This is a genomic window from Rheinheimera pleomorphica, assembly GCF_011634895.1.
Lineage (GTDB): Bacteria > Pseudomonadota > Gammaproteobacteria > Enterobacterales > Alteromonadaceae > Alishewanella > Alishewanella pleomorphica.
The window spans coordinates 518,336-576,006 of the sequence record NZ_SIRR01000003.1 but is presented as its reverse complement, the minus strand read 5'-3'; the positions used below and the strand labels follow the sequence as shown (position 1 = coordinate 576,006).

Genomic DNA, 57,671 nt, shown 5'->3' with positions numbered 1-57,671 from the left:
AATTCAAAGCGCCGGTTGGCCCCCAAACTCACCGATGCAATAACGGGATCATGCCCCAGTTCTTTCTCGTTGTCAGCATGCCAGCCCATATGTTGCTGTCCGTCCGCATATAAATTCAGCAGCACACAGTTAAAGGGCCGGCGCAAAAATGCGCTTACTTGCTCCGCCATGGCTTTTACCTGTGGCTGCCAGGGCTGCGGCTCAAAACAGGTTCCCGAGTAGCGGTAGCGACAATGTGCATCACCCATCCACACCTGGCGGCGGGGAATTTTCACCGCCTTGCCAAACATCATGATGCTGTCCTGGCTCCAGGGCAGTTGCTGTTGCAAGGCTAACAACATGGACGTACTGTGCTGCGATGTCAGCCAGTTGGGCCACAGCCTGATACTGGCATCAGGCAGGTTAAATTGCTGTGCCTGGCATTGCTGGTTGTCGCTGTGCAGTAGCCGTGTCAAAATGTTCACCTTATTTCGCTAGCTGTGTCTATATGAATACCACTTTTACATACCCCCAAGGCAGTCTGCAATTACAGCGCTGGCCGTTGCATCAACCCAACGGCAGTTTACAAGCCTGGGATGCCGCCGATGAGTTATTAATTCAGCATACGCTTGCAGCGGCAGCACAGTTTAAAACGCAGCACCAACGTTCGCCACTGCTGTTGCTGATAAACGATAGCTTTGGTGCCCTGTCCTGTGCTTTAGCTCAGTATGCTCAGGTGCAGGTCAATGACTCTAAGCTGGCAGAGTTGGCGACGTTGCATAACCGCCAGCAAAATCAGCTCGATACCCGTAATCTGCAGCAACAATCCAGTTTGACACCTTACCCGCAACATGCCGATATCGTGGTGTTGAAACTGCCGAACAATCACAGTTATCTGCAATATATACTGCAGCAACTGGCAACAGTGGTCAGCCCTGATACCCTTATTCTGGCCAGTGCCAAAGCCAAAGACATCAACCGCAATGTGCTGGCCAGGTTTAGTAATACGCTGGGGCCGGCCAGTGCCTCACTGACAGTGAAGAAATGCCGCTTAATTCAGTGTCAGTATGACCCGGCGGTGGTGCGCACAGAACAACACAGCTTCCCGCTGCGCTGGCCATTGCCGGACAGCGATATAACGCTGGTTAACCATGCCAATGTGTTTAGCCGGGAAAAACTGGATCAAGGCGCGCGCTTCTTTTTGCAGCACTTGCCACAACTCAGTGATGGCCAGACCGTGATCGACTTAGGCTGTGGTAATGGCGTACTGGGCCTGCCGCTGTTAAGCCAGGGCAAAGCGGTGCAGATGTGGTTTTTTGATGAGTCCTATATGGCGGTGGACTCCGCCCGCCAAACTATCAGCCAGAATTTGCCACAGCATGTCGCCCGCTGCCACTTTATCGTTGACGACTGCTTAAGTTCGCTGCCGGACAAGAGCGCTGATATAGTACTGTGTAACCCGCCATTTCATCAGCAGCACACTGTGACCAGCCATATCGCCAGCCAGATGTTTACTGATGCTAAAAGAGTGCTGAAACAAGGGGGGCGGTTGCGCATCGTGGCAAACCGGCATCTGGGCTATCAGCAGCATCTGCAACGCCTGTTTGGCAATTGCCGGCAACTGGCGGCCGATCCAAAATTTGTTATTTTAGAAATGATAAAAAGGAGCTAAAAATGCGCGCTGTATTCCTCTCGTTACTGCTGCTTACCGGCTGCAGCAGCCCAACACCGGGCTTTATTATTGCACCCCAAGTGTTTTTACCACAGTCTAATCAATTGCAGCAAAGTCGTTTTGCTTTTAATGTCAGCGATGAACGTGGTTTGCCCTATACCTTGCGACTGCGAAACGGTGATAAGGTGCAACAAATTAAAGCCAGCAATGATGTGCGGCTGCAATTAGAGCAAACGCTGACGCAGGCACTTAACGCCCAAGGGGCTCAGCTGGATAACAATAGTAGTAACCGGATGACTGTCCGGATTGCACAGCTACAAGCGCTGGTGGAACAGCGTACACTGGAGCATGCGGTTACCAATCAGGTGGCACTGACCGTATTTGTGCAAAATGAGCAGGGCACCTTCAGCAAAACCTACTCCGGTGACAGCAGCTTTACCGCCCCGTTTAAAATGGATGTAGCAGCAGTAGAGCGTGAGCTGCGGGTATTAACCGAGCAGGTGTTAACACAGCTACTACAGGACCCAAGCTGGCATCAGGCAGTAAGGAGCTAATATGCGTTTTTGCTATCTGTTATTATTGTTATTCTGCAATGCCGTTTTCGCATCAGCCGGGCAATTTATTCAGCCTGACAATCTCTACCCCAAAGTAAAGCTGATAACGTCTCACGGTGATATTGTGGTTGAACTGGACCGCAGCCGGGCGCCTATCAGCGTCAATAACTTTCTTAGCTATGTAAAAAACAAGCGCTACGACAACACCTTGTTTCACCGGCTGGAGCCGGAGTTTGTGTTACAAGGCGGCGGTTATGACGCTAACTACCAGGCGGTAGAAGAGCTGAAACCTATTTTCAATGAATCCGGCAATGGCCTGAAAAACCAGCTGTACACCATCGCAATGGCCAGATTGACCGATCCGCACAGCGCGACCAGCCAGTTTTATTTTAATTTACAGGATAACCCGCATTTGGACCCTGGCCGAACCTGGGGCTATGCCGTGTTTGGTTACATCAGTGAAGGTAGCGAGGTCATCGAAAAAATAAGGACAGTTCAGACAGATACCTCAGCTGAATTAGGTTGGCCTAATGTGCCCCTTGAGAAGGTGTTACTAAAAATGGCAATCATCCTGCCAGAGCAGTAAAACCGGCTATACTTGGCTTAACGACCTTAACCCGTGGGTGCTGTTAAGTCAGGTTATGCCAGAGCAGTTTATTGAACAAAAGTCACAACAGCTGATATTTTATATCTCACGCTACTTTCGTGGCCGCTTGCCGCACAGCGAGCTGCATTTGTTTGTCTGGGACACTCTGGAAGAATGGGCGCAGTTAAATGCTGGTGTGCAATTACCCTATACCCGTCGTGAGCTGGTGTTCTGGCACCTTATTCATCAGCTGGAATTCTGGCCCGACAATCAATTACGTGCCAATAAGCAGTTGCGCCGCAGCATTCAGGATTGCATCTGTTACCTCAAAGGGGTCGGCGTTGCACCAGCCGACTGTGTCGGGGTCAGACCATAAACACTTGACCCATCAGCAACGGCAGGTAAGCTACAGTTATCATTGATTGTTGTAAGGTTTTAGTGTGCCCCACTACCTGTCCTGGCTCAGCGGCCTCAGTATATACTGCCAGCGCCGTGTGCTCGCTATTTTTATCTTCGGTTTCTCCAGCGGTTTACCCTTGATGCTGGTATTTGGTGTCTTATCTTTCTGGCTACGTGAGGCGGGTGTATCACGCGCCGACATCGGTTATTTCAGCTGGGTTGCACTGGCCTACGCGATAAAATGGCTGTGGTCCCCGCTGGCCGACCATTTGCAAATACCCTACCTGCACCGCAAGCTGGGGCGCCGTCGCAGCTGGTTACTGCTGTCACAACTGGCGATTGTCGCCGCTGTACTGTGTATGGCCGCGACAGATCCGCAGCAAAACCTGGCCCTGATGGCAGCCTTTGCCGTACTGCTGGCTTTTGCCTCTGCTACGCAGGACATTAATGTAGATGCCTTTCGTATCGAGAGCGCACCTGAACAGTTGCAAGCAGCACTGGCGGCCGCTTATCTTACCGGTTACCGGCTGGCGATGATTTTGGCATCCGCGGGTACCTTATGGCTGGCGGCACTGTTTTCGGCTAATGACAGCTACGATCTGGCTGGTTGGCAGCTGGCTTATCTGGCCATGGCACTTTGTATGCTGCCTGGCATAGTAACAACCTTAGCCAGTAAAGAACCGGTTAGTCAGCTGCAGCAACATACCAGCGCTGGTGGCACAGCCTGGCAGCGTTGCCTCGGTTGGTTGCAACAGGCCGTTGTCGCCCCTTTTATCGACTTTTTCAGCCGCTATAAGTGGCATGCGCTGGTAATTCTGGCCCTGATTGCCTGTTACCGGCTCACCGATATTGTGATGGGTGTGATGGCTAATGCCTTTTATGTCGATATGGGGTTTAGCAAAGAAGAAGTCGCCAGTATTTCTAAAATCTATGGCGTGTTGATGACACTGCTTGGCGCTGCTTTAGGCGGCGTACTGATTAACCGGTTTGGCACGGCTAAAATTCTGTTTTTAGGTGCACTGCTAAGCGCCGCAACAAATCTACTGTTTGCCGCTTTAAGCCAGATTGGCTATGACCTGGCCTGGTTAACCCTGATTATTTCTGCCGATAATTTAAGTGCCGGTATCGCGACCAGCGCCTTTATCGCTTATTTATCTTCGTTGGTTAATCTGGCCTTTACCGCCACCCAGTACGCCATGTTCAGTTCGCTGATGTTGCTGCTGCCAAAGTTTGTTGGCGGCTTTTCCGGCAGTTGGGTGGAGCAGCTGGGATATAGCCCGTTTTTTATTATGACCGCGCTAATGGGCATCCCGGCATTGCTATTAATTGTGTTGGTGGAGAAACAGCGATTAAGAAAACAAAACGCCGCTGGTTAGCGGCGTTTCGGTGTAATTCAGGCTGACAGTACCTGTTTTAACCCTTCCGTGGGGTCAACATCCAGCGCCTGGCAGTAACGGACGTATTCAATGACATCCAGCCGGCGCTCCTGATTTTCTACTTTACCGATGAAGGAATGCGGCGTCCCTAAAATCTCTGACAAACTACGCATCGTGTGGCCTTTTTCCTGACGCTGACGCTTCAGCCAGACACACAGACGCTTGTTCTCATCAGAAATAACGCTTTTTGTACCTTTCATGTTTTTTCTTCTCCCAGCGTGTTACGCTTTTATTATGTCAAAAATACTTCCTGCAAAAAAAATCCAAACCTTATTGCATAGGCAATAAGCAATAAAAATCGGTTAATTAAACCACAGGATGCGACAAGCGTACAGCTACAAGCGTTAAAAACTGTAAAGAGACTTTACACTGGTGTTTAGCTGTTGTTTTTAGGGCAAATATGCCGCTATGCTAGATTAAACCGCACGACAAAAAAAGAGAGCTGACATGATAAAACTGTTGTTTCTGTTGCCGCTGCTGATGTGTGCGCTGTGGTACTGGTACTTACAGCAGCACGGCTGGAACATCAGACAAGGCTGGAAAGGGTTTAGCTATATTATTAGCTTTAATCTGGTGATTGCCCTCAGCCTTTGGCTGATTATGCTGCTGACACAACATGAGTAATTATCAGCAGCAGGCCAGACCAGTATGTATCGTTAAATTTACAATATATACAAATACTAAACAGAAAATGATGAGCCACAACCACAAGTGGTTGTCGCATTTGGGTTTTGCACAATAAAGCGACTGCCTTGCAGGCCTTCAGTGTAATCGACCACACCGCCCATCAGGTACTGCAGGCTCATCGGATCCACCACCATGGCAACCCCTTGCTTTTCTACGACAAAGTCACCTTCATTGACTTTCTCGTCAAACGTAAAGCCATATTGAAAACCTGAGCAACCGCCACCGGTAATATACACCCGCAACTTAAGCTCCGGGTTTTCTTCCTCACTGACCAGCAGGGCAACTTTGCGTGCTGCCGCTTCAGTAAATTCAATAGGTACAGCTGGCTCTGACATAACAACTCCACAGGTATTGCAAGGGATGGAATTATCTAATACCTGACTGTTTTATTCAAGTATTAGCCTATTATCCCCGTTTGTTTGCGGCAATAGTTACTTTTAAGCTGATTAGTCAGCAACTTATGTTAAACTCTGTAATAACTTACACGGGTGTTATGACTTATGCAGCGCTGGCAAATCTGGCTGGTATCTCTACAACGTCGCTTGGCTTTACCGCAAACCTCGTTACAACTGTGCATTTTAGGCATGCTCGGCGGGCTGGCAGCCGCTATTTTGATTATTTTGTTTCGTCTGGCCATTATTGGCCTGCAAAGTTTCTTCCTTGATAAAACCGATGACTTTTCCTCCGTAGGCAGCGATATCCGCTGGCTGTTGCCGCTGGCTGGCGCGGTGCTAATTGGTATTATCGCCTGGGTTACCGGTTATAAACATTACCGGCTGGGGATCCCCTTTGTCATTCATCGTATCAAGCTCAAGTACGGCACTATGCCAACCCGCAATACGTTAAATCAGTTTTTTGGCGGCATACTGGCGCTGGCCAGCGGTTTTTCAGTTGGTCGCGAAGGCCCGTCAGTGCATTTAGGCGCATACGGCGCCAGCACACTCGGTAAATATTTGCAGTTACCGTACAACAGCATTCGTATTCTGGCCGGTTGTGGTATCGCTGCCGGGATATCGGCGTCATTTAACACCCCTCTGGCCGCGGTAATTTTTGTCATGGAAGTGGTGCTGCGTGAATACCGGGTGCACGTGTTTATTCCTATTATGCTGTCCTCTGTGGTCGGGGCTTTGGTGACACAAAGCGTTTTTGGCAGCGATAAAGAACTGGCACTGCTCAATATCGTCTCCATTAGCGGCTGGCATCTGCCTTATCTGGTGTTGTGCGGTATCGTGTTTGGCGCTATTGCTTTTGTGTTTAATAAAAACCTGATGCGGCTGATTAAGCTATTCAGAAACTGGCCTTTGTTGCTGCGTCTGGTGTTGGCCGGTGCACTAACGGCGGCTGTTGGCTATGTTATTCCCCATGCCATGGGCGCAGAGAGCGGCGCGATTTTCTATGCGGTTAATGCGCCAAACGACATCGCCCTGCTATTAACTATTTTCATCGGTAAAATGCTGCTAACGCTATTTGCGTTAGGCCTGGGTGTACCCGGCGGCGTTATCGGCCCGGTGTTTGGAATTGGTATAGTGCTGGGCACCATACTGGCGATAGTGCCTTCTGCTGTCATCGGTGATAACAGTATCGCCGGCACTTACGCTGTACTGGGCATGGCTGGTTTAATGGCCGCTACCATGCACGCGCCATTGGCGGCATTGGTAGCAGTGATGGAACTGGCACATAATCCGGGCATTATCGTCCCGGCAATGCTGGTGATCACCACTGCCTATATTACCGGTGTACAGTTTTTCAATAACAAGTCGATTTTTTTGCTGCAGCTGGACTTTTTGCAAATGCCTTACAAACTCTCTCCGGCCGATGACGTGCTGCAAAAGGTCGGCGTTTTAGCGCTGCTGGATAATCAGTATCAACTGCTGGATAACCCGGACGAGCAGCAGGTGATGCAAACGCTTGATACACTGGAGCCGCCTCAGCAACTGCTGGTACGGCGCAAGCAGGGCGATAGCACAGAGTTATTACTGGCCAGCTATGACGTACAATTATCTATGACCGGCGCCAGCGCAGTACACTATTTGCCGCTGCAGGGACTGAACCATCAGGCGACAATGGCAGAGGTGTTTGCTATTTTGGAAGACAAGCGCGAGGGCGCCGTGTACATTTATCGTGAGCAGGAGCCTGGCCAGCTGATTGGTATTATCCGTTGGGATCAGGTACGCAGTTTATTAGTAAAACAGAACAATCTATTATGACCAGCATACTGATTTACAAAGCATTACATGTGTTTTTTATGGTTGCCTGGTTCGCCGGCATCTTCTACTTACCGCGCTTGTTTGTCTATCATGCTGAAAACCAAAGCCACGATTGCGATGCAACGTTCAAGGTAATGGAACGCCGCCTGCTGTACTTTGTTACCCCTTTTGCCTTACTTACGCTGGTGTTTGGCTTGCTATTAATTTACAGCTACGGCCGGGCCTGGTTTAGCGTTAGTAGCTGGCTGCATTACAAGCTGCTGTTGGTTACGTTGTTGTACGCTTACCATGCTTATTGTTTCAAACTACTGGCAGATTTTAAACACAACCGCAACCAGCGCAGCCCGCGTTTTTACCGCGTTTTTAACGAGCTGCCGGTGTTAATTTTGCTGGCGGTGGTACTGCTGGCCTACCTAAAACCTATTTAGCCGCCGATTCGCTTTTGGCTACAACTTTGCCGTATAATAGCGGTCGTCTAATGCTGGCGCCGGGGTCTCTGGCGCCGCTTAATTTTCAGCGAAAAGAGCACTGACTATGAGCTTTAAAGGCGAACACATCCTCTCGGTAAGCCAGTTTGACCGCGACACCATTCAGCAGGTATTTCAGATTGCCGCTAATATGCAGCCCTATGCTTGCCGACAAAAACGCACCAAGGTACTCGATGGTGCCATTTTAGGGAATCTGTTTTTTGAACCCAGCACCCGTACCCGTGTAAGCTTTGGCTGTGCCTTTAATTTGCTTGGCGGCGAAGTGCGTGAGACGACAGGCATGGAATCATCAGCCTTGTCAAAAGGCGAATCATTATTTGATACCGCCCGTGTGATCAGTAGCTACAGTGATGTGATAGCGATGCGCCACCCGCAGGCCGGCTCAGTGGCCGAATTTGCGGAAGGTAGCCGGGTGCCGGTACTCAACGGCGGTGATGGTGCTAATGAGCACCCGACCCAGGCGTTGCTGGACTTATTTACCATAGAGCGCGAGTTAGCCGCCAGCGGTCAGCACATTGATGGTATGCATATCGCTATGGTCGGTGACTTAAAATTTGGCCGTACTGTGCATTCGTTATCCAAGCTGTTAAAGCTGTATAAAAATATCCGCTTTACGCTTATTTCACCACAAGAGCTGGCCATGCCAGACGACATTGTCAGCGCGATTGAAAATGCCGGTCACCAGGTAACCGTAACCGATGTCCTGGAGGGGAACCTGGGTGCCGATATTGTCTATCAAACCCGGATCCAGGAAGAGCGTTTCCCGTCAAAGGCCGAAGCTAACTTATACCGCGGCAAATTCCGCTTGAATCAGGAAATTTATACCCGCTATTGCAAATCGAATACGGTAATTATGCACCCGTTGCCACGTGACTCCCGGCTTGAAGCAAACGAGCTGGACAACGACTTAAACCTGAACCCTAATCTGGCTATCTTCCGTCAGGCCGACAACGGCATATTAGTGCGGATGGCACTGTTTGCCCTGACACTGGGGGTTGAAAATCTGGTTAATAAGTACGAGTGCGACGTGCCCTGGTACAGCAACAAACACAGTAACTAACACAGTAATTCGGACGGCAATTGCCGCCCGACAGCGTATTGGAAACAACTATGTCTTTATCTGCAGAATTATTTCAGCGTGCCCAGCACACTATTCCCGGTGGCGTTAACTCGCCGGTACGCGCCTTTAAAAGCGTCGGTGGTACGCCGGTATTTATCGACCGTGCCGACGGTGCCTATTTGTTTGACGTGGACGGCAAGCGCTACATTGACTATATCGGCTCCTGGGGTCCGATGTTATTGGGCCATAACCACCCGGCCATTCGTGACGCCGTCATTACCGCCGCCGCCAAAGGCTTAAGCTTTGGCGCGCCCTGCCCGGCTGAAGTGACCATGGCTGAGCTGGTTAGCAAGCTGGTGCCGAGCATGGAAATGGTGCGGATGGTTAGCTCAGGTACCGAAGCGACCATGAGCGCTATCCGTTTAGCCCGGGGTTATACCGGGCGCAACACCATTGTAAAGTTTGAGGGTTGTTATCACGGCCATGCAGATTCATTGCTGGTCAAAGCCGGCTCTGGTGCCTTAACGCTTGGCGTACCGAACTCCCCCGGTGTACCGGCTGATTTCGCTAAATATACGCTGACCACGGAATTTAATAACTTGCCACAGCTTGAGCAGCTGTTTGCTGAGCACGGTCAGGATATCGCTTGCATCATTGTGGAGCCGGTTGCCGGTAACATGAACTGTATTCCGCCAGCGCCTGGTTTTCTTGAAGGCTTACGCAGTTTATGTGACAAGTACGGCGCTGTATTGATTTTTGATGAAGTGATGACTGGTTTTCGCGTAGCACTAGGCGGTGCCCAGGCGGTTTACGATGTTAAACCGGACCTCACCACGCTGGGCAAAATTATCGGCGGTGGCATGCCGGTAGGTGCCTTTGGCGGCAAGCGCGAGATTATGCAGCACATAGCCCCACTGGGTCCGGTATATCAGGCAGGTACCTTATCGGGTAACCCCATCGCGATGGCAGCGGGTTTAGCAGCATTGACCGAAATCAGCAAACCTGGTGTTTATGCTGCATTAACTGAGAAAACAACCTTTCTGGTAAATGGCCTGAAAGCCGCCGCCGATAAACATGGCGTACCGCTGGCAACAAACCAGGTAGGCGGTATGTTTGGCTTTTTCTTTACCAGCGAAGCCCGGGTCAGTAACTTTGCCCAGGCCACACAGTGTAATATTGATGCCTTTAAGCGCTTTTTCCATCTGATGCTGCAACAGGGCATTTATCTGGCGCCGTCAGCCTATGAAGCCGGCTTTTTGTCACTGGCGCATTCAGACGCCGATCTGACGCACACCTTAACGGCGGCAGAGCACAGCTTTAAGCAGCTCTAACGGCGGTTTTGCAGCCAGACAATATCGGTGTCGTGCGGCCTTGGCCGCACGACATAACCCAAGCCGTCACCTGCGCTGTAAATTGCCAGCATTGGCTTAGCCTCAGGTAAGGCTAACGGCTGTACATCACCAGGCTGCCAACGATAGGCCAACACATTGCGCTTATCTGCTGTTAGCCAATAAATACCGCTATTATCTACAAACCATTGCTCCGCATCCTGCTCACGCCAGGCGATGCGTACCGGCAATTGCTGCACTTCACCCGCAGCAGTAAATAATCCCAGCTCTGCATCAGCGGCAAACTGCACCACCAGGTTTTGCCCGGGCGCGCAGCGCACATCCACCACACCAGGCAACACTGGCTGCACGTCATTTTGTTGTAAGGTGAATAAGGTCCAGCCGTCCGACGTTAAGTCGGTCCAGTACAGCTGGTTATTGCAGCTGGCGTAACGGCCTGGGTTAGCCGCCTGCTCGGGATACAAATTTAGCTCAGGGCTATTCAGCGGTTGCTGGTACAAGCGGTTATTAATTAACACCAGCAGTTGCTGATTGTGCCACAACAGTTGCTGCACCTGTTGCTGCTCATTCAACCGGCTTAACTGGGTACTGGCATTGCCTTGCGCCAGCCAAATCTGGCTGAAACCGGCACGTTCAGAGATAAAAGCAGTGCCATGCTGACCTACCGCCACCAGACGCTCGCTGCGATTACTGACATGCCAAGGGCTAAGCTGGTACCCTTCTTTTGCGGGGGTAACACGCAAAATATCGGTGGTATAGTCCAGAAATTGCGTCGCCAATACCTGAGCACCGTAACGTCTGGCTTGTGTCAGCTCGCGGGTTAGCGGGCCAAGGCTCTGCATACTGCCATGTTTAAGGTCGTACAACTGTAATTCCTGTTCGGCTGACGCCAGCAGCAACTGCGTGTTATCCCACCAGGAAAACTGGCTGATAGTATAAGGAAAAGCGGCCAGGCGTTGTAACTCACCGTCAGGTAAGTTGACTTGCAACAGCAGTGTATTATGCTGCGTTTCCTGCGCCAGCAAATATAACTGGTCATCACGTACAACCATATGCTCCAGTTGGCGATAGCTGACATTCAGGCTGCGCAGTTTTTGCGCTACGCTATCGGGCTTCGCCAGCCACAGTTGCAGCTGATTGCCGTCTGTTGCGCTATCAAGCCACAACCATTGCTCATTCCAGCGCACCATCGCCTGCGGCATTACCTTATTGCAGTGCCAAAGCGCAGTGGGCATACCCGCGTGTGGCAATACTTGCTGGCGGTAAAATTGGCAATGTCCGTCATCGCTGCTGCCACGAAATATAATGTGCTGCGCATCCAGCCAATGCGGCTCTGATAGTTGCTGATATTGCTGCGGCAAATGTTCTACCCGTAAATCAGCCAGCTGCTGCAGGCTCAGGTTATAGTGGTTACTGTCTGGTGCTTTATGCTGATAAACCACATGACTGTGTAAATCATTCATTACCGGCCAGTATTCCTGTCCGCTTAACGCGCTGATCGGTGAAATGGTATCGGGCAGTTTAACCAGGGGAGCGGCGGTAAAAGTAGCCAACACATAAGCCAGGCTGGCACAAACAATAAATACCACTGCCGCAGTGATACTAATGAACCGCCAGGGCCAGCGTTCTTTCACATCTGCAGCTTGCTCATGTTCAGTCGCAACCAGGCTGTTTTCCGCCACAAAATGCTGTAATTCGGCTAACGGTATCGTGTTGATATCGGCAAGCCAGCAATACCCTTTTTTCGATACTGTGGCGATATAACAGGGGGCTTTGACATCATCCCCCAGCACTTTACGCAAGGCGCCAACGGCACGCATCACTGCGGCATCAGTGCCTTCTTCTGCCGGCCAGACTTTTTCAATCAATACGTCTTTGGCCAGTAATGTATTGGGATGCAGCAGAAAAAAGTTCAGCAGGCTATGCAGCCGGGGCTCCAGACGCACCATTTGTTCGGTTTTGCTTGGCGCAGATACCGGCCACAGCTGACCGTAAATCACCTGATAATACCAGTCGCCAATTTGTACCACAGGGTCCAGATTTGACATTAAGGTCCGCCCGACTTCACATTATCTGGGCGGATTATACCTTAAGCATAAGAAATGTTTAGCGTTTCTATTTGTAAGACAATGTATCAGGCAAGTTTATTGTCTTTAGTATCCTGGGTTTCAGGTTTTTCGTCTTTAGGTTGTAGTATTGGGCTTTGTAATTGGGGATCGCACAAAGGATACCAATAACAAGCCAGCAAGTTCTGTGTATCCAACACATTATCTTGCTGTTTCCTTTCCGTCATATCGACTGAAGAACTTATTAAAAACAGCGTAGCAGTTACGAATAATATTTTCATACAGACAATCTCCTTTAGTTGGCTCGACAACACTAAAGGAGGATTGGAAAATAAACTCTACGAGATTCATACAAATAAATTATAAAGACCTGACGAACCCATCTACAATTCCAATATCGATATCACCAAACTCGTAGTCTAAGATATATACATATTTTTCGTCTGCACTGACACTAAAACGACTCAATCTCATCTCGCTGATAACTGTCTCTAAACGTTCTTCTGCCAGGTTGTAATAAAAAAGCCCATAATCTAACTCACCAACTAATTTAGAGAAGTAGATACCTCCAGGCATTAATTGGAACTTCACTGAGATCTGTGTTTCGGGTAACACAAAGTCCAGCTCTATTGGCTCGGCTCCTTTTTCTTGAATGTAGAACTTTTTTGTTTTGCTATCACGCCAAAAAGCGTAACTTCCATCGTAACTTTCAGCCCAGAACTCTTTTTCTAAAGAGGCAACAATTCTGTTCTGCAGATCAGACAGGTCAGCAGCAATTATTTGCCAATTCCCATTCAGCACTTCTGGGTAATATATTTTTTGCCCATCCCGACTCCAAGAGGGTGTGCCAAGCACTACGCCTTCTGCACCTTTTATTTCCCCCTGTAGTCCGTCAAAATTATAAATTAGAATTTTTTGATGGAGCTGCACTAATAGTTTATTTCCATCTGGAGAAAACACTAAGCTGCGCACTCTTTCAACTTCAGAAAATTGTGTGAGTTGTCGTTGAGTTCCATCCGGGTACATTAACCAAACCTGGGGCACCCCAGTACGCCTCGACATCAATGCTAGAGGCCCACCAAGCGTTGGGTTAGCCTCTACAAATGTTTCGTTCCTGTTAGAGCTAAATACAGGTTCATTAAACGCTTCGCTATTGGTTATGCTATTTGCTAATTTACGAAGGTTTATCCGAGAAAAACTACCAACTGAGGCAACCAAATTTCCAGAATTCGTCAATTGGATCTCACTGGCGCTATTATCCGTATACGCCACCAAGTTAACGTCACCATCCAAACTAACTTTGCTAATACTCGATGTTGACGAAGGAAAAACGATAAACTTATCATCCAAAGACCAGTCAATATTACCGGGAAATGAATCCTCAATTTTCAAGATAAGTGTCGTTTCGCGTGTCGCAAGATCAACGACCCAAATCTGAGCAGCACCAGCTGACTCTCTTAAAAAGGCAATCTTCCTTCCCGATGTTGAGTATCTTACGCTGTAGTCACCGAAACTACTTGCTGGTGGTATCGTTAATTTTTCAACTGATTTGGATATAACAGACAGCATCTGAATACTCATTTGCTTTTCACCATCGGGCATGTCTGGATAAACTAGATAGTTTCCGTCTGGAGACCAACTCATTCTAGACGAAACAGCCCCCTTGCCACATGTCTTAATCAGCTCATCAGTCACAGGTGCAAACGCATTCATATCCAAAGTGATTAATCGAATCTCACAACTTTTTCCCTTATACAACCGTTGATAAGCAATCTTCGCACCATCCGGGCTAAACGCTGCACCAAAGCTGCTATAGGTATCTTCCGTTAACTGAATACGCCTATGTTGCTCTAGATCTTCAAGCATTAATACCGTTACATTTTCATTATCTGGGCTGGCGTAGCTGTACACCAGATAACGTTCATCTTCAGACACATTGTGATAAAACTCTAAACCGTCTAACGACGTTACCGGTTTGTAGCGCAATAACGGAATAGCCTGATTAGAGTCTTCTGTTGTGTCCACAGGCCAAAACCACCAACTTAGCGCCATTACACAGACCACCAGTAAGGCAATAGATACCAGCACACTGTGATTACGCGGATTAATACCAGCAGGCGGCTCGTTTTGCGCTGACGCTGATTGTTCAGCTTCCGGTTCTGCGATTTCGGTTACCGGTGCAATAAAACGATAACCGCGCTTAGGAATGGTTTCGATATAACGTGGCTCGCGGGTGTCATCACCCAGCGCTACGCGTAATACACGGATAACCCGGGTTACCCGGCCGTCTGACACATCGCGAATGCCCCATACGTCTTGCAGTAACTCATCTTTGGTTACCAGCTTACCGGCGCGGACAATAAAGTAGTTCGCCACCTTTTGTGAAAGGTTATCTAAATCAGCGGTAACAGCAATTTTACCATCAGCAGCAAACTGCACCAGTTTGTCCTGCTCGGGTAAATACTGCCAGTCTCCTACCTTTAGCGGGCTATCGGGTTTTATCGTCATAGGGTTTGATAATCGCGGCTATTCATCTATACATTCGGACATAACAGGCATTTCAACTGAAATGGCCGGTAATAACAATACGTTAAAACAATTTTGTGCCTGCGGGTAGCCAGTTTTTGCTGAAAACGCCTGTAAACTAACCTGTTCAGGCATGGCGCGCAGCAATGAATTCGTGCCATGCAGGCTAAGGTAACGGCTAAATACCCCCAGGGCACCAGTGGCGCCGGTCAGACCAATCGCTTTGTTGTCATCACGTCCCAGCCATACGGTGGTGACGCTATCCTGATCAAAACCGCTGAACCAACTGTCACGATAATCACTGGAGGTGCCGGTTTTACCGGCTAACACGACACCGGGAAATGCCGTCTGTAGTGCCTTTGCCGTGCCAGTCTTTGCGGCTTGTATTAGTGCGTATTGCAATAAATACACTTCTTCCGGGTTGTAACGTCTGGTTAACTGATGTTGACGTAAATACAGCGGATGACCACTATGATCGGTCACCGCCTGCACTGTACTTAACTGTTGGTGTAAACCATTATTGGCAATCGTTTGATACAACTGCGTGACTTCAAGCGGGCTTAATTCTATGGCGCCGAGCAACGCCGCCGGGTGCAGCTTTACTTTGCGCATCAAGCCCAGCTTGCGCAAACCATCGCTGATCGCCGGCAGGCCCAATTGTAACCCCAGGCGTACCGTGGGTACATTTAACGAATTGGCCAACGCATCAACTAACAATACCTGGCCACGATACTGCTTATCGAAATTTTGTGGCTGCCAATCCTGATCATTGCTGCGCAGCCGGATCGGTTCATCCTGCAACGGTGTGGCCAGGGTATAGCGGCCCCGTTGCGCCAGCGCTTCAAGATAAATAACAGGTTTAATAATACTGCCAATCTGACGCCTGGCGTCAACAGCGCGGTTAAAGCCGCCCTGCCCGGCATCTTTGCTACCCAGCATAGCGGTAATTTCAGCCTGCTTATAATCTGCGACAATAACCGCCGCCTGCAGGTTGACATCGAGCGTTGCCAGCTGCTGCGCCGCCGCTTGCTCTACAGCGGTTTGCGCCTGAGTGTCCAGATAAGTGAATACCTTGATCCCTTGCTCTTGGTCAGCGGCATTCATATTGAGTTGGCGCAGTTCTTTTTTTACGGCGTCCAGATAAGACGCATAGCCTGCATTGAGATATTTGCCGCGCGGGATCACCTGCAGCGGCTGCGATATCGCCGCTTCATACTGCGGCCGGTCCAGTAAATGTTGTTCAAACATCAGTCGCAGCACTAAATCACGGCGTTGCTGGGCGCGCTCAGGGTAGCGACGCGGATCAAAATAGGACGGGCCTTTGAGAATGCCAATCAGCAGCGCATACTCTGCCGGCTGCAACTCTGTCAGCGGTTTACCAAAATAAAAGCGGCTGCCAAGGCCAACACCGTGCACGGCATTGGCATAGTTTTGTCCAACGAAAACTTCATTCAGGTAGGCTTCGAGGATCTGGTCTTTATTAAAGCGATAATCCAGTACCAGGGCAATAAGGGCTTCATTGGCTTTGCGCCATAAGGTCCTATCACTACTGAGAAACATATTTTTCGCCAGTTGCTGCGTTAACGTCGACCCACCCTGCACCGTTCTGCCAGCGACCAGATTGACCCACAGGGCGCGAATGACCGACAACGGCGATACACCGTGATGATGATAAAACTCGCGATCTTCTACTAGCAGTAAGGCGTCTTTAAACAATTCAGGCACCTGCTGTAATTGCACCAGCTCACGGTCTTCCTGCTGCGCTGCCACCAGATGGTCGATCAACTGTGGTTCCAGCCGGGCAAAATTCAGCGCTTCTTTTTGCTGACGCTGCATAACGCGGTTAATGCCACTGCGGTTAAATTCAACGCTAAATAACTGTGCCGCTTCATAGCCTTCAATATAGGTAAAAGGCCGGCGGTAAATGCTGACATGGTTACGCGATACGCTGTACTGGCCAGGAGCGCTCAGCGCCGGATCACGCTGATATTGCAGCCTGTCCAGTTGGGTAATCAGCTGCTGCTGGCTAATGGTTTTACCCGGAAATAGCTCAAGGCTGCGGGCGTAAATTTGTGCGGGCACCTGCCACTTCTGCCCGGCGAACTTCTTGCTGATCTTACTATCGAGGTACACCAGATAGAAGGTTGCCAGCAACAGCGACACCAAGGCCAGTTTCAGTAGCAATATTGCCAGCCGTTTTAGCCAGTGTCGCTGCGTTAAAGCTGGTGCGGCCGCTTTTTTTCCACCCTTTTGTTGCGGGGATTTCTTACTCATTTAAGCATCGCCTTTTTCGTTTTTGTTGTTGGCAGCGCTTGTGCCGGATCTTCCGGCCAATAATGCTTTGGATAACGCCCACGCATCTCTTTGCGTACCTCTTGCCAGGCATTTTGCCAGAAACTGGCCAGATTTTGCGTAACCTGCAGCGGCTGGCGTGACGGTGACAGCAGCTCAACAGTAATATTAAGCTGGCCCTGCAGCACAGCCGGAGAGCTTAGCTGACCATACATTTCCTGAACCCGTACTGAAAGACGAGGGCCGGCGTCAGTACAATAGTCAATACGGATACGCGACCCGGTTGGCGCCTGCCAGTGCGTTGGTACCAGTTGGTTTAACTGCTGTTGCTGGTTGTAACTTAAACGCTGTAGTAAGGCATCATACAGCGGCAATTGCGCCAGGGCGGCACTTTTGCTGACAGTACCAAGGTAAGGTCCCAGCCACTGCGCCAACTGGTTTAGCAAGGGATCATCAGTAAAATCCGGCCAGGCCGCTGCTGGCTGGTATTGCCGCAACAGGGCTACGCGTTGGCGTAACTGTTGCACCGCATCGGGCCAGGTTAGCGCCGCCAGCCCCTTGTTCGCAATATAACTTAGCCAGGCTTGCTGCTTCTGCTCGGCAGTTAGGGCCAATACAGCCGGTTTAGCCTGCAGCACCAGTTGACCAAACTTCAATTGTTGTTCTGTATAAAAGCTGCCATTTTTATCATCCCAAAATGTTTGGGTTTGCCAGTTAAGCCCGGCTTGCCAGTCTGCCCGGATGTCGTCCAGGCCAATGCTTAGTGCATGGTAGATACGGTTTTCCCGGCCAAACTGCTGCAGATGCAGCGCCACCAGCCAATTTTGTCCGCTCAGGCTATGGTTGTCTGCTAACACCGCACCTATTCCATTGGCCAGCTGATAGCCCTGACCACGGCGCTTTGCCAGACGGTCAGGATAAGCGCGTAGCGCCAGCAGCGGCGCGAGTTCCAGTGGTAAGCGCGTATTAAGATCGCAGCTCAATAAACGGGCAAAGCTTTGTGCCTGTTGCCACTGTGCCGGCAGGCTGTGTTTCACTCTGGTCAGCAAACTGTAAATGTCACCCTGTAGCACGCGACTGTCTTCCAGTACGGCTGCCAACAAACATCCCAGAGCCATCGCACCGGCATAACCTTGTTGTTCAAGTACTTTGGCATGCAACAGCATGGTGGCCAGCCGGGGTTCAGTGCCAAGCTGATGCGCCTGACGGCCAAGCGCTGTTAAACCGCCCTTTTGATCCAGCAAGCCCAGTTGTTGCAATAACTGCTCTGCCACGGCTAAATGCGCTGCTGGTGGCGGTGTTAACCATTGCAAATCGGCGACCTGACAGCCCCAGGCTGCCACTTCCAGCCGCAGCGAGGTAAGCTCAGCGACATCTATTTCAGCGGCGGTAAAACGGGCCCGCCGTTGCCATTTTTCCACCGTATCCAGCCGGTAGCAATGGCCAGGGCCTAACCGTCCCGCCCGGCCAGAGCGTTGTATCGCCGCGGCCTGACTAATGGCCGCCGTTTCCAATACACTTAATCCCTGGCGAGGGTTAAACCGGCTTTGCCGGCATAAGCCGCTGTCAATGACGACACTGATACCATCGATGGTTAAACTGGTTTCAGCCAGGTTAGTCGACAGTACCACCTTGCGCATACCCGCCGGTGGCGGCGCTATTGCGGCCTGTTGCTGCGCCAGTGTCAGGCTGCCAAGCAAGCGGTGCAGTTGTACATCTGCGTTTAGTTGCTGTTGCTGCAATAACTGCGCGGTTTGATTAATTTCGGCCTGACCGGGTAAGAACACCAGCACATTGCCCTGATGCTTTGACAATGCCTGCTGCACCAGCCTGGCGGTTTGCACTGACAGCGGCTGGCTATCGGGCACAACATATTCAATGTCAACCGGGTAGCTACGGCCTTCGCTTTCCAGCACAGGGGCATTCAGGCTGGCAGCCAGTTCAGCGGTGTCCAGCGTGGCAGACATCAGCAGCAGTTGCAGTTCAGGCCGCAGTTGCTGTACTTCCAGGCACAGCGCCAGTGCCAGATCGGCATGCAGCGAGCGCTCGTGGAACTCATCAAACAGCAGCAGATCAATGTCAGTTAATTCAGGGTCTTGCTGCAGCTTTCGCGTCAATACCCCTTCGGTCACAATTAACAGTCGGGTCTGCTTGCTGTATTTACGCTCCTGGCGAATTTGATAGCCTACCGTTTGGCCAACCGCTTCCCCCAACTGGCTGGCCAGATAAGCAGCAATACTTTTTGCTGCCAGCCGACGCGGCTCTAACATCAGCAGTGTTTTACCGGCAAAGTCAGGCTGCTGCAATAAATACAGCGGCAGATAAGTCGATTTACCCGCACCGGGCGGCGCAGATAACACCACTTTGTTATGCTGGCGCAGCAACAGCAGCAATTGCGGTAAGATTTCAGCAACAGGTAACACAGCTTAACCCGATAGAAACAGTAAACATGCCTGCTACAGCCTTTGTAGTGTGCAGGCGCTTAAACTTAGCATCAGGCTAAGCCAACTCGTTTAGTAAAGTCGCACTGATGGTGCGAATACCCTGGCCGGTGGCACCTGCGGCCCAAAAAGCATTATTACTGTTGTTAAAGGCCGCGGCTAAATCAAAATGCAGCCAGCCCTGGCCTTCATTCGGCACAAAACGGCTTAAAAAGCCTGCGGCGTTACTGGCACCACCGGCACCGCCACCTTTTACCGGCCGGCTATTGGCGGTGTCAGCATAAGCCGACGGGCATTGTTGTTGATGCCACAGTTCCAGTGGTAATTGCCAGGTCGGCTCCTGCACCTGTTCGGCGTAAGCCAACGCTTTTGCCGCCAAGGCTTTATCCAGCGCAAATAAAGCATTATATTCGCCGCCCACAGCCGTCATCGCCGCGCCGGTTAAGGTTGCGGCATCAATAATTAAACCGGCACCAGACTCTGCCGCACACATCAGGCCATCGGCCAGTACCAAGCGGCCTTCAGCGTCGGTATTGACGATTTCCACCGTAGTGCCGTTTTTATAACGGATAATATCGCCCAGCTTATAGGCATCGCCGCTGATCAGGTTCTCTGCGCAGCATAAAATCAGCTGCACCCGTTTATTCAGCCCCTGCAATATCGCCAGCCCCAGCGCTGCTGTCACAGTAGCAGCACCGCCCATATCACATTTCATGGTCAACATACTTTCGGTCGCTTTAATCGAATAGCCACCACTGTCAAAAGTAATGCCTTTGCCTACCAGGGCCGCACTGATGGCGGCATCGGCATTCGCTGTGGGGTTGTAATCCAATACCAGCATGGCAGGTTTACGGACACTGCCACGGCCAACGGCGTGTAAGCCATGCCAACCGGCCTGCACTAACTGCTGATCCACTAACAGCTGATATTGCACGCTGCCCGCCGGGGCAAGTTGTGTAATAAAGTCTGCCGCCTGCTGTGCCAGCTGCTCGGGGTACAACTGTTCAGGCGTCTGATTAGTCAGCTGCTTCGCCCAGCTAAAACATTGCACCAGCTGTTGCAAATGTTGCTGCGTTGCAGCATCACCACAAAACTGCACACCAGTATGCTTTTTGGCATTACAAAACCCTTGGTAAAAGGCCCATTGCAACTCGGCTGTCCAATGCTCACCACTTAGCTGCACCTGGGTAATACCCAGAGCATCGAGGCTGCGCGCGGCTTTTTGCACACTACGCACTGGCTCCTTTGCATTTAAATGAAGCTGAAAACCGTCTGGAATAGGGGTAAGCGGCGCTTTACCCCACTTTTCTGCTGCGCTTTGTAATTGAAGCTGGATCTGAATCAGGTCTGCCATCTGACTTCCTTATTTTTTAAGCTGTGTCGCCCGTTATGCGGCACAGTGTATCACAAGCGGCTTTTGACAAAAGCATCCTGCTGCGCCGGGCTTTTAGCTCAGCGGACAACGCAATAGAAAATAAGATGACGGCTAAGTCCGCAATCTGTATACTTCCGCGTCTTTTTAAATCTGATTGCGATGCCGGCGATATTCTGCTATCAATAGCCGCCATATTTTTGCTTGGCATTATACAGGAGATGATTATGCCAGAGGGCAATACTACCAAAACGCTGGGCTTACTGGCCCTTGCAGGCGTAGCGCCATATCAGGAAGCTGTCGGGGAAGAGTATATGAACCCGAAGCAACTGGAACATTTCCGCCGCATTCTTGACGCCTGGCGTCAGCAATTACGCGAAGAAGTTGACCGCACTAAGAACCATATGGCCGACGAAGCAGCAAACTTCCCGGATCCGGTAGACCGTGCTGCGCAGGAAGAAGAGTTCAGCCTGGAATTGCGTGCCCGCGATCGTGAACGCAAGCTGCTGAAAAAAATTGAAAAAACGCTGCAGAAAATCGAAGACGAAGACTTCGGCTATTGCGACACCTGCGGCATTGAAATCGGTATTAAACGCTTAGAAGCCCGGCCAACGGCTGATATGTGTATCGATTGCAAAACCTTAGCTGAAATCAAGGAAAAGCAACTGGGCGGCTAATATGCCCGTACCATCTTCCGCTTATATCGGCCGGTTTGCGCCCTCGCCTTCCGGCCCGCTTCATTTTGGTTCCCTTATTGCCGCTGTTGGCAGTTATCTGCAGGCGAAAAGCCAGCATGGTCAGTGGTTGGTGCGGATGGAGGATATTGATACTCCCCGCATGGTTCCCGGTGCCGACAGTGATATTTTGCGTACGCTGGAACAATTTGGCCTGCATTGGGACGGCACTGTGCTGTACCAAAGCCAGCGGCTGGAGCGTTATCAGCAGATTTTCCGGCACTTGCAGCAGCAACAGCTAATTTATGGCTGTCAGTGCAGCCGTAAGCAAATCAGTGAAAGTGGCGGCATTTATACTGGCCGCTGCGCAACACTCAAGCTGACAACGGAACCTTTGGCCTGGCGTTTAAAAAGCCAGGGGGTAGCCAGCCAGTTTACCGATCTGATCTTTGGCCCGCAGCAGATACCTGCAGCGCTGGCGCAGGAAGATTACATTATTAAACGCCGTGATGGCCTGTTTGCCTATCAGCTGGTAGTGGTAGTAGATGATATCGATCAGGGCATTACCGAAGTGATCCGCGGCGCCGACTTACTGCAAATGACCCCGCGCCAGCAAGCACTTTGCACGTTACTGGGTGCCGTAGCACCACAGTACGGCCATTTGCCGCTGGCGGTAATTAAACCCGGCTTTAAGCTCAGTAAACAAAATCATGCCGAACCGGTTAGCCAGTGGCCCGTTAGCAAGGTGATGGCTAACGTATTGGCTTTTTTGGGGCTATCGTTACCAACCGACCTGCAACAAGCGCCGGTCACTCAGCAGTTAGATTGGGCCACAGCGCACTGGCAACTAAGTATAATTCCACGCCGGCAGGAAATTAACTGTACTCAATTCGCTTAACGGCTTCAGGATGCGTTCTTTTTTCGCCGTAGCTGCGGTATTATTAGCCGGTTTTTTTAAGCGCAGCATCAGGCTGCACGCTGTAGGAGAGATATCATTATTTCGCGAGTGTTAGATTTTTGCCGCCGCACCTTTGGTGGCAAGGCCAAAGCCAGCAAAACCGTCGGCAATACTGTGGTGACAAAACAGAAAACGCGCCGGACTGAACGGCCAACGCCGGCAGCCAGCCTGCTGCCTGAAGTACAGCGGTTAAGCCGCGATCAGCATGCTATTTCACGCAAAGATATCAGCCCGAACGCGCTTAAAGTGTTGTATCGGCTGAAAGACGCCGGTTTTGATGCCTACCTGGTGGGAGGCTGTATCCGTGATTTGCTACTGGGACTAAAGCCGAAAGACTTTGATGTCGTTACCAACGCTAAACCCGAGCAGGTCAAACAGGTATTTCGTAATTGCCGTCTTATTGGCCGCCGTTTCAGGCTGGCACACGTAGTGTTTGGCCGCGAAGTAATTGAAGTGGCCACCTTTCGCGGCCACCATAGCGGCGCAGATGATGAAGAGAGCACCGCACCCAAATTAAAAACCGCCAGCTTAAGCGATCATGGCCAGATTTTGCGTGATAACGTATACGGCACTATCGAAGAAGACGCCGAGCGGCGCGACTTTACTATTAACGCGCTGTATTACTCAGTGAACGATTTCTCAGTCTACGATTTCGCCAATGGCATGCAGGCCATTGCCGAGCGCAAGATTGAGCTTATCGGCGACCCTGAAACCCGTTATCGTGAAGATCCGGTGCGTATTCTGCGTGCGATCCGCTTTGCCACCAAACTGAATATGCAAATTGCACCTGCTACCGCTGCGCCGATAAAAGAGCTGGCAGTATTGCTGAAGAACATTCCGGCGCCACGCTTATTTGATGAACTGGTAAAGCTGCTGCTGGCTGGCAAAGCCTTTGACAACTTTATGCTGATGCGCGACACCCGGGTATTAAAGCAGTTGCTGCCACAGCTGGATAAACTGCTTAAACAAGAGCCGGAAGGCAAAGCCTTTTTACTGGCCACCAAAGCCCTGCAAGATACCGATGCCCGGGTTGCAGTAGACAAACCCGTTACGCCGGCATTTATTTTCGCTGCCCTGCTGTGGTACCCGGTCGAGTTACGTAGCCAGGCGTTAGTCATTGATGGTTTAAGTGAAATAGACGCGATGAATATCGCCATGACTGAAGTGCTGGACGATGTGCAGCGCACTATTGCTATCCCGAAGCGCTTTACATTGGCGATGCGTGACATTTGGGCGCTGCAAAGCCGCCTAACCAAACGTGCGGGCCGGCGGGCCTTTAAACTGCTGGAGCAACCTAAGTTTCGTGGCGCCTTTGATTTTCTGCAGCTGCGTGCCGCCAGTGAAGGCGGTGACTTAACCGAATTGGCACTGTGGTGGGAACGCTTCCAGTTTGCCGACGACGAAGGCCGCTTGCAGCTGATTAATCAGCTGGGTAAAGACGGTATCGACAAAGGCCCGCGCCGGCGGCGTAATTACAAACGCAAGCGCACGGCCGACTAATGGCGAGAGTACGCTGTTATATAGGTCTGGGGGCTAATCTGGCACAACCGCTGGCGCAGTTACAGCAGGCCGTAGCCGCACTGCGCCTGCTACCGGCCAGTCAGCTGATTGCTGTATCGTCATTTTATGGCTCCAAACCGATGGGGCCGCAAGACCAGCCCGATTATGTTAATGCCGTGGCTGCGCTGGACACTGAACTGCCAGCGGAAGCCTTACTGGATGCGCTGCAACTGATAGAGCAGCAGCAAGGCCGGCAGCGTAAAGACGAGCGCTGGGGCCCACGAACACTGGATTTAGATATCTTGTTGTATGGCGACGATATTATTAACAGCGAACGGCTGACGGTGCCGCATTACGGTCTGAAGCAGCGCGAATTTGTGCTGTATCCATTGGCAGAAATTGCCCCCAACCTTAGCCTGCCGGACGGTACTGTATTATCCTCTTTACTTGCGCAGGTGCCGCTAAACGGCCTGCAAAAACGTCATAGCAGTTGCAGCTGATAGCACTTTGTGCGATCTTGCGCCTCCTGCGTTAAATGGTCGGATGAGAACATTATGGCTAAGATCACCACTGCCGTACTACAGAAAATGAAACAGCAAGGCGACAAGATCACTATGCTGACCGCCTATGATGCCAGCTTTGCCAAATTATTTGCCGAACAAGGTGTTGAGGTGCTGCTGATTGGCGATTCGCTGGGCATGGTGCTGCAAGGCCACTCAGACACTCTGCCTGTCACCATTGATGACATTGCCTACCATACCCGTGCTGTGCGTGCCGGTGCACCTGCTGCGTTTGTGATTGCCGACATGCCGTTTATGAGCTATGGCACTTTAGAGCAAGCGCTGCAAAGCGTGGTACCGCTGATGCAAGCCGGCGCTAATATGGTCAAACTGGAAGGCGGCGACTTTTTACTGCCAACGGTAAAAGCGCTAACCGAGCGCGGCGTGCCGGTGTGCGGCCATTTAGGCTTAACGCCACAGTCGGTGCATATTTTCGGTGGCTATAAAGTACAGGGTAAAACCGATGCCGCCGCCGATGCCATGGTGGCACAGGCCAAAGCGCTGCAAGACGCCGGCGCTCAGCTGCTGGTGCTGGAATGCATTCCAACGGCTTTGGCCAATCGCATTACGCAAGCACTCACCATTCCGGTTATCGGCATCGGTGCCGGTAACGTTACCGACGGTCAGGTACTGGTAATGCATGATTTACTCGGTATCAGCAGTGGTTATATTCCAAAATTCTCCAAGAATTATCTGGCACAAACCGGTGAGATCAGAAGCGCTATTGCCGCCTATGTTGCCGAAGTAAAAAACCAGACTTTCCCGGCAAATGAGCATAGTTTCTAACCCGTATGAACATTATTACTTCTGTTGAGGCGCTGCGGGCACAAATTGCCACCTGGCGTAATAAAGGCGAGAAAATCGCCTTCGTGCCCACTATGGGCAACCTGCATCAGGGCCATCTGAAGCTGGTTGATGTCGCCAAACACCACGCCGATCGCGTTATTGCCAGTATCTTTGTTAACCCGATGCAGTTTGGCAAAAACGAAGATTTAGACAAATACCCACGCACGCTGGACGCTGATTGCGCCGGCTTGCGCGCCCATCATGCCGATGCGCTGTTTACGCCAACGCCTGAGCTGATGTATCCGCGTGGCCTGGACGTTCAAACCTTTGTTGAAGTGCCTCTGCTGGGCGATTTACACTGTGGCGCCAGCCGCGCCGGGCACTTTCGCGGCGTATCCACCATCGTCTGTAAGCTGTTTAATCTGGTACAGCCCGATGTGGCTTGCTTTGGCATGAAAGACTATCAGCAGCTGGCGATTATCCGCCAGATGGTGCTGGATTTGTCGCTGCCAATTGAGATTATCGGCGTGCCAACCGAACGCGCTGCTGATGGCCTGGCGCTTAGCTCACGTAATGGCTATTTAACCGCTGAACAGCGCACTTTAGCCCCCAAGCTGTATCAGCTATTGCAGCAACTACGCCATAATATTCTGTCCGGTAACCATGATTACCGTGCCTTAGAGCAGCACGCTAAAGCTGAGCTAAGCGCGGCGGGTTTTACGCCTGATTATATTGATATTTCCGCTCGCAACGACTTAACCCTGGCAACATCGGCAGAGCAGCCCAAAGTGATCCTGGCGGCAGCGGCGCTTGGCACAACACGCTTAATCGACAACCTCGAAGTGTAAAACCTGAAGCAGATCAATACCCGTCATATACTGTGCCTATACTATTACTTAATTAGTAGCAGGAAGGCACATTATGTTCAAAGCGTTACTGGGCGTAGCCCGGGTTAATTTTCTTAGCCTTACTCTGGCCTGTATCGTACTGGCCGCATCGCTTAGCTGGTTCCTGCAAGGCAGCCTTTCTGTCAGCCTGTTTAGCCTGGTGCTATTTATGGCGCTGGCCGCCCATATCAGCGTCAATGCTTTTAATGAGTACTTTGATTTTAACTCCGGCCTGGATTTTCTCACCGATAAAACCCCCTTTAGCGGCGGCAGTGGCACCCTGGTGCGCCAGCCAACAGCGGCCAGTGCCACCTTAATTTTAGCCAGCACCAGTTTGCTGTTGGTTATTGGCTGTGGCTTATACCTAAGTGCGCAACTAGGCTGGCAGTTGCTGCTTATTGGTATACCCGGCGTGCTGATTATTTATGCCTACACCCAGTATATTAATCGCTCGCCTCTGCTGTGCCTGCTGGCGCCCGGGCTGGGCTTTGGCCTGTTTATGACCACAGGTGCCAGCTGGGTGTTTAGCAATACGCTTAGCAGCAGCGCAATGTTTACTGGCGCTATTGTCAGTTGCCTGGTCAGTAATCTGTTGCTGCTAAATCAGTTCCCTGATGTTGAAGCAGACCGTCAGGTCGGCCGGCGCCACTATCCAATAGTGCTCGGCAGGCAGCGTAGCGCCATTATTTTTATCGGCTTGCTGCTGTTAAGTTATCTGCTATTGCTGCTGGGTATCAGCACAGCGGCATTACCAGCGCAAAGTTTGCTGGTGCTGGTCAGCCTGCCGCTGGCGATGAAACTGCTGACGGGTGTGCAGCGAAATGCCGGACAACCACAGCAGCTTAAGCCTTATCTGGCACTTAACGTTGGTCTTATCCATCTGATTATTTTGTTACTGGCAACCGGCCTTTACTGGGCCGGCAATAGCAGCGGGGTAAACTGATGCAAACCCTGCACACTGATATTGTGGTTGTTGGCGGCGGCGGTGCTGGCTTACGTGCGGCGATAGCCGCGGCTGAAGCCGATGCTGGCCTGCATATTAGTCTGCTGTCAAAAGTGTATCCCATGCGCTCCCACACTGTGGCTGCCGAAGGCGGCGCTGCCGCTGTCACCCTGGCAGCAGACAGCGCCGCGGCCCACTTTAGCGATACCGTGACAGGCAGTGACTGGCTGGCCGAGCAGGATGTGGTTGAGTTTTTCGTCAAACACGCGTATCAGGAGCTGGTGCAACTGGAACATTGGGGCTGCCCATGGAGCCGTAAGCAAGACGGTAGCATACAGGTGCGCCGTTTTGGCGGCATGAAAACCGAACGTACCTGGTTTGCTGCCGATAAAACCGGTTTTCATATTCTACATACGCTGTTTCAAACCAGTCTGAAGTATCCGGCCATACAGCGGTTGGATGAATATCTGGTGCTGGATTTGCTGCGCGAAGATAACCGGGTCTGCGGAGTAGTCGCATTAGTCTTAAATAGCGGCGACTTGGTGCTGATCAAAGCGAAAAGTGTCATTCTGGCTACAGGCGGCGCCGGCAGAGTGTTTCACTACAATACCAACGGCGGTATTGTCACCGGCGATGGTATGGCACTGGCCTTTCGTCATGGCGTGGCACTACGTGATATGGAATTTGTGCAATATCACCCCACCGGCTTACCCGGCAGCGGCATTTTAATTACTGAAGCCTGTCGTGGCGAAGGCGCCGTGCTGGTCAATAAACACGGTTATCGTTACCTGCAGGACTATGGCCTGGGCCCTGAAACGCCGTTGGGGCACCCACAAAACAAACAGATGGAGCTGGGCCCGCGCGATAAATTATCGCAGGCGTTCTGGCATGAGCAACAGGCCGGGCGCACCGATGAGTATAATGGCCACGCCGTGGTGTATCTGGATTTACGCCATTTAAGCCGGGCGCATTTACAACAGCGCTTGCCGTTTATCTGCGAGCTGGCCCAAGCCTATGTCAATGTTGACCCGGCCAGTGCACTGATCCCCATTCGCCCGGCGGTGCATTACACCATGGGCGGTATTATGACCGACATTAACTGCCAAACCACACTACAGGGGTTATATGCTGTTGGCGAATGCGCCTCAGTTGGCCTGCATGGTGCCAACCGGCTGGGTTCAAACTCGCTGAGCGAGCTGTTAGTGTTTGGCCGGGTTGCCGGTGAGCAGGCGGCTTTACATGCCCGCACTTGTCAGGGTAGCAATAATGACACCTGGTCAGCGGCACAATATCAACGGCAGGGGCAGCAGTTAAGCCGCTGTTTTGGCAGCAATAAAGACGACAGTGTGGCCCGGCTGCGCCAGGCCATGACACTGGCAATGGAACAAGGCTGTGGTATTTACCGCGATACTGATGGCCTTACACAGTGTCAGCAGCAACTACAGGCTTTACAGGCGCGCTATCAAAACCTGAAAGTGACCGATACCAGCAAGGTGTTTAACAATGAACTGGTGCAATATCTGGAACTTGGGTTTAGCCTGGACGTAGCCCAGGCAATCTGCGCGGCGGCCCTGGCGCGCACTGAATCGCGCGGCGCTCATCAGCGGCGGGATAGCGGTATGACAGCGCGCGATGACAAAAGCTTTTTACAACACAGCCTGGCGTATTATCAGGCTGGTGCCGAGCCCATACTCAGCTGGCAGGATGTCAGCATTACCAGCCTGCCACCAGCGGAACGGCGCTACGGCAGCGCTCTAGAAACTGCACTCAACACAGCAGAACAGGCCGCCGACGCAGGAGCAAAACATGACTGAATATCAGCTACGCATTCAGCGCTATGATCCTGAGCAAGACGACACCCCCAGGTTACAACGTTATACCGTCAGTGGCGATCACACCACGTCAGTGCTTGATGCGCTGCTCAGCCTGCAGCAACAGCAAGACCCAACGCTGGCACTGCGCTGGTCTTGCCGGATGGCTATTTGCGGCTCGTGCGGTGTGATGGTAAACGGCATACCCAAACTGGGCTGCAAAACGTTTTTACGTGATTACAACGGTGTTATCGACATAGCACCGCTGGCGCACTTTGCCGTTGAGAAAGATTTAATTGTCGATATGACGCCATTTCTGGCGCATTTATCGGCCATTCAGCCGTATCTGATTAACGACAAAGATGACAAGGCCCCGCACAAGCAGACACCAGCGCAACTGGCTAAATATCAGCAATTTTCTAACTGCATTAATTGCGGCCTGTGCTATGCCGCTTGTCCACAATTTGGCTTAAACCCGGAATTTTTGGGCCCGGCCGCCATCACCCTGGCCCAGCGTTATAACCTCGACAGCCGTGATAACGGCAAAGCCAGCCGTATGAGCCAACTGAACGGCAACAATGGTGCCTGGGGCTGCACCTTTGTCGGCTCCTGCTCAGAAGTGTGCCCGAAACAACTCGACCCGGCCGCGGCGGTGAACCAGGCTAAGGTCGAATCGGCTAAAGATTTTATTATTAACCTGTTTAAAATCTAAGGAGCGTCGCTATGAGTACACCTGACAATGCGCGCAAACCCTATCACAGCAGGATGACACGCGACTGGTGGCTACAGCAGCGCTACTACCGCTTATATATGTTGCGCGAAGCCACAGTGCTGCCGTTACTTTTTTTCCTGGGCTGCCTGCTGTATGGCTTATACAGCCTGCAGCACAGTGAAATGCAATGGTTGTCATTTGCTCAGTTTATGCAACAAGGTTGGGTGATAGCACTAAATGCACTGGCACTTTTAGCCAGCCTGTACCATGCAAAAACCTTTTTTGCACTGTTTCCGCGGGTAATGCCGCTGGCACCACCGCTGCTGATGGTCGCCGGGCAATGGCTTGCCAGCCTCGCCGTTATCATAACCTTGCTATGGCTTGCCGGAGTAAGCTGATGAAGACACCTAAACGCAGTGATGAACCTATCTGGTGGGCCCTGTTTAGCGCAGGTGGTGTCTGTTTCGCGGTCTTGTTACCGGCGCTGATGCTGGTGCTGGGGATATTATGGCCACTGGGGCTGGTTAGCCCACCCTGGTTAAGTTATGCCGGTGTGTCGGCGCTGCTACACACGGCTTATGGCGTGCCGGCGCTGCTCGTTACCGCTGCCGTTATTTGCTTACCGCTGTTTCATGCTGCACATCGCATCCATCATGGCCTGCACGATCTGCAATGTGGCTACCGCCAGGCCAGTAAACTGTTGTGTTACGGCCTGGCTTTGTTGCTTAGCCTGCTGGCGCTGGCGTTAGTACTGGCAATTTAGGCGTAAGACTTAAACTTGGCTGCATCAATAATAGCCCACAGATGGGCTATGGCCGCGATGATCGCCGGGATCACCAGCCAGAACAGCGCATAGCCAACGGCACACACCACAAAAAAGATAATGGCGGCTAAGATACGCCCCTGCACCAGTTGACCTAACCCCGGAATAAACACATTACATAATGCCGCAATAACGTTACCGCCTGACCCCTGACCTGACATACAAGCTCCTTAGTTTATTGTTTTAATGTCGCAAGAAATTGTTCAGACTGTGTAATGGCGCTGTTCATATCGCCTATCAATCTGCTGATATCACGCTGCACCGAGCTGAATTCGCCTTTTAACGCCCCTATCGCTTTAGCATTAAGGTTGTGCTTTAAATACAGGGTGTTGTCTTTAAGTGACGCTAACACCGGCTGCATGCTTTGCTCAGCACGGCGCATGGTTTTTAGCAGGCTGGTATATTGGCGTTTGGTATCGGCCAGCTTTTTTGCACTGTCTTGTTTGAGTTTGGCATTGCTGTATTGGTCCAGTTCATCCTGCCATTCAGCAAACAGGGCATCTGCCACGGCTTCAATGCTGTTAATCCGCGCGCTGACATCTTCTGCAGCCTTGCTACAGGCCTGATACTCGCTGTCGGTGGCTTCGTACACCCGCTGTAAATCGCCACCGTCAAATTTGATCAGTGTGCTAAATTGCTCCAGTGCCGATGTAAACTGCTGCTGCGCCTCCTGCTGCGACTGCTGGGCTTCTTCAACCCGGTCGACCAGAATATCACGCTTATGCACGCCCACTTTTTCCATCGCCGAGTAATAAGCGCTTTGGCAGGCCGTTAAGCCAAGTAATAAAGGCAGTAAAATCAAAACAGAACGCATAATATCAATCCGTTGCTAAAACCCTGTCAGCAGATAATAGCGGCTAAGTTGTAACAGAACAAACTGTTCGTTTAGCGCAGCTGGCAGCTTACGCCGCCAGCTCCTTTGCCAGATGCAGTAATTTGGGGTAGAACTCTTTATCCAGCTGGGCCAGCTGATCCTGCTCCACCAGCACGTCATGCAAAATTTGCTCGGTGGTCAGCGGGTTGGCCAGCACGACACGAAACACTATCGTTTCCTGGCGCTGGTATTTGGCCGGGGTTAACCGGGTACGCGAGACAAAAGACTTACCTTCTTCGCGCTGGCGTTTCTGGATAAACTTGGTCAGGCCATTTAGCAGCTCGTTAAAGCGCTGCAATTGCTCCGGGCTGGCTTTAGCCATGGCTTTTTGTACCTGCGCCGGCACATAACGGTAAGTTAGCAGGCACAGCTCTGGCTCGGTTATCAGCTCAAAATCGATATTGTGTTCAATTAAGGTGGCAAAATAGCGCGCTTTTTCCAGGCTTCTGTTAATCAGAATTTCATAACCATCGCGGCCAATTACCTGCAAGCAGGCATGCACCAGCATTGCCATACCGGGGCGTGAGCCTTCCAGTGTCTGGCTGCCTAAGTCTTTTGAGCCTTTACGCAAAATGTACTCAGCATGGTGCTCAATGGCATGGGCGGCCGACGGGTGTTTAAACACCACCATGCCAGCCCCCATTGGCACATACATTTGCTTGTGCGCATCTATGGTAACTGAATCGGCGCGTTCAATACCGGCTAATAAATGGCGGTACTTTTGCGACAATAAGGTTGCGCCGCCCCAGGCGGCATCGACATGAAAATGACACTGATATTGCTCGGCCAGATCGGCCAGCTGATGCAGCGGGTCAACATTGCCGGTTTCGGTGGTGCCGGCCACGCCGACAATCGCCAGCACACGGATATTATTGGCTTTAAGCTCAGCCATTTTCTCGGCCAGCAAGGCAGTATCTATTTTATTGTCGGCGTCGGTTTTCACCGAGATCAGTGACTCACGGCCGATACCTAATACGTCAGCCGCTTTACCTAACGAATAATGGCCACGCTCAGACACCAGTATGGCCAGGCCATCATAACCATAATGTTTCATGGCCTTAAACAGGCCTTCGCGGGCAATGCCTTTAAAGTCGCCGTCAGGTTTTAGCAGGCGGTTACGCGCTATCCACAGCGCCGTAATATTGGCAATGGTGCCGCCGGAGCAAAAAGCGCCCAGCGAGTGGTTAGCGCTGTGCATCCATTTTTTATAAAAGCCGTCGCCCTCGCCGTACACCAGATGGTGCATCATGCCCAGCACCTGACGCTCCATTGGCGTAAAGGCTTTGGAGGTTTCAATTTTCACCAGATTCTGGTTTAGCCCCACCATCATTTTTGACAGTGACAGCACAAAGTACGGCAATGCTGAGGTCATATGACCAATAAAACTTGGCGCCGCGGTATGCACCGAATGCGCTACCAGCTTTTGCATCAGGCTTTCGGCGTAATCTGAGACAAAATTCGGCATTTGCGGAATTTGGTGCGCCTGAAAATCACGCTCAATCTGCCACAGCGGCTTTTCTACCGCGACGATACTTTCGCGCAAAAACCCGGCCAGATTCTGTGACAGGTTCTGCTCAATAATACTCAGGGTGGAGTCAGGTGCTTCCGGCACGGTAAAGATGCGCCATAACGCTTCTTCAGAGGCTGTTGCCTGTCGTTTGCTCGATTCTGTCATGCGCTTGCTACTCTGCATACGGTTTCAGCGGTTACTAAAACAGCCGGAAAATGGCGCTCACTTTACTGCAAGCGCCGAAAAATGTCTGCAAAAAAATCGTCCGATACTCAGGCAAAGGATCGGTTTGCCCTAAGCCAACCGTTGAACGCATGGAGGCATGAGTCGAGCCCCCAGGGACTGGGTTTACGGCGCATTGGCGTGGGCAAACCGATCCGTTGATACGTTGCTGAAACCGAATATTAGCTACGCAAGCCAATACCACGGTTAATCAGGTACATGGCATAGCTAAACAGCACCACAATAAAGCCCACTACCACGGCCAGCGCCAGCCATAAGCTGACATCGCTCACGCCCAAAAAGCCATAGCGAAACGCATTAACCATATACACCACCGGGTTTAACGCGGCGACATGCTGCCAAAAGCCCGGCAGTAAGGTGAGCGAGTAAAACACCCCGCCTAAATAGGTCAGCGGCGTTAATACAAAGGTCGGAATAATGCTGATGTCATCAAAAGTCTTGGCGTATACCGCGTTAATCAAACCGCCTAAGGCAAATAGCATTGAGGTCAGTGTCACGGTAACCACAATCACTGCCAGATTATGTATTTGAATGGTAACGAAAAACAGTGACAGGATAGTCACAATAAGCCCCACCAACATACCGCGTGCCATGCCGCCGCCAACAAAACCGAGCACGATAATATAGTTAGGTACCGGCGCTACCAGCAGTTCTTCGACGTTGCGCTGAAATTTGGCACTAAAAAACGACGATGCCACATTGGCGTAAGAGTTAGTGATCACCGACATCATAATCAGGCCGGGCACGATAAACTCCATATAACTAAAGCCGCCCATATCACCAATGCGTGAGCCGATTAAGCTGCCAAAGATGACAAAGTACAATGTCATGGTAATTGCCGGCGGCACCAGGGTTTGCACCCAGATGCGCAAAAAGCGGTTGGTTTCTTTGTCGAGGATACTTTTCAGTGCCACCATATAATTCGCTTTAATCATTTGGCACCTCCACGGCCGTTTTCTACCAGGGTGACAAACAGCTCTTCCAAGCGGTTGGCTTTGTTACGCATTGATAACACCTTAATATCCTGCGCACTTAACTGGGCAAAAATCGGGTTTAAGCCCTGCGCTTTTTCGACATCCACTTCTATGCTGTGATCATCCAGCACCCGCCAGCTAAAGCCCTCTAATTTAACCGCACCAGGATCGCCAGCTAAATCCAGCACAAAGGTTTCCAGTGTTAATTTGCTCAGCAGCGCTTTCATCGTGGTGTTTTCGATAATGCGGCCTTTATCGATAATAGCGATATTACGGCACAGCATTTCGGCTTCTTCCAGATAGTGCGTGGTAAGAATAATGGTGACGCCTTGCTGGTTTATCTGACGTAAAAACTCCCACATTGAGCGGCGAAGTTCGATGTCCACACCGGCGGTCGGTTCATCCAAAATCAGCAGCTTGGGTTCATGCATCAGCGCACGGGCTATCATTAAGCGGCGCTTCATACCGCCGGATAACTCGCGCGAGCGGGCATGGCGCTTATCCCACAGCCCAAGCTGGCCGAGGTATTTTTCCGCGCGCTCAAGCGCCAGCTTTTTCGGCACGCCATAATAACCGGCCTGATTAACGACTATCTGCAGCACGGTTTCAAACTGGTTAAAGTTAAACTCTTGCGGCACTAAACCAAGCTGGCTTTTGGCGGCTTCAAGCTCGGTATCCAGATCAAAACCGAATACCTTAACGCTGCCCTGGGTTTTATTCACCAGCGAGCTGATTACGCCAATAGTGGTACTTTTACCAGCACCGTTCGGGCCCAGCAGAGCAAAAAAATCGCCCCGTTTTACCTGTAAATCGATACCGCTTAGCGCCACAGTACCGCTTTTATATACCTTATGCAGACCCTGAATATCTAAGGCTAAACTCAATGCTGCTCTCCTGTATCTTGTCTGTTGTCATAACCCCAGCGGTTAACTAACTGATGTGGCAACTTCAAATGATCAAGAATACGTGCCACCATAAAATCGACTAAATCACTGATTTGTTTCGGCTGATGATAAAAGCCCGGCGCCGCCGGCATAATAGTAACGCCTAATTTTGCCAGCTTTAGCAGATTTTCCAGATGAATAGCGCTAAGCGGGCTTTCGCGCGGCACTAAAATTAACTGGCCGCCTTCTTTAATCACCACATCTGCGGCGCGCTCAATTAAATTATCACTGGCGCCGGTGGCAATGCTGGATACCGTGCCGGTAGAACAGGGGCAAATCACCATTTGTTTTGGCGCAGCCGAGCCCGAGGCGACCGGCGAGAACCAGTCATCTTTGCCGTACACCTTAAGCAGGCTACTGTCGCAGCCAAAGTGTGCCAGCAACATTTGTGTGCATTTATCCGGTGCCGCCGGCAGCTTAATATCATGCTCAGTGGCAAACACCACCCGGGCAGCACTGGATACCAACAAATGCACTTGCACACCCTGCGCCAACAGCAGCTCTAATAGGCGCCAACCGTAAGGCGCGCCTGACGCACCGCTAAAAGCCAGGGTAACTTGTTTTTGCGTCTGCATTAATGCTCCCATTTGCGCTTTAAGGCGCTAATCAGCTTGTCGTGTATGCCGCCAAAGCCGCCGTTGCTCATAATGACGATACTATCGCCCTGCCCGGCCTGCTCACTAAGCTGTGTCACTAAAACATCAATATCCCGGCTTAGGCTGGCTTTGGGAGCTAAAGCGCGGCTTAGCGCATCAAGCGACCAGTTAGCATTGGCCGGCTCATATAAAAACACCTGGTCGGCCAGTGCCAACGCCAACGGCAGCGCAGCCTGATGCACGCCCATGCGCATGGTATTTGAACGTGGCTCCAATACGGCCAGCACCCGGCTTTGGCCCACTTTATTGCGGATACCCTGCAAAGTCGTGCTGATGGCGGTAGGGTGATGGGCAAAATCATCATATACCTTAATACCGGCGACATCGGCTTTTAACTCCATTCGCCGTTTTGGCGCGACAAAACGTGTTAACGCATCCAAAGCAACGTTTACCGGTACACCGGCATGGCGTGCGGCGGCAATCGCCATCACGGCATTATCGACATTATGCTGGCCGCTTAACTGCCAGTTAAGCTCGCCAAGCAGCTTATCCTGTAGGTACAGCGCAAAATGGCTGCCATCAGCGCTTAGCAGTTCTGCCCGCCAGTCCTTGCCATAACTTTGCCGCTCGCTCCAGCAGCCCATATCCAGTGTCTGGCTGACAGCGGGCGTATCTTCCGGCGACAACACTAAACCATTGGCCGGTACCATACGCAACAAATGATGAAACTGGCGCTGAATGGCGGCTAAATCCGGAAAAATATCGGCGTGATCATATTCCAGATTGTTAATTACCAGGGTGCGTGGCCGGTAATGCACAAACTTAGAGCGCTTATCAAAAAAGGCGGTATCGTACTCGTCGGCCTCAATCACAAAAAACGGTGACTCGCCTAAGCGAGCCGAGCAGTCAAAATTTTGCGGGATCCCGCCAATTAAAAAGCCCGGCTTTAAACCGGCACACTCTAAGATCCACGCCAGCATCGTGCTGGTGGTGGTTTTGCCATGGGTACCCGATACCGCCAGCACCCAGCGGTCAAACAGCACCTGCTCAGCCAGCCACTGCGGGCCGGAGCTATAACGTAAATGGGTGTTTAATACATATTCTACTGCCGGGTTACCGCGCGACAAGGCATTGCCAATAATGACTAAATCCGGCGCCGGCTCCAGCTGCGCCGGGTCCCAGCCCTGTGTCAGCTCAATGCCTAGTTGCTCAAGTTGCGTGCTCATTGGCGGGTAAACATTGGCATCGGCGCCGGTAACTTTGTGGCCTAATGATTTTGCGATAGCGGCAATACCGCCCATAAAGGTGCCACAGATGCCGAGTATATGAATATGCATAAGTTATCCTGAAAATTAAGCTGCGCCATTGTAGCAAATACACACAGCAGCGCAGTAATACCTGCAATTTGTGCAGAAATTCTTTAAAATACGCCAGCCTCTGTAGCTTAAGCAAAATTATTACCGAAAAGGAACCTATCACATGCGCCGCATCTCGCCAGTACTGCAACAGGATGGAGTCGACAGCGACCTGATTTCACTGATAAAAACTATCCTGGCGGCCTGCCGGGAAATCTCTTTTCGTGTCAGCCAGGGTGAACTGGCTGGAGTACTAGGTTCTACCCTTGGCGAGAATATTCAAGGGGAAACGCAGAAAAAACTCGATATTATTGCCAATGAGCTGTTAAAAGAGGTCATTCTGGAAACCGGCGTCGTTAAAGCCATCAGCTCAGAAGAAGAAGATGACACCGTTGCCGGTAACCCCAACGGCAAGTATCTGGTGACGTTTGACCCGCTGGATGGCTCTTCCAACACTGATATCAATAGCTTAATCGGCACCATATTTTCCATTCTGCCGGCCAAAGCAGAATTGGCCGCCGACGATGCGGCACAGTTTTTACAACCAGGCAGCGCGCAGCTGGCGGCTGGCTATGTGCTATATGGCCCGTCAACGATGTTGGCATTAACTACCGGCAAAGGCACCCGGCTTTATACGCTGGATAAAACCTATGGCGGCTTTTTACTGACACAAGAGCAAGCAGCCATCCCGAAATACACCGCCGAATTTGCTATTAATATGTCAAACCAGCGTTACTGGCAGGCGCCTATGCAAGCTTATATCGCCGACTTATTAAAAGGCAAAGAAGGCCCGCGCGGTAAAAATTACAATATGCGCTGGATAGCCGCCATGGTGGGTGATGTACACCGTGTATTGTGCCGCGGCGGTATCTTTGCTTATCCGCGTGATACTAAAGATGCCAACAAACCGGATAAACTGCGACTAATGTATGAAGCCAACCCGATGAGTTTTCTGGTAGAACAGGCCGGTGGCATGAGCTCTACCGGCTATCAGCGTATTATGGACATCGTACCCACCGATATTCACCAGCGGGTGGCAGTGATATTAGGCTCTAAGCACGAAGTAGAAAGCTGTGTTGCCTATCATCAGCAATAGCCATTTTTAATTGTGGCGCTATAATAAGCGCCATTTTTTGCACTGTTTTAATGAACTAAAGGACCAGGCCATGAGCTTAAGTGATGTTGCCGCAGGTAAAAACCTGCCAGAAGAAATTAACGTTATTATTGAGATCCCGGCCAATGCCGACCCAATTAAATACGAAGTAGACAAAGATACCGGCACCGTATGGGTAGACCGCTTTATGGCGACGCCGATGTTTTATCCGTGCAACTACGGCTTTGTAAACCAGACACTGTCACTGGATGGTGACCCGGTTGATGTGCTAGTACCAACCCCTTATCCGCTGGTACCCGGTGCCGTGATTAAATGCCGCCCGGTGGGTGTTCTGTTTATGTCGGATGAGTCTGGCGAAGATGCTAAAGTGATTGCGGTACCGGTCAGCAAACTGACTAAACTGTATGACCATGTTAAAGATATTAACGATGTAGACGAATTGCTGAAAAAGCAAATTCAGCACTTTTTCGAGCGTTACAAAGAGCTGGAACCGGGCAAGTGGGTTAAAGTAAATGGCTGGGGTGACGCTGCAGCGGCCAAAGCAGAAATTCTGACCTCATTTGAACGCGCAAAACAGTAAGCTGCTTGTTTTGCTATTTAGCCCGGTGCCTACCGGGCTATTTTTTTCCTGCACTTAACACCAACTACAACAAGCATTTGCCGAAATAAAGCACTATACTGCGCTAAAACAAACTCTAATAATAACGCTACCAGCATCACAGGGGCCCGCAGTATGGATGTGTTACGACGTCTGTCTATCGCAAAGAAGATTTACCTGATCCCGCTTATCGGCACTTTAAGTTTTATTATTTATCTCATTCTGGCCAGCAATACGGCATTGAACAACGTCAGCACGCTGGAACAAACCCGGGATGTGCAATTTCCGGTATTGCAGTCAGCCCAAAGCTCGCTGGTGTTGCTGGAGCGGGTCAAAGACTCTCTGGCCAGTGCGGTCACTACAGGCGACGAAGAAGCCCTGAGCGGTGCCGCCAATTTCAGCAAGCAGTTCGCTCAGGATTTAGCACGCATTGCCCAGTTAAACCGTGATTACGCCGGTGCCGTCAGTCAGGTGCAGCAAAGCTATGATGCCTATTACCAGGTGGCGTATCAGGTGTCACAGCAGATGATCAATAACACGGCCGACTTTAGCACCCTGGCGCAACGCTCAGAAAAAATGAATGCCGACTACGACAACACTGCCCTTTTACTCGGCCAATTTCGCGACCAGCGCCTGCAGCAGTTCACGGCCAGCATTGATGATGCCAGTGAACAGGCCGGCACCCTGATCACCGTTGGTATCATTATGGGTATTATTACCACGCTGGTGTTGTTTGGCACCGCCTTCCCGGTCGCCAGCGGCATTCAAAATAGTTTAGCGAATATGATCAGTTCGTTGCAGAGCCTGGCGAAAGAAGATGGTGATTTAACCGCACGGATTGAAACCCGCAGTGTTGACGAACTTGGCGACTTGGCGCATTGGTTTAATATCTTTATGCAAAAACTGCAACATGTGGTGAAAGACATCGTTAATACTGCCGTGCCGCTTTCTGCGCTGGCAAAGGACTTACATCAGCTGACTGACGACACTAACAACACCATAGCGCAGCAGCGTCAGGCCGCTAACCAGGCCAAGCACGCTGTCGATGAGATGAGCGCCAGCGTCGTGGCCGAGGTACATAGTGCCAATGAAGCGGCAACAGCGGCTAATCAATCCAGTGACGCGGCAGATCAAGGCCAGCATACCGTTATCGCCACGGTAAAGAATATTCAGCAGCTGGCCGGCAATGTGCAGGAAGCCTCTGAGGTGATCTTACAACTGGAAAAAGATGCGAATCAGGTTGGTACTGTACTTAGCGTGATTAAGGGCATTGCCGAGCAAACTAATTTACTGGCACTGAACGCTGCCATCGAAGCCGCCCGTGCTGGCGAGCAGGGCCGCGGTTTTGCCGTGGTAGCCGATGAGGTGCGCACCCTGGCTTCGCGTACACAAAAATCAACAGAAGAAATTCAGCGCACTATAGAACAGCTGCAAACTGCTGCGCGCCAGGCGGTGCAAAAAATGCAGCAAAGCACGGCCCAGGCTGATCACAGCGTGCAGTCCGCCAATCAGGCTGGCGATGCTTTGCAATTAATCACCAACAGTATTGCGCAAATCCGCCTGATGAATCAGCAAATTGCTGACGCGACCGACGATCAGCAAAATATGGCCAGCGAAATTGTCAGTCATGTGGATGCGATCTTTAAAAATACCGAACATAGCTCAGAAAGCGCCGGCCATATCGCCAAAGCCAGCAGCGAGCTGGCGGCATTGGCACAGAACCTGGAAAGCATTACCCGCTTATTCCGGGTATAAACCTACGCACAACGTAAAAAGCCGGTTTTGCTACCGGCTTTTTGTTGTCTGACGGTGTTTGCCGCTAGCGGCAGTGATTAGCGATAGTAATTATCCGGCAGCGCAATACGGGCAACGCCAGAGGCGACAGCCGCTTCCGCCACAGCACGGGCGACGCGCGGTAGTAAGCGCGGGTCCATTGGCTTAGGGATAATATAGGTTTTACCGAAATGCAGCGCATCCACCTTGGCGGCAGTTAATACTTCCTGCGGCACCGGCTCTTTAGCAATAGCACGAATGGCATTTACCGCCGCCAGTTTCATCTCGTCATTAATCACGCTGGCACGCACATCCAGTGCGCCACGGAAAATAAACGGGAAGCACAATACGTTGTTCACCTGATTCGGATAATCCGAGCGCCCGGTGGCCATAATGATGTCATTGCGTGCCGCATGCGCCAATTCAGGTTTAATTTCCGGATCCGGATTCGAGCAGGCAAAAATGACCGGCTTATCCGCCATCAGTTTTAATGCTTCCGGCGGCAATACGTCAGGGCCGGACACCCCAACAAACACGTCGGCACCGGTTAGTGCATCTTCCAGCGTGCGTTTGTCGGTATTGTTGGCAAACAGCAGTTTGTACTGGTTTAAATCATTGCGCCGGGTGTGAATGACCCCTTTGGTATCCAGCATATAAATATGCTCGCGCTGGGCACCACACTTAATTAGCAGCTCCATACAGGCAATGGCTGCCGCACCGGCGCCCATACAAACGATGATCGCGTTTTTAATATCTTTGCCCTGAATTTCCAGGGCGTTTAGCATACCGGCAGCGGTAACAATCGCTGTGCCGTGTTGGTCATCATGAAATACCGGAATTTTGCAGCGTTTAATCAGCTCTTTTTCAATCTCAAAGCACTCCGGTGCTTTAATGTCTTCCAGGTTAATACCGCCAAAGGTATCGGCAATATTCGCTACCGTATTGATAAACTCTTCGGTAGTGCGGTGCGACACCTCAATGTCGATTGAATCCAGATTTGCAAAACGCTTAAATAACAGCGCCTTACCTTCCATTACCGGCTTAGAGGCCATAGGTCCGAGATTACCCAAACCTAATATCGCCGTGCCATTAGTGATCACCGCCACCAGATTGCCTTTAGCCGTATACTTGTACACATTGTCGATATCTGCAGCAATTTCGCGCACCGGCTCGGCGACACCGGGGCTGTAGGCTAATGCCAGATCGGTCACCGTCTCGGCCGGTTTACTGATCTCAATACTGATTTTGCCGGGTGTAGGCTCAGCGTGATAACGCAGTGCCTGTTCTCTGAAATCTGCCATAGGTTCTATCCTGCTGTTTGTAGGGCTAAGCGTATTGTTATAGTCGTATCGTCACGCTGAGGGAGGCTTATTCTAAAGAGCTGCAGCACAGAAGAGAAACAGAATCAGTCTGATCGTACCAGCGTAAAACATCAACAGACGCCATACCACTTTAGTCGTAACGGCAATTGTTATAACAATAAAACGGCTCAGCGCCAAGAGACGTCTGGCCATCTACACTCCAGATGGGGCGTAGCACTGCATACAGATGTGAACGGCAACGCATAAAGATGCCAGATTGGCTCAGCGATCGCGCTGAGCGCCATGAGTGCCATTGTCGGCAAATAGCATTTAACTACATGAAAAATAGCCATTAATTAAAATTTACTGCTATGAATACCGTGCCACAGAGCAACATAGCGGATAGATAAAAATATTTTTTTGGCTGATACCGGCTATTTGCACAAAAAACAGCCAAACGACAGGCACAAAAAAAGCACCCGCAGGTGCTTTTTTGCTGAACAGGCGGATACCGATTAACGGTTGCCCAGTACAGAGAAACGCTTTTTGAAGCGGTCAACACGGCCGCCTACGTCTAACACTTTCTGCTTACCGGTATAGAATGGGTGGCAAGCTGAACACACGTCTAAGTGGATGTCTTTGCACAGTGCAGATTTGGTTTTGAATGAGTTACCGCAAGTACAGGTTGCAGTAATTTCTTTATATTCTGGGTGAATACCTGGTTTCATGGTTTACCTCGTTAGGCCGTATCGCTATCTGGTCAATCGCTTTGCCAGACACCATACGTAATTACAGTTAATTAAGGGCGCGTAGCTTAATAGATAGCCAACCAAGTTGCAATACACAAAGCACGCTTCTGATAAATTTTGTTTTGCTTGGCATTTGCCTGCCCTGTCCTTACACTTAAACGCTGCTTGATAACCGGGAGCTGCCGTGACAGTCGTACGTGTGGCCTTGCCTGTGCCACTAAGACAACATTTTGACTACCTGATAGACCCCGCGCTGCCGGCGCAGGTTGGTTGTCGCGTGCGGGTCCCCTTTGGCAGCCGCCAGTTAGTCGGTATTATCTGGCAGTTAGCTCCGGCAGATGGCTTTGCCGTGGACAAACTCAAGCCAGTACTGGCGCTGCTGGATAGCCGCCCTGTGCTGCCAGAGCTGCTTTGCCGTTTACTCAGCTTTGCCGCCGATTATTATCACCATCCGCTGGGCGAAGTGCTAATCAGCGCCTTACCGGCACTGCTACGTGAAGGCCGTAACCTGGATGACTACCAACCCAAAGCCTATGCCCTAACCACGCAGGGACAGCAGCTAAGCGCCGATGCGCTAAAACGTTCAGCGAAACAACACGCATTATGGCAAGCGCTGCACAAGCATCCGCTCAGTGAATCTGTGCTGTTGCAGCAACACCGGCGCCCCACGTTAAAACAGCTGCTGGATAAACAGCTGGTGGCAGAACATATTGTGCCGGCCACACCTTTTGCCGCCCCGCCTAAGCCTGTCACCGGGCTAAAACTTACCAGTGCCCAGGCCTTAGCCGTCAGCGCCGTCACTCAGGCCTTTGGCCGTTTTGAACGCTTGCTATTGGAAGGCGTTACCGGCTCGGGCAAAACCGAGGTCTATCTGCAAAGCATTGCCAGCTTGTTATGTCAGCAACAGCAGGTACTGGTCATAGTGCCGGAAATTGGCTTAACACCGCAAACACTGGCACGCTTTCAGGCGCGGTTTGACGTGCCGGTACTTTGCTGGCACTCGGCACTTAGCGATAGCGAGCGCTTACATTGCTGGCTACAGGCCAGTAGTGGCGCGGCGGCCATTATTGTTGGTACCCGCTCGGCGCTGTTTTTGCCGTTCTGGCGCCTGGGGCTGATTATTATCGACGAAGAACACGATCAGTCGTTAAAGCAGCAGGACGGTTTTCGCTATCACGCCCGCGATTTAGCTATTAAACGCGCCGCCTTGCAGCACTGTCCTATTTTGCTCGGTTCAGCCACGCCCAGCCTGGAAAGTTTGCATAATGCGCTGAACAAGCGTTTTATCCATCTGCCCTTGCCTGATCGGGCGGCCGGCCAGGCGCTGCCCCGCTTTGAACTGGTTAATTTAAAGCAGCAGGTACTGCAATACGGTTTAGCCAGCCAAACCCTGGCGACGGTTAAACAACAGCTGGCACTGGGCCATCAGGTGATGTTGTTTTTAAACCGGCGTGGTTTTGCCCCGGCATTAAGCTGTCAGGAATGCGGCTGGCTGACAGAATGCCAGCGCTGCAGCGCCTTTACCACTTACCATAAACAAAGCCGGCAGTTAGTCTGTCATCATTGCGGTGCCAGCAAGGCCATCCCCCGCCAGTGCGGCAGCTGCGGCAGCACTCAGCTTAAACCCCTGGGTCAGGGCACAGAGCAGTTGGAAGAAAACCTGCAACAGTTATTCCCCGATATCGCCATTACCCGGCTTGACCGTGACAGCACCCGGCGCAAAGGTGCGCTGCATCAGGCGCTGGATGAAATACATCAACACGGCGCCCGCCTGATCGTCGGCACCCAGATGCTGGCCAAAGGCCATCATTTTCCCAATGTGAGTCTGGTGGTGATTGTTGATGTTGATGGCGCGCTATACAGCAGTGATTTTCGTGCCCCCGAGCAACTCGCACAGTTAATAACCCAGGTCGCCGGCCGCGCCGGCCGGGGCAGCAGTGGGGGTACTGTATTGCTGCAAACCCATTATCCTGAACATGCCTTGTTACAGGATATTATTCAAAACGGCTACGCCGCCTTTGCCCGCAGCGCCTTGCACGAACGGGCACAAACCTGCTTGCCTCCGTATCAACAGCTGGCCCTGTTTAGTGCTCAGGCGCATCAGTCACAGCACTGCCAGCAATGGCTGCAACAACTGGCCGAGTGCGCCAGACAATTTCCCGCCTTGCAGCTGCTGGGCCCTATCCCGGCGCCAATGGAACGCCGCGCCGGTTATTACCGCTGGCAATTACAACTGTATTGTACCAGTCGCGGTGCTATGCATCAGGCACTGACACTGTTACTGGCTGAACTGGCGAGCTGGCCACTGAGCCGGAAGATCAAATGGCAGCTGGATGTTGACCCAACCGATTTGAGTTAACCAAACCGGGACGGCCGTCAGGTTTCTTTTTCTGTGCAACCTTGTAGAATAGCCGCCAACGCTGAAGTAAGAGTAACCGCCTCCTTATGCCACAAAAAGACTATGTCAAAGCCAGCCGGCCTAAAACCAAACCGGCCAGTCGCCGCCCTGCCCGTAAAAACAGCGCGGCCAGCTCCGGCAGCACAGCAAAACCCTGGCTGTTATTAATTGTTACCGCTTTGCTGATCAGTGGCTTTGTGTATTTTCTATGGTTTTTAAATCAGCAACCCGCCGTTACCGTGACGCCGGCTAAACCGGTGCCAAGCCCGGCGAAAAAAGACGAGCTACCGGCTAAACCGGCGCAGGAGCCTTACCAGTATATAAAAGAGCTGGAAAATAAAGAGGTTAAAGTCGACGTTGCCGAACAGCAGCAAACCGGTGGCCCTTATCAGATGCAATGCGGCTCTTTCCGTGAGCAAAAGCAGGCAGAAGCGATGAAAGCACAGATCGCTTTTGTCGGCTTTAGCTCAGAAGTGCGCCGCACTGAAGGTAGCAACGGCGTTTGGTACCGGGTAGTGCTTGGGCCATACGAATCAAAACGCCAGGCCACCGCCGACCGCAACCGCTTACGCGAGCAAAGCATAAATACCTGCCAGATCTGGAACTGGTCTTGAAATTAACCTGATGCAGCCACACTTAAGGCGTTAAGTTAATTACGCCACAGGGCTTATTCATGACCACTATTGTTTCTGTCCGCCGCGATGGCCACGTTGCCATCGGCGGTGATGGCCAGGTTTCACTTGGCAACACCGTAATGAAAGGCAATGCCCGTAAAGTACGCCGCCTGTACAACAACAAAGTGATCGCCGGTTTCGCCGGCGGTACCGCCGACGCCTTTACCCTATTTGAACGTTTTGAAGCCAAGCTGGAGCTCCATCAGGGCCATTTAATGCGTGCTGCCGTCGAGCTGGCCAAAGACTGGCGCACCGACCGCATGCTACGCAAACTGGAAGCCCTGCTGGCGGTAGCCGATGCCAATACCTCACTGATCATTACCGGCAACGGTGACGTGGTGCAGCCTGAACACGACCTGATTGCTATTGGCAGTGGCGGCCCTTACGCCCAGGCTGCGGCAACCGCCTTACTGCAGAATACTGACTTAAGTGCACGTGACATCGTAGAAAAAAGCCTGACGATTGCCGGCAATATCTGCGTTTACACTAACCAGCACCAGACCATTGAAGAATTATAGGCAGGTACCCTGATGTCTGACATGACCCCAAGAGAAATCGTCCATGAGCTGGACCGGCATATTATCGGCCAGAATAACGCTAAACGTGCTGTTGCTATTGCGCTGCGTAACCGTTGGCGCCGTATGCAGCTTGATGCGGCGCTGCGCCAGGAAATTACACCGAAAAATATCCTGATGATTGGCCCAACCGGCGTCGGTAAAACTGAAATTGCCCGCCGTCTGGCGAAGCTGGCCAATGCGCCTTTTATTAAAGTCGAAGCAACCAAGTTCACTGAAGTGGGCTATGTTGGCAAAGAAGTCGAAAGCATTATCCGTGACTTGACCGACAGCGCGGTAAAGATGTTTCGTGAACAGGCCATTGAAAAAAACCGCTTTCGCGCCGAAGAAGCAGCAGAAGAGCGCATCTTAGATGTACTGCTACCGCCAGCCAAAGACAGCTGGAGCGATGCGGACAACAAGCCGGCCGCAGATAGCAATACCCGGCAAATTTTTCGTAAAAAACTGCGCGAAGGTCAACTGGATGACAAAGATATCGAGCTCGACTTAGCCCAGCCGAATATCGGTGTAGAAATTATGGCACCTCCGGGCATGGAAGAGATGACGTCGCAGCTGCAAAGCATGTTTCAAAGCCTGGGTCAGGATAAAAAGAAAAAACGTAAGCTGAAAATTAAAGATGCGCTAAAACAGCTGATTGAAGAAGAAGCCGCCAAACTGGTGAACCCGGAAGAGCTGAAAGCACAGGCGCTGGAAGCCGTAGAGCAAAACGGTATCGTGTTTCTCGATGAGATTGACAAGATCTGCAAACGCGGTGAAACCAGTGGCCCGGACGTATCTCGCGAAGGGGTACAGCGCGATTTATTACCGCTGATTGAAGGCTGCACCGTCAATACCAAACACGGCATGGTTAAAACCGATCATATTCTGTTTATCGCCTCTGGCGCATTTCAAATGAGTAAGCCGTCGGATTTAGTGCCCGAGCTGCAAGGCCGTCTGCCGATCCGCGTTGAGCTGGAAGCCTTAAGTGCCGCCGATTTTGAACGCATCTTAACAGAGCCCAAAGCCTCTTTAACCGAGCAATCTATTGCCATGCTGGCCACCGAGGGCGTGAACTTAACCTTTAGCAACGACGGCATCAAAAGCCTGGCCGCCGCCGCCTGGCAAGTTAACGAAACCACAGAAAATATCGGCGCCCGTCGCCTGTACACCGTAATGGAGCGCTTGCTGGAAGAAATTTCTTATGACGCAGCGGATCACGCCGGTGAACATATCGAAGTTGATGCCGCCTATGTAGAAAAACACTTAGGCGCACTGGTAAAAGACGACGACTTAAGCCGGTTTATTTTGTAATGCAAAACAGCGAGCCAGTCGTTGTCAGCCGGTTGCACTACCATCAGCGCAGCCGGCAGTTAGATGTCAGCTTCAGCAATGGCGACAGCGCCGGTTTCAGCGCCGAGTTTTTACGGGTGTTCTCGCCGTCGGCTGAAGTACGTGGCCACGGCAAACCGAAACTGGTCACGAATAAAAAGCAGGTCGCTATCAGTAAACTGCTGCCTGTCGGCCATTACGCGATAAAACTGGTGTTTGATGATGGCCACGACAGTGGCATTTATAGCTGGAGCTATCTGAAACAACTGGCTGAGCAACAACAGGCGTTGTGGCAAGACTACCTGCAACAGCTGCGCGCGATAAACGCGCAGCGTGATAGTTTAATTAGTATCAAGTTTCAGCCCTAGCCGCTAAAACCGGCGCAAACACCTGGCTTAAGCCTGAAACCGATCGACGGTCTGATGTAAACGCGCGGCTTGCTGCGCCACCTCTTCACTGATACTGGCGTTATGTCTGGCATGGCCATAGGTTTCATCTGACAAGTCACGTATTTTCACCACATTCTGATTCACTTCGGCCGCCACATGGCTTTGCTGTTCAATGGCAGCGGCAATCTGTGTGGTCATATCCATAATATTGGTAACGTCGCTGGTGATGTCACTGAGTAACTGCATCGCCACATTGGCTTGCCCGGCACTGTCTTCACCCTGCTGCCGGCAATCCTGTATTACCTGCACGATATTGTGCGTGCGCCCCTGCAGGCCGCCGACAATACTTTCTATTTGCCGGGTCGAATCCTGGGTGCGCATTGCCAGATTTCGTACCTCATCGGCCACCACGGCAAAGCCCCGGCCCTGCTCGCCGGCTCTGGCAGCTTCTATCGCGGCATTTAACGCCAGTAAATTAGTTTGCTCAGCAATAGCGCGGATCACATCCAGCACTGAGCCTATGGTTTGGCTATCTATTTCCAGCTCGGCCACTACATTAGTGGCATTTTGCAGCCGCTCTGACAACTGGTTAATGCGTTGCACCGTTTGCTGCACTTCAGTGCGGCCGCTTTGCGCATTTTGATTGGTAGCCTCGGCTTTGGCAGCAGTGGTTTCCGTATTCGCTGCAATTTCATTGATGGTGGCACCCATTTCCGTCACGGCGGTAGCCACCATATCGGTTTCATTTTGTTGCTGCTGCATACCGCGGCTGGTATCAGCAGTAGACTGAGCCAGCTCGTTAGTGGCCTGGTCGAGCATTTCCAGCGCCTGATTCACTGTTTTAATCAAATCCTGAAAATCGCCCAGCATGGCATTAAAATCGGTCGCAAGCCTGGTCATCTCATCTTTACCGGCAACAGCGACCCGCATACGAAAATCGTTATTGGCCCGGATAAGACCAATCGCCTGACACACTTCCATTACCGGGCGCAAAATACTGCGGCTGGTCAGCACAACTAGCAGTAAAACCGACACCAGCACCAGCACAAACACGGCAATAGCCAGCTGTTGGGTTGACGCTACGGCAGCGGTTATCGCCTGGCCTGTTTGCGACGATAATGCCTGCAGGCTACCTTCGGTGCCTTGAATCGCTTTACGCATAACGCCGGTGACGCCTTGCGTTTCATCCAGCCCCAGCTGCTGCATCGCCTTGACTAAGGCAGCAAATTGTTGCTGATATAGCTGCGCCAGCCGCTGGCTGTCATTATCACCATTAAGCTGCTGGTTTAATTGTAAAATTAGCTTGTCAAACTGCTCTGCATACGCCAGATCTTTACGCAATAAAAAGTCTTTCTCAGCCCGGCGTAACTGCAACAACAGCACGGTTAGATCATCCCGCCCCAGTATGTCAAAGCGCTGTTCCAGCTGATGCGTCGCCTGGCGAAACTCGCCGAGTAAACCCGCATTATATTGCAGGCCAATAACCTGCTGCTGCTGAACTAATTGATTAAAACTCTGCTGATAGCTTGAGGTCAGTTGCAGAAAGCTTTGCAAAGGCTGTTGGTCAATAGCATGGCGCTGCAGCAAGGTCATTAATTCGCGACTACGCTGCGCCATTTGCTGGTAATGCTGTTGCCAGCGCTGCAAGTACTTCAGATCGGTGCGCATCATAAAGTCTTTTTCATGGCGGCGGAACATCAGCACATCGGCACTGATTTGCTCTACCAGTTGCTGTGTTCTGGCCAAACTGGTCAGTTGTGCGCTTTGATAGAACAAGATCAACAGCATTATGGTCATTGCCACGACCAAAGCACCGCCATTAATAAATAACCGCTGTTTAATTGATAAACGCCGTAAGCCACTCATCACTGTCATCCGTTTTGTTAACAACTATTTTGATGATAGACCAGCGTTTGGCAAAAACCGCGATAATTTTTGCTTTGCCGGCTTATTTGAGTAAAACAGCAGCAATTATGCCGCTACCTGCCCCCAAAACCGCGCCAGCTATCACATCCAGCGGAAAATGCACGCCCAGCATGATGCGTGACAGGCCAATGGCCAGGGCCCAACTTAGCGCCAGCGGCAACCATAACGGATAATACAGCGCAATAGCACTTACCAGGACAAAAGCACCAGCGGTATGGCCGGACGGCAGGCTGAACCGATCAGAGGGAATAATATGGGCATGAATAAAAGCAGTCAGTACATCAGCAGGCCGGGCCCGCTTAATGCTGTTTTTCAACAACAAGTACAAGGGTAGTTCCAGTGCAAAGCTGCATAACAACAGCACGCTAAAAGCAGTAGCGTGTTCATTTTCCAGCAACAATAACATCAGTGCCAGTAGCAGGTAGCAGGGCCCGTCGGCCGTTTTCGACAACCAGAAACTGGCCTGTAATGCCAGTTTTGAAGAACTGTGGCTGAACAGGCGACAGAACGATGCCTGATCCCATTGCTCTAAGCGTTTCAGCAGCATAGCCTTGCCTCGTCGTCAGTAGTGACGCAGACCAGACTAACGCGGCTTTATGACACTACAATGACACCTGTTGCCGGGCAAAAGCCTGCGCATCCGGCTCTGACAAAGGCTTTGCGATAAAGTAACCCTGCACCGCATCACAAGACATCCCCTGCAGCAACTGCAGCTGCACTGCAGTTTCAACACCTTCCGCCAGAATACGTTTGCCCAGGCCATGTGCCAGCTTGATCATGGTTTTGACGATCATCATATCAGAGTCGTTGCCCGCCATATCCATGACGAAACTGCGGTCAATCTTTATTTTATCAATCGGCATCCGGCGTAAATACGCCAGCGAGGAGTAACCTGTGCCAAAATCATCAATAGACACCCGTATGCCCATCTGCTGCAGTTCCAGCACATGGTTAGAGCCTTTTTCCATATCATGCATAGCAGTATTTTCAGTGATTTCCAGCTCCAGCAACTCAGGCGATACACTATATTGCAGCAATAATTGCTGGATCTGCTGCTTTAAGCCATCCTGCTGAAAATGCAACGGCGACATATTGACGGCCAATGGCACTTGCAACGCCGACTGTCGCCACTGGCTGATGGTTTGTACGGCTTTTTTAAGTACCCAAAAATCGAGTTGTCTACTGAGCCCCAACTGCTCAACAAAAGGTAAAAACTGGCCGGGCATTAAAAAACCTTTTTGCGGGTGCTGCCAACGCACCAGCACTTCGAACGCGTCCAGTTTGTTATCACGCAAGTTAATTTGCGGTTGAAAGTACAATATCAATTCGTCATTTTGCATCGCAGATAGCAACTCAGTTTCCCAGCTGAGTAAACGTGTCGATTCATCTTCCATACCCGCCTGGTATGCCAGATGCCTGGCCTGCAAGCGCTTTGCCTGATGAAAGGCAATATTGGCCTTTTGCAGCAAACGCTCCGCACTGTCTGCATCCATTGGCGCGCAGGCAATACCTATAGTGCAACTGAGCTGCAGCGGGCCGGCGACAGTATCAAAGCGTTTTTCAACCAACTGTTGCAAATGCCGCAGTGCAAACTGCAGTTGACTGTTATTGTGAATATCTGCCAGTGCCAGCGCAAAAATATCGCCACCGGTACGCGCGATCAACGCCGGTTTTAAAATGCTGTTTTCAAAGCGTTGATTTAACTGCCGCAGCAATAAATCGCCCTGTTTTAACCCGGCGGATTCATTAATGGTTTTAAATTTATCCAGCCCCAGCATCAGCAAGTACAGCGGCTCGGCCGCCGGCTGTTGCAGTTTCTCCTGTAACTGTAACAACAGCGCATCACGGTTTAGTGCCCCGGTTAGCTGATCATAGCGGTTCAGATAACGCGCTTTCTCTGTCAGCTGCATATTGGCACTGCGCTCATGTTCATGCAGCCAAATCAGCAGCGCCAGCCCCAAACAGCACAGTAAGAACAACTCAACGCATTTATACGCTAATGTCAGTTGCACATTCGACATTTGCTCTGCACTGAGCAAACGCCAGACCGTGAAAACAATATATAATAGTCCCCACAGCAGCATGGTCACCGCCGCCAGCCGCTGCCCTTGCGATTGCTCCATCCGTTGCACCAGGCTTACCGCCGCACTTAACAGCATTACGCCCATTAGCAGCAAACGCAGATACACCTGAAAATATTCACGCCAGTCACTGGAGGTGGAGACCAGCATAAAAGGCAATACGGTGACGATACCGACAATACTAAGCAATATCAGTATTTTACGCGGCCCAATGCTCACCCAGGGCGGCACAGCCGTGCGGCGTGTTTGCATCATACCGCGCAATAAAAACACCGCAAAAGTGTAGCTGCCGGTCACCGTGATAAACTGTAACAGCTGCATCAACAGCGACGCTGTTCCCAGCAACCACTGTAGTAAAATGGCCAATTGATAGGCAGAAAACGCCAGCAGCGCAACAAACCACGAGCGAATATAGGCCTGCTGATAAATCCGGCTAAGGTTCCACAGTAGCAGGCTAAGCAACAAGGCTACGCCGACCTGGGTCAGGTAAATTGCGAGTCTGGCAAAGATTTCAGCAGCCACTATGATTACCGGTTAAGACATCTGGCCACACCTTAGCAAATAATCTGGCCTGCCGACAATACAGTAGCCAGTACAAGCATTGGAAAAGCTAATAATAATAAGTGTTTGAGCTTAATCCAGTCGGCGCTATACTGAGGAACAACGTCCCTGCATGCCGGAGTAACTGATGGAATACAACACCTCAGAATTATGTGATCTTTATGCCGATTTAGTCGATGTGGTAGAGCCGTTATTTGCCAACTACGGTGGCCGGCGCTCTTTTGGCGGTCAGATCCACACGGTAAAATGCTTTGAAGACAATGGCCTGGTGCGCCAAATGCTCACTGAGCCTGGCGTTGGTAAGGTGTTGCTGATTGATGCCGGCGGGTCTGCCCGCCGCGCCATTATCGATGCCGATTTAGCCTCTTTAGCCGCAACCAATGGCTGGGAAGGCATTGTTTGTTATGGCAGTGTACGCGATTTAGATTTGCTGGAAGACTTTGATCTGGGCATTCAGGCGGTCAATGCTATTCCGGTTGGCGCTGATGACAAAGGCGTTGGCGAAAGCGAAGTGCCGGTTAATTTTGCCGGCGTGACGTTCTTACCAGGCGATCATCTGTATGCTGACAGTACCGGCATTATTATGTCACCTGACGCCCTGGACATCGAGTAAGTACATATCGCCTTATGTTGCAGCCTTATACCCAACAACAGCTCGACAGTTTGTGTGTGCAGCGTGCTGGCGAAAGCCGGCTTGGCCAGCACATTTGCCTGCCGCAACCTGGTGCCAACCTGACACAACAACTGGCACAGGCAAAAAATGCAGGCTGCCGGTACGCACTGCTGGGTATTGCTGAGGATATCGGCCCCCGGGCTAACTTCGGCTTAGCCGGTGCAGATAAAGGCTGGAGTGCCTTTTTAACCAGGTTTTTAAACCTGCAAGCCAATAGTTTTATTAACGCTGCTGAAATACTGTTGCTGGGCGAAATAAGCTGTCATGACCTGCAAACCCAGGCAAAGGGATTGCATAGCCAGGATCCCGGACAACTTAATACGTTGCGTGACCTGGTCAGCGTGTTGGACCAGCGGGTAACTGAGGTTGTTCAGGCTATTTTTGCTGCCGACCTGATGCCGATCGTGATAGGCGGCGGCCATAACAACAGCTATCCGCTACTAAAAGCCCTAACACTAAGTAGTGGCCAAAGCGCAAACAGCGCTAATCTTGACCCTCATGCTGACTTTAGGCCACTGGAAGGTCGCCATAGTGGCAATGGTTTTAGTTATGCCTGGCAAGACGGGTTTTTAGCGCATTATTTTGTGCTGGGCCTGCACGAGCTAAAAAATTCGGCCGCCACCTTAACCCAGCTACAGCAAGCCGGCGCAGAATTTTGCAGTTATCAGCGTATCTTTGTGCGGCGGGAATTAAGCTATCAACAGGCGCTGGAACAATGCATTGACGTTGTCGTGCAAGGTCAGGGCGATATTGGTATCGAGCTGGATACCGACAGTATCAGCTTAATGCCGGTAAGCGCCTTTACCAACTGCGGCCTTACTCTTAGCGCGGCAGAGCAGTTTGTCTATCAGTTAGCCATGCTGCCACGCAGTCGTTATCTGCATCTGGCGGAAGCCGCGCCGGAACAGCACCCTTCCGGTATCGCCGCCGGTATGAATGAAGCCGGTCAAACTTTAGCCGCGCTGGTATTTGCCTTTATTCAGGGCAAGCAACATCAGGCTATGGCGCTTTAGTCTGGCTTTGCTGCCACTGCTTTAACCAGACCGCGAAGCCGCTTAACTCAAAGGGCCGCGAGTACAAAAAGCCCTGGCCACGGTGACATCCCATCCGCAGTAGCTTTTGCTCTACCTCAACTTCTTCAACCCCTTCGGCAATCACCCCCAGCTCCAGATTGCGTGCCATATCGATAATGGCACCGGTAATGGCAGAGTGCATATCAGATTTATGTAAGTCGTTGATAAAACTACAGTCTACCTTAACATATTGCACCGGCAACCGCCGCAAATGCGCCAATGACGACAGACCGGTACCAAAGTCATCCAGCGCCAGCTCAACCCCCATCCGGTGCAAACGCTGTATCGTGCTCAGGGCTTTGTCGGCCGCCCCGGCCAGGGCGCCTTCTTTAATCTCCAGCATTAGCTGCGCCGGCTTGACCTTGTGTTTATCAAATAAAAACTCCAGGCTCTCCACCAACTCGTCCTGCAACAGGTCTTTACTGGAAATATTGACGGCAATTTTGCTCACCAGTCTGGCTTTTTCCAGCGTGGCAATCATCGCCACGGCCTCGCGCAGCACCCACTGTGTCAGCGGGTAAATTACGCCGGTTTGTTCAGCCAGCGCCAGAAAGCTGGATGGTGTCATCAGCCCGCGCCGCGGATGGCGCCAGCGCACAAATACCTCACCTGCCAGTACCTGGCGGCTTTGCATGTCTACCTGCGGCTGTACGTACAGCGCCAGTTGATTATCCGATATCGCCTGGCGTAACTCCGCCATCAATGTCAGCTTATCGCTGCTGTAATTCAGCATGCCGGGGTTAAATACCTGACTTTGCCCCTGCAACCAGCTATGGTGCTGCAATGCCAGATAAGCCCGCTCTGATAACTCACTGAGTAAGGTGCCATGTTCCGGGTAGTTTGCAATACCAGAATGCAGCTGATATTCGATAGCGCAACCGTGCACTATCATTGGCTCAGGTACGTTCTTTTCTAAATCGTCGGCAACATACTCGGCCAGATGTTGTTGCTCAGTGGTATCGAGCCAAATGGCAAAATCCACGCCCCCCAGATGACACAGCCGGATCGGTACCTGCTGACGAAATTCAAAGGTCAGTGCCTCTGCGGTATCTTTGAGCTGGTCATTGATGCGCTGCGCTATTTGCGCCAGTATAAGGTTACTGTTGCTGTGTCCCAGTAGCTGGTTTATCTGTTCAAACTGGCTGATTTTTATCAGCAACAGTGAGAACGTCTGCTGTGGTGCCCGCTTTAACAACTCATCCAGTTGCTGCTGTAAAAAAAACTTATTCGGGAACCCGCTGATATCGTCATGCAATGAATAAAAGCCCAATTGGCCGCTGTTATTGTTTTTTTGGCTTTTTTGCAGTTTATAAATATCAAATTTAAGTTTTATCAAATAGATAAAACTCAATAACAGTAGCCCCGTTAACAGACTAAGCACGGGTAGCTCAGACGTTGTTGTCTGGGCCGCCAGCGGCAAGCTCAGTACAGCAATAAATAGCAGCCGGTAAGACAAGGTAATTCTCCAGCAGAGTTAATGCTAATAGCATAATCTAAAACGACCTGATGTAAAGCAGCTTACAGCCGGTGATTAACTGCTTTACCATTTATTATCAGTTGCTTAAGCGAAGACACACCGAACTGATAACAAAGTTCAGCCGGTTGGCTGATGCCATAACACGCAAAGTCAGCCCGCTTACCGGCAACTAAACTGCCCCGGTCGGCCAGGCCCAGGGCGGTAGCCGCGTGGCGGGTTACCCCAAGCAGCGCTTCCTGCGGCGTTAAACGAAACAAGGTACAGGCCATATTCAGCATCAACGGCAAGGAACACAGTGGCGAAGTGCCCGGGTTTAAATCCGTCGCCAATGCCATCGGTACGCCGTACTGGCGAAGCAATGCGATTGGCGGCAGCTGGGTTTCGCGCAAAAAATAAAAAGCCCCCGGTAGCAATACGGCAACAGTACCGGCTTTGGCCATCGCCGCTACGCCGGTCTCATCAAGAAATTCGATATGATCGGCGGATAAACCGGAAAATTCAGCCACAAGCGCACTGCCGCCCAGATTAGACAGCTGCTCTGCATGGGCTTTCACCGGCAGGCCTAGCATGCTGGCGGCTTCAAACACTTTGCGCGTCTGGGCAAGGCTAAAACCTATGCCTTCACAGAATACGTCCACCGCATCCACCAACTTGAGGGCATGTAACTTTGGCAACATCTGACAAACTGCATCGATATAACCATCAGCATCATCGGCAAACTCCGGTGGCAGCGCATGGGCGCCTAAAAAGGTTTTTTGTACTGACACCGGGTGATGCGCCCCCAGCTCGGCAGCAACCTGCAGAATCTTTTGCTCAGTCGCTAAATCCAGGCCATAGCCGGACTTTATCTCTACAGTAGTAACGCCCTGCGCCAGCAAACTGTTCAGCCGCTCTTTGGCCAGTACAAACAGCTGTTCATGACTGGCTGCCCGGGTTGCCGCAACGGTCGCCTTAATACCGCCACCCGCAGCGGCAATATCCTGATAACTGGCACCATTTAAGCGCATTTCAAACTCGTTCGCCCGGCTACCGCCATACACCAGATGCGTATGGCAATCGATAAAGCCCGGCAGCAGCCACTGCCCTGCCACGTCATGCAAGGGCGTCGCCAGGGCGTCAAACTGCGGTAGTTCGCTGCGCGTACCAACAAAGGCTATCCGGCCATCTTTTACCGCCAACACCCCATTTTCTATGGTGCCGTAAGGCTGACCGTTGTCGGTCATGGTGGCGATATTGGCGTTGATCCAGATGGCATCAAACTGCTGCATGGGACTCTCCTGCTGACAATGATGAAATAATTTTACACCAACAACTTGTATATACAACCAAGTTGCAGTATTTTTTATTTAATAGCCGTATCTTTGCGCTCAGCAACCGGAGAAAGTGTTATGGCGATAGCCAAATTTGCCGAGATAAAAGAGTACATGCTAAGCCAGATAGAGATTGGTGCCTGGCCAGAGCACAGCCGGGTGTCGTCCGAGAATGAGTTAGCTGAACAGTTTAGTGTGAGCCGCATGACGGCGCGGCGCGCACTGCAGGAGCTGACTGAACAAGGCATTTTATATCGTACCCAGGGCGTTGGCAGCTTTGTCGCCGCCCTGAAATCGCAATCATCTTTGCTGGAAATTCGCAATATTGCAGACGAGATCCATAGCCGCGGCCATGCGTACAGTGCGCGTCTGTTGCAGCTGACCGAGCTGCCCTGCCCGGCCGTGATTGCCAGCGCTTTGGGCTTAC

55 protein-coding genes (2 of these 55 running past the window's edge) are annotated in these 57,671 nt (G+C 51.3%); 32 read left to right on the top strand and 23 right to left on the bottom strand.

Annotation, left to right across the window (positions count from 1 at the left end; genetic code table 11):
* A protein-coding gene (locus EYB30_RS03790; protein WP_206674556.1) for an alpha-ketoglutarate-dependent dioxygenase AlkB family protein crosses the window boundary here: on the bottom strand, positions 1-464 show its 5' portion. The gene continues 169 nt to the left of window position 1, outside the view; only the first 464 of its 633 coding nucleotides appear in the window; the start codon lies at positions 462-464; its stop codon lies beyond the left edge, outside the window.
* Between the two features lie 23 nt (positions 465-487).
* Between EYB30_RS03790 and EYB30_RS03785 the strand changes: the two genes are divergently transcribed.
* The 5 genes from EYB30_RS03785 to EYB30_RS03765 all read left to right on the top strand — a co-directional run bounded on the left by EYB30_RS03785 (position 488) and on the right by EYB30_RS03765 (position 4,566).
* Positions 488-1,651, top strand: coding sequence for a methyltransferase (locus tag EYB30_RS03785; RefSeq protein ID WP_166837244.1), 1,164 nt, complete (start codon positions 488-490; stop codon positions 1,649-1,651).
* 2 nt (positions 1,652-1,653) lie between these two features.
* On the top strand, positions 1,654-2,205 hold the full coding sequence (locus EYB30_RS03780; protein WP_166837241.1) for a YajG family lipoprotein: 552 nt from the start codon (positions 1,654-1,656) through the stop codon (positions 2,203-2,205).
* A 1-nt stretch (position 2,206) separates the two neighbouring features.
* The gene (locus tag EYB30_RS03775) at positions 2,207-2,791 is read left to right on the top strand and encodes a peptidylprolyl isomerase (RefSeq protein ID WP_166837239.1); all 585 of its coding nucleotides are present in this window, start codon (positions 2,207-2,209) and stop codon (positions 2,789-2,791) included.
* Between the two features lie 55 nt (positions 2,792-2,846).
* A complete protein-coding gene (locus EYB30_RS03770) occupies positions 2,847-3,167 on the top strand; it encodes a hypothetical protein (protein ID WP_166837235.1) in 321 nt (106 codons plus the stop codon).
* A 64-nt stretch (positions 3,168-3,231) separates the two neighbouring features.
* Complete coding sequence (locus EYB30_RS03765) at positions 3,232-4,566, top strand: AmpG family muropeptide MFS transporter (protein WP_166837232.1); 1,335 nt, start codon at positions 3,232-3,234, stop codon at positions 4,564-4,566.
* Between the two features lie 17 nt (positions 4,567-4,583).
* Here EYB30_RS03765 and EYB30_RS03760 read toward each other — a convergent pair whose 3' ends face one another.
* Entirely contained in the window at positions 4,584-4,826 is a 243-nt protein-coding gene (locus EYB30_RS03760) for a helix-turn-helix domain-containing protein (RefSeq protein WP_068232674.1), read from the bottom strand.
* A 247-nt stretch (positions 4,827-5,073) separates the two neighbouring features.
* Here EYB30_RS03760 and EYB30_RS03755 point away from each other — a divergent pair, with 247 nt between their 5' ends.
* Positions 5,074-5,250 carry a hypothetical protein gene (locus EYB30_RS03755; RefSeq protein WP_166837230.1) on the top strand — a complete coding sequence of 59 codons (177 nt, stop codon included), beginning with the start codon at positions 5,074-5,076 and terminating at the stop codon, positions 5,248-5,250.
* A gap of 56 nt (positions 5,251-5,306) precedes the next feature.
* Here EYB30_RS03755 and erpA read toward each other — a convergent pair whose 3' ends face one another.
* Entirely contained in the window at positions 5,307-5,648 is a 342-nt protein-coding gene (erpA, locus tag EYB30_RS03750) for an iron-sulfur cluster insertion protein ErpA (RefSeq protein WP_092793246.1), read from the bottom strand.
* A gap of 165 nt (positions 5,649-5,813) precedes the next feature.
* On the opposite strand from erpA, the gene EYB30_RS03745 reads away from it, so the two are divergent.
* The 4 genes from EYB30_RS03745 (at position 5,814) to hemL (ending at position 10,399) form a co-directional block, all read left to right on the top strand.
* On the top strand, positions 5,814-7,520 hold the full coding sequence (locus EYB30_RS03745) for a chloride channel protein (protein WP_166837228.1): 1,707 nt from the start codon (positions 5,814-5,816) through the stop codon (positions 7,518-7,520).
* The gene (locus EYB30_RS03740) at positions 7,517-7,948 is read left to right on the top strand and encodes a CopD family protein (protein WP_166837226.1); all 432 of its coding nucleotides are present in this window, start codon (positions 7,517-7,519) and stop codon (positions 7,946-7,948) included. The genes EYB30_RS03745 and EYB30_RS03740 overlap by 4 nt, the downstream gene beginning before the upstream one ends.
* 106 nt (positions 7,949-8,054) lie before the next feature.
* Complete coding sequence (locus EYB30_RS03735) at positions 8,055-9,068, top strand: aspartate carbamoyltransferase (protein WP_166837224.1); 1,014 nt, start codon at positions 8,055-8,057, stop codon at positions 9,066-9,068.
* A 50-nt stretch (positions 9,069-9,118) separates the two neighbouring features.
* Complete coding sequence (gene hemL / locus EYB30_RS03730) at positions 9,119-10,399, top strand: glutamate-1-semialdehyde 2,1-aminomutase (RefSeq protein WP_166837222.1); 1,281 nt, start codon at positions 9,119-9,121, stop codon at positions 10,397-10,399.
* Here the strand turns inward: hemL and EYB30_RS03725 are convergent.
* The 6 genes from EYB30_RS03725 to pepB form a co-directional block, all read right to left on the bottom strand.
* A complete protein-coding gene (locus tag EYB30_RS03725; RefSeq protein WP_166837220.1) occupies positions 10,396-12,465 on the bottom strand; it encodes a winged helix-turn-helix domain-containing protein in 2,070 nt (689 codons plus the stop codon). The genes hemL and EYB30_RS03725 overlap by 4 nt on opposite strands.
* An 86-nt stretch (positions 12,466-12,551) precedes the next feature.
* On the bottom strand, positions 12,552-12,764 hold the full coding sequence (locus tag EYB30_RS03720; protein ID WP_166837218.1) for a hypothetical protein: 213 nt from the start codon (positions 12,762-12,764) through the stop codon (positions 12,552-12,554).
* A gap of 79 nt (positions 12,765-12,843) precedes the next feature.
* A complete protein-coding gene (locus EYB30_RS03715; protein WP_166837216.1) occupies positions 12,844-14,991 on the bottom strand; it encodes a winged helix-turn-helix domain-containing protein in 2,148 nt (715 codons plus the stop codon).
* Between the two features lie 18 nt (positions 14,992-15,009).
* A complete protein-coding gene (mrcB, locus tag EYB30_RS03710; RefSeq protein WP_166837214.1) occupies positions 15,010-17,283 on the bottom strand; it encodes a penicillin-binding protein 1B in 2,274 nt (757 codons plus the stop codon).
* Complete coding sequence (hrpB, locus tag EYB30_RS03705) at positions 17,280-19,724, bottom strand: ATP-dependent helicase HrpB (protein WP_166837212.1); 2,445 nt, start codon at positions 19,722-19,724, stop codon at positions 17,280-17,282. Before hrpB ends, mrcB begins: the two co-directional genes overlap by 4 nt.
* A 76-nt stretch (positions 19,725-19,800) precedes the next feature.
* A complete protein-coding gene (gene pepB, locus EYB30_RS03700; protein ID WP_166837210.1) occupies positions 19,801-21,096 on the bottom strand; it encodes an aminopeptidase PepB in 1,296 nt (431 codons plus the stop codon).
* Positions 21,097-21,341: 245 nt separating this feature from the next.
* Here pepB and dksA point away from each other — a divergent pair, with 245 nt between their 5' ends.
* The 11 genes from dksA (at position 21,342) to frdD (ending at position 30,708) form a co-directional block, all read left to right on the top strand.
* Positions 21,342-21,791 carry an RNA polymerase-binding protein DksA gene (dksA, locus tag EYB30_RS03695; RefSeq protein ID WP_008217905.1) on the top strand — a complete coding sequence of 150 codons (450 nt, stop codon included), beginning with the start codon at positions 21,342-21,344 and terminating at the stop codon, positions 21,789-21,791.
* Position 21,792: 1 nt separating this feature from the next.
* The gene (gene gluQRS, locus EYB30_RS03690; RefSeq protein ID WP_166837208.1) at positions 21,793-22,686 is read left to right on the top strand and encodes a tRNA glutamyl-Q(34) synthetase GluQRS; all 894 of its coding nucleotides are present in this window, start codon (positions 21,793-21,795) and stop codon (positions 22,684-22,686) included.
* A 108-nt stretch (positions 22,687-22,794) separates the two neighbouring features.
* The gene (gene pcnB / locus EYB30_RS03685) at positions 22,795-24,246 is read left to right on the top strand and encodes a polynucleotide adenylyltransferase PcnB (protein ID WP_241697955.1); all 1,452 of its coding nucleotides are present in this window, start codon (positions 22,795-22,797) and stop codon (positions 24,244-24,246) included.
* Positions 24,246-24,746 carry a 2-amino-4-hydroxy-6-hydroxymethyldihydropteridine diphosphokinase gene (gene folK / locus EYB30_RS03680; protein ID WP_166837206.1) on the top strand — a complete coding sequence of 167 codons (501 nt, stop codon included), beginning with the start codon at positions 24,246-24,248 and terminating at the stop codon, positions 24,744-24,746. The genes pcnB and folK overlap by 1 nt, the downstream gene beginning before the upstream one ends.
* Before the next feature lie 54 nt (positions 24,747-24,800).
* Positions 24,801-25,592, top strand: a complete 792-nt coding sequence (panB, locus tag EYB30_RS03675; protein WP_166837204.1) for a 3-methyl-2-oxobutanoate hydroxymethyltransferase — start codon at positions 24,801-24,803, stop codon at positions 25,590-25,592.
* 5 nt (positions 25,593-25,597) lie between these two features.
* Positions 25,598-26,440, top strand: coding sequence for a pantoate--beta-alanine ligase (gene panC, locus EYB30_RS03670; RefSeq protein WP_166837202.1), 843 nt, complete (start codon positions 25,598-25,600; stop codon positions 26,438-26,440).
* A gap of 73 nt (positions 26,441-26,513) precedes the next feature.
* Positions 26,514-27,422: a prenyltransferase gene (locus EYB30_RS03665; protein ID WP_166837200.1), complete on the top strand. Its 909-nt coding sequence runs from the start codon at positions 26,514-26,516 to the stop codon at positions 27,420-27,422.
* Positions 27,422-29,236: a fumarate reductase (quinol) flavoprotein subunit gene (gene frdA, locus EYB30_RS03660; protein ID WP_166837198.1), complete on the top strand. Its 1,815-nt coding sequence runs from the start codon at positions 27,422-27,424 to the stop codon at positions 29,234-29,236. The genes EYB30_RS03665 and frdA overlap by 1 nt, the downstream gene beginning before the upstream one ends.
* On the top strand, positions 29,229-29,945 hold the full coding sequence (locus tag EYB30_RS03655; protein WP_166837196.1) for a succinate dehydrogenase/fumarate reductase iron-sulfur subunit: 717 nt from the start codon (positions 29,229-29,231) through the stop codon (positions 29,943-29,945). Before frdA ends, EYB30_RS03655 begins: the two co-directional genes overlap by 8 nt.
* Before the next feature lie 11 nt (positions 29,946-29,956).
* Positions 29,957-30,343 (top strand): succinate dehydrogenase/fumarate reductase transmembrane subunit, encoded by a 387-nt coding sequence (locus EYB30_RS03650; protein ID WP_166837194.1) that lies wholly within the window; start codon positions 29,957-29,959, stop codon positions 30,341-30,343.
* Positions 30,343-30,708, top strand: a complete 366-nt coding sequence (frdD, locus tag EYB30_RS03645; protein WP_166837192.1) for a fumarate reductase subunit FrdD — start codon at positions 30,343-30,345, stop codon at positions 30,706-30,708. Before EYB30_RS03650 ends, frdD begins: the two co-directional genes overlap by 1 nt.
* Here the strand turns inward: frdD and EYB30_RS03640 are convergent.
* The 7 genes from EYB30_RS03640 to mpl form a co-directional block, all read right to left on the bottom strand.
* A complete protein-coding gene (locus EYB30_RS03640; protein ID WP_166837190.1) occupies positions 30,705-30,929 on the bottom strand; it encodes a hypothetical protein in 225 nt (74 codons plus the stop codon). The two genes, frdD and EYB30_RS03640, sit on opposite strands and share 4 nt — an antisense overlap.
* Positions 30,930-30,943: 14 nt before the next feature.
* Positions 30,944-31,582 carry a DUF2959 domain-containing protein gene (locus EYB30_RS03635; protein ID WP_166837188.1) on the bottom strand — a complete coding sequence of 213 codons (639 nt, stop codon included), beginning with the start codon at positions 31,580-31,582 and terminating at the stop codon, positions 30,944-30,946.
* Positions 31,583-31,670: 88 nt separating this feature from the next.
* The gene (gene panP, locus EYB30_RS03630; RefSeq protein ID WP_166837186.1) at positions 31,671-33,317 is read right to left on the bottom strand and encodes a pyridoxal-dependent aspartate 1-decarboxylase PanP; all 1,647 of its coding nucleotides are present in this window, start codon (positions 33,315-33,317) and stop codon (positions 31,671-31,673) included.
* Between the two features lie 239 nt (positions 33,318-33,556).
* Complete coding sequence (locus EYB30_RS03625) at positions 33,557-34,330, bottom strand: ABC transporter permease (protein ID WP_166837184.1); 774 nt, start codon at positions 34,328-34,330, stop codon at positions 33,557-33,559.
* Positions 34,327-35,253 carry an ABC transporter ATP-binding protein gene (locus EYB30_RS03620; protein ID WP_166837182.1) on the bottom strand — a complete coding sequence of 309 codons (927 nt, stop codon included), beginning with the start codon at positions 35,251-35,253 and terminating at the stop codon, positions 34,327-34,329. The genes EYB30_RS03625 and EYB30_RS03620 overlap by 4 nt, the downstream gene beginning before the upstream one ends.
* Complete coding sequence (locus EYB30_RS03615; RefSeq protein WP_166837180.1) at positions 35,250-35,888, bottom strand: flavin prenyltransferase UbiX; 639 nt, start codon at positions 35,886-35,888, stop codon at positions 35,250-35,252. The genes EYB30_RS03620 and EYB30_RS03615 overlap by 4 nt, the downstream gene beginning before the upstream one ends.
* Positions 35,888-37,246: a UDP-N-acetylmuramate:L-alanyl-gamma-D-glutamyl-meso-diaminopimelate ligase gene (mpl, locus tag EYB30_RS03610; RefSeq protein ID WP_166837178.1), complete on the bottom strand. Its 1,359-nt coding sequence runs from the start codon at positions 37,244-37,246 to the stop codon at positions 35,888-35,890. The genes EYB30_RS03615 and mpl overlap by 1 nt, the downstream gene beginning before the upstream one ends.
* 142 nt (positions 37,247-37,388) lie before the next feature.
* On the opposite strand from mpl, the gene EYB30_RS03605 reads away from it, so the two are divergent.
* The 3 genes from EYB30_RS03605 (at position 37,389) to EYB30_RS03595 (ending at position 40,731) form a co-directional block, all read left to right on the top strand.
* Entirely contained in the window at positions 37,389-38,360 is a 972-nt protein-coding gene (locus EYB30_RS03605) for a class 1 fructose-bisphosphatase (RefSeq protein WP_166837176.1), read from the top strand.
* Between the two features lie 70 nt (positions 38,361-38,430).
* Positions 38,431-38,958, top strand: coding sequence for an inorganic diphosphatase (ppa, locus tag EYB30_RS03600; protein ID WP_166837174.1), 528 nt, complete (start codon positions 38,431-38,433; stop codon positions 38,956-38,958).
* A gap of 153 nt (positions 38,959-39,111) precedes the next feature.
* Positions 39,112-40,731 (top strand): methyl-accepting chemotaxis protein, encoded by a 1,620-nt coding sequence (locus EYB30_RS03595; RefSeq protein WP_166837171.1) that lies wholly within the window; start codon positions 39,112-39,114, stop codon positions 40,729-40,731.
* Positions 40,732-40,808: 77 nt separating this feature from the next.
* Here EYB30_RS03595 and EYB30_RS03590 read toward each other — a convergent pair whose 3' ends face one another.
* Together EYB30_RS03590 and rpmE are read right to left on the bottom strand one after the other, a co-directional pair.
* Positions 40,809-42,050, bottom strand: coding sequence for a malic enzyme-like NAD(P)-binding protein (locus EYB30_RS03590; RefSeq protein WP_166837168.1), 1,242 nt, complete (start codon positions 42,048-42,050; stop codon positions 40,809-40,811).
* 515 nt (positions 42,051-42,565) lie between these two features.
* Positions 42,566-42,778 (bottom strand): 50S ribosomal protein L31, encoded by a 213-nt coding sequence (gene rpmE, locus EYB30_RS03585; RefSeq protein ID WP_092792296.1) that lies wholly within the window; start codon positions 42,776-42,778, stop codon positions 42,566-42,568.
* Between the two features lie 205 nt (positions 42,779-42,983).
* Between rpmE and priA the strand changes: the two genes are divergently transcribed.
* The 5 genes from priA (at position 42,984) to EYB30_RS03560 (ending at position 48,122) form a co-directional block, all read left to right on the top strand.
* Positions 42,984-45,158: a primosomal protein N' gene (gene priA / locus EYB30_RS03580; RefSeq protein WP_166837166.1), complete on the top strand. Its 2,175-nt coding sequence runs from the start codon at positions 42,984-42,986 to the stop codon at positions 45,156-45,158.
* 86 nt (positions 45,159-45,244) lie between these two features.
* Positions 45,245-45,811 carry an SPOR domain-containing protein gene (locus EYB30_RS03575; RefSeq protein WP_166837164.1) on the top strand — a complete coding sequence of 189 codons (567 nt, stop codon included), beginning with the start codon at positions 45,245-45,247 and terminating at the stop codon, positions 45,809-45,811.
* A 59-nt stretch (positions 45,812-45,870) separates the two neighbouring features.
* Complete coding sequence (hslV, locus tag EYB30_RS03570; RefSeq protein ID WP_166837162.1) at positions 45,871-46,389, top strand: ATP-dependent protease subunit HslV; 519 nt, start codon at positions 45,871-45,873, stop codon at positions 46,387-46,389.
* Between the two features lie 12 nt (positions 46,390-46,401).
* A complete protein-coding gene (gene hslU, locus EYB30_RS03565) occupies positions 46,402-47,736 on the top strand; it encodes an HslU--HslV peptidase ATPase subunit (RefSeq protein ID WP_166837160.1) in 1,335 nt (444 codons plus the stop codon).
* On the top strand, positions 47,736-48,122 hold the full coding sequence (locus tag EYB30_RS03560) for a gamma-butyrobetaine hydroxylase family protein (RefSeq protein ID WP_166837158.1): 387 nt from the start codon (positions 47,736-47,738) through the stop codon (positions 48,120-48,122). The genes hslU and EYB30_RS03560 overlap by 1 nt, the downstream gene beginning before the upstream one ends.
* Before the next feature lie 27 nt (positions 48,123-48,149).
* Here the strand turns inward: EYB30_RS03560 and EYB30_RS03555 are convergent, their stop codons facing one another.
* The 3 genes from EYB30_RS03555 to EYB30_RS03545 form a co-directional block, all read right to left on the bottom strand.
* Positions 48,150-50,009, bottom strand: a complete 1,860-nt coding sequence (locus tag EYB30_RS03555; protein WP_166837156.1) for a methyl-accepting chemotaxis protein — start codon at positions 50,007-50,009, stop codon at positions 48,150-48,152.
* Positions 50,010-50,091: 82 nt separating this feature from the next.
* The gene (locus EYB30_RS03550; protein WP_166837154.1) at positions 50,092-50,616 is read right to left on the bottom strand and encodes a phosphatase PAP2 family protein; all 525 of its coding nucleotides are present in this window, start codon (positions 50,614-50,616) and stop codon (positions 50,092-50,094) included.
* A gap of 55 nt (positions 50,617-50,671) precedes the next feature.
* The gene (locus EYB30_RS03545; protein ID WP_166837152.1) at positions 50,672-52,672 is read right to left on the bottom strand and encodes a putative bifunctional diguanylate cyclase/phosphodiesterase; all 2,001 of its coding nucleotides are present in this window, start codon (positions 52,670-52,672) and stop codon (positions 50,672-50,674) included.
* Positions 52,673-52,838: 166 nt separating this feature from the next.
* On the opposite strand from EYB30_RS03545, the gene rraA reads away from it, so the two are divergent.
* Positions 52,839-53,324 carry a ribonuclease E activity regulator RraA gene (gene rraA / locus EYB30_RS03540; protein WP_166837149.1) on the top strand — a complete coding sequence of 162 codons (486 nt, stop codon included), beginning with the start codon at positions 52,839-52,841 and terminating at the stop codon, positions 53,322-53,324.
* A gap of 14 nt (positions 53,325-53,338) precedes the next feature.
* Positions 53,339-54,397 (top strand): formimidoylglutamase, encoded by a 1,059-nt coding sequence (locus EYB30_RS03535; RefSeq protein ID WP_166837147.1) that lies wholly within the window; start codon positions 53,339-53,341, stop codon positions 54,395-54,397.
* Here EYB30_RS03535 and EYB30_RS03530 read toward each other — a convergent pair.
* Together EYB30_RS03530 and hutI are read right to left on the bottom strand one after the other, a co-directional pair.
* Positions 54,384-55,913: a putative bifunctional diguanylate cyclase/phosphodiesterase gene (locus EYB30_RS03530; protein ID WP_166837145.1), complete on the bottom strand. Its 1,530-nt coding sequence runs from the start codon at positions 55,911-55,913 to the stop codon at positions 54,384-54,386. The two genes, EYB30_RS03535 and EYB30_RS03530, sit on opposite strands and share 14 nt — an antisense overlap.
* Before the next feature lie 62 nt (positions 55,914-55,975).
* Entirely contained in the window at positions 55,976-57,202 is a 1,227-nt protein-coding gene (hutI, locus tag EYB30_RS03525) for an imidazolonepropionase (RefSeq protein ID WP_166837143.1), read from the bottom strand.
* 120 nt (positions 57,203-57,322) lie between these two features.
* Between hutI and hutC the strand changes: the two genes are divergently transcribed.
* Positions 57,323-57,671, top strand: partial view of a histidine utilization repressor gene (hutC, locus tag EYB30_RS03520; RefSeq protein WP_166837140.1) — the 5' portion only. It continues 380 nt past the right edge of the window; only the first 349 of its 729 coding nucleotides appear in the window; the start codon lies at positions 57,323-57,325; its stop codon lies off the right edge, out of view.

Bases quoted from the DNA above. Each gene is read 5' to 3' on its own strand.
- EYB30_RS03785 (WP_166837244.1), top strand. From the start codon at position 488: ATGAATACCACTTTTACATACCCCCAAGGCAGTCTGCAATTACAGCGC.
- EYB30_RS03780 (WP_166837241.1), top strand. From the start codon at position 1,654: ATGCGCGCTGTATTCCTCTCGTTACTGCTGCTTACCGGCTGCAGCAGC.
- EYB30_RS03775 (WP_166837239.1), top strand. From the start codon at position 2,207: ATGCGTTTTTGCTATCTGTTATTATTGTTATTCTGCAATGCCGTTTTC.
- EYB30_RS03770 (WP_166837235.1), top strand. From the start codon at position 2,847: ATGCCAGAGCAGTTTATTGAACAAAAGTCACAACAGCTGATATTTTAT.
- EYB30_RS03760 (WP_068232674.1), bottom strand. From the start codon at position 4,826: ATGAAAGGTACAAAAAGCGTTATTTCTGATGAGAACAAGCGTCTGTGT.
- EYB30_RS03755 (WP_166837230.1), top strand. From the start codon at position 5,074: ATGATAAAACTGTTGTTTCTGTTGCCGCTGCTGATGTGTGCGCTGTGG.
- erpA (WP_092793246.1), bottom strand. From the start codon at position 5,648: ATGTCAGAGCCAGCTGTACCTATTGAATTTACTGAAGCGGCAGCACGC.
- EYB30_RS03745 (WP_166837228.1), top strand. From the start codon at position 5,814: ATGCAGCGCTGGCAAATCTGGCTGGTATCTCTACAACGTCGCTTGGCT.
- EYB30_RS03740 (WP_166837226.1), top strand. From the start codon at position 7,517: ATGACCAGCATACTGATTTACAAAGCATTACATGTGTTTTTTATGGTT.
- EYB30_RS03735 (WP_166837224.1), top strand. From the start codon at position 8,055: ATGAGCTTTAAAGGCGAACACATCCTCTCGGTAAGCCAGTTTGACCGC.
- hemL (WP_166837222.1), top strand. From the start codon at position 9,119: ATGTCTTTATCTGCAGAATTATTTCAGCGTGCCCAGCACACTATTCCC.
- EYB30_RS03725 (WP_166837220.1), bottom strand. From the start codon at position 12,465: ATGTCAAATCTGGACCCTGTGGTACAAATTGGCGACTGGTATTATCAG.
- EYB30_RS03720 (WP_166837218.1), bottom strand. From the start codon at position 12,764: ATGAAAATATTATTCGTAACTGCTACGCTGTTTTTAATAAGTTCTTCA.
- EYB30_RS03715 (WP_166837216.1), bottom strand. From the start codon at position 14,991: ATGACGATAAAACCCGATAGCCCGCTAAAGGTAGGAGACTGGCAGTAT.
- mrcB (WP_166837214.1), bottom strand. From the start codon at position 17,283: ATGAGTAAGAAATCCCCGCAACAAAAGGGTGGAAAAAAAGCGGCCGCA.
- pepB (WP_166837210.1), bottom strand. From the start codon at position 21,096: ATGGCAGACCTGATTCAGATCCAGCTTCAATTACAAAGCGCAGCAGAA.
- dksA (WP_008217905.1), top strand. From the start codon at position 21,342: ATGCCAGAGGGCAATACTACCAAAACGCTGGGCTTACTGGCCCTTGCA.
- gluQRS (WP_166837208.1), top strand. From the start codon at position 21,793: ATGCCCGTACCATCTTCCGCTTATATCGGCCGGTTTGCGCCCTCGCCT.
- folK (WP_166837206.1), top strand. From the start codon at position 24,246: ATGGCGAGAGTACGCTGTTATATAGGTCTGGGGGCTAATCTGGCACAA.
- panB (WP_166837204.1), top strand. From the start codon at position 24,801: ATGGCTAAGATCACCACTGCCGTACTACAGAAAATGAAACAGCAAGGC.
- panC (WP_166837202.1), top strand. From the start codon at position 25,598: ATGAACATTATTACTTCTGTTGAGGCGCTGCGGGCACAAATTGCCACC.
- EYB30_RS03665 (WP_166837200.1), top strand. From the start codon at position 26,514: ATGTTCAAAGCGTTACTGGGCGTAGCCCGGGTTAATTTTCTTAGCCTT.
- frdA (WP_166837198.1), top strand. From the start codon at position 27,422: ATGCAAACCCTGCACACTGATATTGTGGTTGTTGGCGGCGGCGGTGCT.
- EYB30_RS03655 (WP_166837196.1), top strand. From the start codon at position 29,229: ATGACTGAATATCAGCTACGCATTCAGCGCTATGATCCTGAGCAAGAC.
- EYB30_RS03650 (WP_166837194.1), top strand. From the start codon at position 29,957: ATGAGTACACCTGACAATGCGCGCAAACCCTATCACAGCAGGATGACA.
- frdD (WP_166837192.1), top strand. From the start codon at position 30,343: ATGAAGACACCTAAACGCAGTGATGAACCTATCTGGTGGGCCCTGTTT.
- EYB30_RS03640 (WP_166837190.1), bottom strand. From the start codon at position 30,929: ATGTCAGGTCAGGGGTCAGGCGGTAACGTTATTGCGGCATTATGTAAT.
- EYB30_RS03635 (WP_166837188.1), bottom strand. From the start codon at position 31,582: ATGCGTTCTGTTTTGATTTTACTGCCTTTATTACTTGGCTTAACGGCC.
- panP (WP_166837186.1), bottom strand. From the start codon at position 33,317: ATGACAGAATCGAGCAAACGACAGGCAACAGCCTCTGAAGAAGCGTTA.
- EYB30_RS03625 (WP_166837184.1), bottom strand. From the start codon at position 34,330: ATGATTAAAGCGAATTATATGGTGGCACTGAAAAGTATCCTCGACAAA.
- EYB30_RS03615 (WP_166837180.1), bottom strand. From the start codon at position 35,888: ATGCAGACGCAAAAACAAGTTACCCTGGCTTTTAGCGGTGCGTCAGGC.
- mpl (WP_166837178.1), bottom strand. From the start codon at position 37,246: ATGCATATTCATATACTCGGCATCTGTGGCACCTTTATGGGCGGTATT.
- EYB30_RS03605 (WP_166837176.1), top strand. From the start codon at position 37,389: ATGCGCCGCATCTCGCCAGTACTGCAACAGGATGGAGTCGACAGCGAC.
- ppa (WP_166837174.1), top strand. From the start codon at position 38,431: ATGAGCTTAAGTGATGTTGCCGCAGGTAAAAACCTGCCAGAAGAAATT.
- EYB30_RS03595 (WP_166837171.1), top strand. From the start codon at position 39,112: ATGGATGTGTTACGACGTCTGTCTATCGCAAAGAAGATTTACCTGATC.
- EYB30_RS03590 (WP_166837168.1), bottom strand. From the start codon at position 42,050: ATGGCAGATTTCAGAGAACAGGCACTGCGTTATCACGCTGAGCCTACA.
- rpmE (WP_092792296.1), bottom strand. From the start codon at position 42,778: ATGAAACCAGGTATTCACCCAGAATATAAAGAAATTACTGCAACCTGT.
- EYB30_RS03575 (WP_166837164.1), top strand. From the start codon at position 45,245: ATGCCACAAAAAGACTATGTCAAAGCCAGCCGGCCTAAAACCAAACCG.
- hslV (WP_166837162.1), top strand. From the start codon at position 45,871: ATGACCACTATTGTTTCTGTCCGCCGCGATGGCCACGTTGCCATCGGC.
- hslU (WP_166837160.1), top strand. From the start codon at position 46,402: ATGTCTGACATGACCCCAAGAGAAATCGTCCATGAGCTGGACCGGCAT.
- EYB30_RS03560 (WP_166837158.1), top strand. From the start codon at position 47,736: ATGCAAAACAGCGAGCCAGTCGTTGTCAGCCGGTTGCACTACCATCAG.
- EYB30_RS03555 (WP_166837156.1), bottom strand. From the start codon at position 50,009: ATGAGTGGCTTACGGCGTTTATCAATTAAACAGCGGTTATTTATTAAT.
- EYB30_RS03550 (WP_166837154.1), bottom strand. From the start codon at position 50,616: ATGCTGCTGAAACGCTTAGAGCAATGGGATCAGGCATCGTTCTGTCGC.
- rraA (WP_166837149.1), top strand. From the start codon at position 52,839: ATGGAATACAACACCTCAGAATTATGTGATCTTTATGCCGATTTAGTC.
- EYB30_RS03535 (WP_166837147.1), top strand. From the start codon at position 53,339: ATGTTGCAGCCTTATACCCAACAACAGCTCGACAGTTTGTGTGTGCAG.
- hutI (WP_166837143.1), bottom strand. From the start codon at position 57,202: ATGCAGCAGTTTGATGCCATCTGGATCAACGCCAATATCGCCACCATG.